At 69.7% G+C, this 57,021-nt stretch carries 50 protein-coding genes (1 of these 50 only partly in view); 25 read left to right on the plus strand and 25 right to left on the minus strand.

Annotated elements, in window-relative coordinates; all coding sequences use genetic code 11:
* Window positions 1–336: 336 nt before the first annotated feature.
* Complete coding sequence (tyrS, locus tag VGU03_RS12920) at window positions 337–1,548, minus strand: tyrosine--tRNA ligase (RefSeq protein ID WP_327481142.1); 1,212 nt, start codon at window positions 1,546–1,548, stop codon at window positions 337–339.
* 177 nt (window positions 1,549–1,725) lie between these two features.
* Between tyrS and VGU03_RS12925 the strand changes: the two genes are divergently transcribed.
* Together VGU03_RS12925 and VGU03_RS12930 are read left to right on the plus strand one after the other, a co-directional pair.
* Window positions 1,726–3,168 carry a M23 family metallopeptidase gene (locus VGU03_RS12925; RefSeq protein ID WP_327481144.1) on the plus strand — a complete coding sequence of 481 codons (1,443 nt, stop codon included), beginning with the start codon at window positions 1,726–1,728 and terminating at the stop codon, window positions 3,166–3,168.
* Window positions 3,169–3,179: 11 nt separating this feature from the next.
* Complete coding sequence (locus VGU03_RS12930) at window positions 3,180–4,307, plus strand: anhydro-N-acetylmuramic acid kinase (RefSeq protein WP_327481146.1); 1,128 nt, start codon at window positions 3,180–3,182, stop codon at window positions 4,305–4,307.
* A 21-nt stretch (window positions 4,308–4,328) separates the two neighbouring features.
* Here VGU03_RS12930 and VGU03_RS12935 read toward each other — a convergent pair whose 3' ends face one another.
* The 3 genes from VGU03_RS12935 to VGU03_RS12945 all read right to left on the minus strand — a co-directional run bounded on the left by VGU03_RS12935 (window position 4,329) and on the right by VGU03_RS12945 (window position 6,804).
* Entirely contained in the window at window positions 4,329–4,622 is a 294-nt protein-coding gene (locus tag VGU03_RS12935; RefSeq protein ID WP_327481148.1) for a hypothetical protein, read from the minus strand.
* Window positions 4,623–4,745: 123 nt separating this feature from the next.
* Window positions 4,746–6,044 (minus strand): AmpG family muropeptide MFS transporter, encoded by a 1,299-nt coding sequence (locus VGU03_RS12940; RefSeq protein WP_414655963.1) that lies wholly within the window; start codon window positions 6,042–6,044, stop codon window positions 4,746–4,748.
* Entirely contained in the window at window positions 6,034–6,804 is a 771-nt protein-coding gene (locus VGU03_RS12945) for an exodeoxyribonuclease III (RefSeq protein WP_327481152.1), read from the minus strand. The genes VGU03_RS12940 and VGU03_RS12945 overlap by 11 nt, the downstream gene beginning before the upstream one ends.
* A gap of 75 nt (window positions 6,805–6,879) precedes the next feature.
* Between VGU03_RS12945 and pyrE the strand changes: the two genes are divergently transcribed.
* A complete protein-coding gene (pyrE, locus tag VGU03_RS12950) occupies window positions 6,880–7,527 on the plus strand; it encodes an orotate phosphoribosyltransferase (protein WP_327481154.1) in 648 nt (215 codons plus the stop codon).
* Between the two features lie 109 nt (window positions 7,528–7,636).
* The gene (locus VGU03_RS12955; RefSeq protein WP_327481156.1) at window positions 7,637–8,272 is read left to right on the plus strand and encodes a DUF4124 domain-containing protein; all 636 of its coding nucleotides are present in this window, start codon (window positions 7,637–7,639) and stop codon (window positions 8,270–8,272) included.
* A 74-nt stretch (window positions 8,273–8,346) separates the two neighbouring features.
* Here the strand turns inward: VGU03_RS12955 and VGU03_RS12960 are convergent, their stop codons facing one another.
* Genes VGU03_RS12960 through coaBC form a run of 3 tightly spaced genes read right to left on the minus strand, consistent with a single transcriptional unit; the run spans window position 8,347 to window position 12,317 of the window.
* A complete protein-coding gene (locus tag VGU03_RS12960; RefSeq protein WP_327481158.1) occupies window positions 8,347–10,635 on the minus strand; it encodes a phosphomannomutase/phosphoglucomutase in 2,289 nt (762 codons plus the stop codon).
* A gap of 24 nt (window positions 10,636–10,659) precedes the next feature.
* Complete coding sequence (dut, locus tag VGU03_RS12965; protein WP_327481159.1) at window positions 10,660–11,115, minus strand: dUTP diphosphatase; 456 nt, start codon at window positions 11,113–11,115, stop codon at window positions 10,660–10,662.
* A complete protein-coding gene (coaBC, locus tag VGU03_RS12970; protein WP_327481161.1) occupies window positions 11,112–12,317 on the minus strand; it encodes a bifunctional phosphopantothenoylcysteine decarboxylase/phosphopantothenate--cysteine ligase CoaBC in 1,206 nt (401 codons plus the stop codon). The genes dut and coaBC overlap by 4 nt, the downstream gene beginning before the upstream one ends.
* Before the next feature lie 97 nt (window positions 12,318–12,414).
* Here coaBC and radC point away from each other — a divergent pair, with 97 nt between their 5' ends.
* The 4 genes from radC to VGU03_RS12990 all read left to right on the plus strand — a co-directional run bounded on the left by radC (window position 12,415) and on the right by VGU03_RS12990 (window position 16,672).
* Complete coding sequence (gene radC, locus VGU03_RS12975) at window positions 12,415–13,086, plus strand: RadC family protein (RefSeq protein ID WP_327481163.1); 672 nt, start codon at window positions 12,415–12,417, stop codon at window positions 13,084–13,086.
* Window positions 13,087–13,534: 448 nt separating this feature from the next.
* Complete coding sequence (gene argS, locus VGU03_RS12980; RefSeq protein ID WP_327481166.1) at window positions 13,535–15,223, plus strand: arginine--tRNA ligase; 1,689 nt, start codon at window positions 13,535–13,537, stop codon at window positions 15,221–15,223.
* Window positions 15,223–15,918, plus strand: coding sequence for an SPOR domain-containing protein (locus tag VGU03_RS12985; protein WP_327481168.1), 696 nt, complete (start codon window positions 15,223–15,225; stop codon window positions 15,916–15,918). Before argS ends, VGU03_RS12985 begins: the two co-directional genes overlap by 1 nt.
* 1 nt (window position 15,919) lies before the next feature.
* Window positions 15,920–16,672, plus strand: coding sequence for an SDR family NAD(P)-dependent oxidoreductase (locus VGU03_RS12990; RefSeq protein ID WP_327481171.1), 753 nt, complete (start codon window positions 15,920–15,922; stop codon window positions 16,670–16,672).
* 16 nt (window positions 16,673–16,688) lie between these two features.
* On the opposite strand, the gene VGU03_RS12995 is transcribed toward VGU03_RS12990, so the two are convergent.
* Window positions 16,689–17,486 carry a 3-hydroxybutyrate dehydrogenase gene (locus tag VGU03_RS12995; RefSeq protein ID WP_327481173.1) on the minus strand — a complete coding sequence of 266 codons (798 nt, stop codon included), beginning with the start codon at window positions 17,484–17,486 and terminating at the stop codon, window positions 16,689–16,691.
* Between the two features lie 90 nt (window positions 17,487–17,576).
* Window positions 17,577–19,457, minus strand: coding sequence for a biosynthetic arginine decarboxylase (gene speA, locus VGU03_RS13000; RefSeq protein ID WP_327481175.1), 1,881 nt, complete (start codon window positions 19,455–19,457; stop codon window positions 17,577–17,579).
* Between the two features lie 254 nt (window positions 19,458–19,711).
* Here speA and speE point away from each other — a divergent pair, with 254 nt between their 5' ends.
* Window positions 19,712–20,563, plus strand: a complete 852-nt coding sequence (gene speE, locus VGU03_RS13005; RefSeq protein ID WP_327481177.1) for a polyamine aminopropyltransferase — start codon at window positions 19,712–19,714, stop codon at window positions 20,561–20,563.
* Window positions 20,564–20,624: 61 nt separating this feature from the next.
* Here speE and VGU03_RS13010 read toward each other — a convergent pair whose 3' ends face one another.
* Window positions 20,625–20,825 (minus strand): antitermination protein NusB, encoded by a 201-nt coding sequence (locus VGU03_RS13010; protein WP_327473726.1) that lies wholly within the window; start codon window positions 20,823–20,825, stop codon window positions 20,625–20,627.
* Between the two features lie 54 nt (window positions 20,826–20,879).
* Here VGU03_RS13010 and VGU03_RS13015 point away from each other — a divergent pair, with 54 nt between their 5' ends.
* The 5 genes from VGU03_RS13015 (at window position 20,880) to VGU03_RS13035 (ending at window position 25,825) form a co-directional block, all read left to right on the plus strand.
* A complete protein-coding gene (locus tag VGU03_RS13015) occupies window positions 20,880–22,025 on the plus strand; it encodes a hypothetical protein (RefSeq protein WP_327481179.1) in 1,146 nt (381 codons plus the stop codon).
* A 119-nt stretch (window positions 22,026–22,144) separates the two neighbouring features.
* The gene (locus VGU03_RS13020; protein ID WP_327481181.1) at window positions 22,145–22,774 is read left to right on the plus strand and encodes a ParA family protein; all 630 of its coding nucleotides are present in this window, start codon (window positions 22,145–22,147) and stop codon (window positions 22,772–22,774) included.
* Window positions 22,775–22,786: 12 nt separating this feature from the next.
* A complete protein-coding gene (locus VGU03_RS13025) occupies window positions 22,787–23,260 on the plus strand; it encodes a histidine phosphatase family protein (RefSeq protein WP_327481183.1) in 474 nt (157 codons plus the stop codon).
* Complete coding sequence (locus VGU03_RS13030; protein ID WP_327481185.1) at window positions 23,260–23,814, plus strand: YceI family protein; 555 nt, start codon at window positions 23,260–23,262, stop codon at window positions 23,812–23,814. The genes VGU03_RS13025 and VGU03_RS13030 overlap by 1 nt, the downstream gene beginning before the upstream one ends.
* Window positions 23,815–23,935: 121 nt before the next feature.
* Window positions 23,936–25,825, plus strand: a complete 1,890-nt coding sequence (locus tag VGU03_RS13035) for a phospholipase D family protein (RefSeq protein WP_327481187.1) — start codon at window positions 23,936–23,938, stop codon at window positions 25,823–25,825.
* A gap of 73 nt (window positions 25,826–25,898) precedes the next feature.
* Here VGU03_RS13035 and VGU03_RS13040 read toward each other — a convergent pair whose 3' ends face one another.
* Both VGU03_RS13040 and VGU03_RS13045 read right to left on the minus strand, forming a co-directional pair.
* Entirely contained in the window at window positions 25,899–26,408 is a 510-nt protein-coding gene (locus VGU03_RS13040; RefSeq protein WP_327481189.1) for an energy transducer TonB, read from the minus strand.
* 21 nt (window positions 26,409–26,429) lie between these two features.
* Window positions 26,430–27,713, minus strand: coding sequence for an acetyl-CoA C-acetyltransferase (locus VGU03_RS13045; RefSeq protein ID WP_327481191.1), 1,284 nt, complete (start codon window positions 27,711–27,713; stop codon window positions 26,430–26,432).
* Window positions 27,714–27,825: 112 nt separating this feature from the next.
* On the opposite strand from VGU03_RS13045, the gene VGU03_RS13050 reads away from it, so the two are divergent.
* Both VGU03_RS13050 and VGU03_RS13055 read left to right on the plus strand, forming a co-directional pair.
* Entirely contained in the window at window positions 27,826–28,950 is a 1,125-nt protein-coding gene (locus VGU03_RS13050) for a hypothetical protein (RefSeq protein WP_327481193.1), read from the plus strand.
* A gap of 141 nt (window positions 28,951–29,091) precedes the next feature.
* On the plus strand, window positions 29,092–31,620 hold the full coding sequence (locus VGU03_RS13055; protein WP_327481195.1) for a sensor domain-containing protein: 2,529 nt from the start codon (window positions 29,092–29,094) through the stop codon (window positions 31,618–31,620).
* Window positions 31,621–31,637: 17 nt separating this feature from the next.
* Here the strand turns inward: VGU03_RS13055 and VGU03_RS13060 are convergent, their stop codons facing one another.
* The 3 genes from VGU03_RS13060 to VGU03_RS13070 all read right to left on the minus strand — a co-directional run bounded on the left by VGU03_RS13060 (window position 31,638) and on the right by VGU03_RS13070 (window position 34,699).
* Window positions 31,638–32,105 (minus strand): GNAT family N-acetyltransferase, encoded by a 468-nt coding sequence (locus tag VGU03_RS13060; RefSeq protein WP_327481197.1) that lies wholly within the window; start codon window positions 32,103–32,105, stop codon window positions 31,638–31,640.
* A gap of 128 nt (window positions 32,106–32,233) precedes the next feature.
* Complete coding sequence (gene ntrC, locus VGU03_RS13065) at window positions 32,234–33,652, minus strand: nitrogen regulation protein NR(I) (RefSeq protein ID WP_327481199.1); 1,419 nt, start codon at window positions 33,650–33,652, stop codon at window positions 32,234–32,236.
* A 57-nt stretch (window positions 33,653–33,709) separates the two neighbouring features.
* Window positions 33,710–34,699, minus strand: a complete 990-nt coding sequence (locus VGU03_RS13070; RefSeq protein ID WP_327481201.1) for a two-component system sensor histidine kinase NtrB — start codon at window positions 34,697–34,699, stop codon at window positions 33,710–33,712.
* 149 nt (window positions 34,700–34,848) lie between these two features.
* Here VGU03_RS13070 and VGU03_RS13075 point away from each other — a divergent pair, with 149 nt between their 5' ends.
* Window positions 34,849–36,360, plus strand: coding sequence for a DUF2235 domain-containing protein (locus VGU03_RS13075; RefSeq protein WP_327481203.1), 1,512 nt, complete (start codon window positions 34,849–34,851; stop codon window positions 36,358–36,360).
* Window positions 36,361–36,420: 60 nt separating this feature from the next.
* On the opposite strand, the gene glnA is transcribed toward VGU03_RS13075, so the two are convergent.
* Window positions 36,421–37,830 (minus strand): type I glutamate--ammonia ligase, encoded by a 1,410-nt coding sequence (gene glnA / locus VGU03_RS13080; RefSeq protein WP_327481205.1) that lies wholly within the window; start codon window positions 37,828–37,830, stop codon window positions 36,421–36,423.
* A gap of 269 nt (window positions 37,831–38,099) precedes the next feature.
* Between glnA and VGU03_RS13085 the strand changes: the two genes are divergently transcribed.
* A complete protein-coding gene (locus VGU03_RS13085; RefSeq protein WP_327481207.1) occupies window positions 38,100–38,897 on the plus strand; it encodes an undecaprenyl-diphosphate phosphatase in 798 nt (265 codons plus the stop codon).
* A gap of 60 nt (window positions 38,898–38,957) precedes the next feature.
* Here the strand turns inward: VGU03_RS13085 and VGU03_RS13090 are convergent, their stop codons facing one another.
* Window positions 38,958–39,920 (minus strand): LysR family transcriptional regulator, encoded by a 963-nt coding sequence (locus VGU03_RS13090; protein ID WP_327481209.1) that lies wholly within the window; start codon window positions 39,918–39,920, stop codon window positions 38,958–38,960.
* Between the two features lie 148 nt (window positions 39,921–40,068).
* On the opposite strand from VGU03_RS13090, the gene VGU03_RS13095 reads away from it, so the two are divergent.
* From VGU03_RS13095 to VGU03_RS13125, 7 genes are all read left to right on the plus strand, one after another.
* Window positions 40,069–41,265 carry an efflux RND transporter periplasmic adaptor subunit gene (locus VGU03_RS13095; protein ID WP_327481211.1) on the plus strand — a complete coding sequence of 399 codons (1,197 nt, stop codon included), beginning with the start codon at window positions 40,069–40,071 and terminating at the stop codon, window positions 41,263–41,265.
* 152 nt (window positions 41,266–41,417) lie between these two features.
* The gene (locus VGU03_RS13100; RefSeq protein ID WP_327481213.1) at window positions 41,418–44,606 is read left to right on the plus strand and encodes an efflux RND transporter permease subunit; all 3,189 of its coding nucleotides are present in this window, start codon (window positions 41,418–41,420) and stop codon (window positions 44,604–44,606) included.
* Window position 44,607: 1 nt separating this feature from the next.
* Window positions 44,608–46,041, plus strand: coding sequence for an efflux transporter outer membrane subunit (locus tag VGU03_RS13105; protein WP_327481215.1), 1,434 nt, complete (start codon window positions 44,608–44,610; stop codon window positions 46,039–46,041).
* A 148-nt stretch (window positions 46,042–46,189) separates the two neighbouring features.
* Window positions 46,190–47,893, plus strand: coding sequence for a hypothetical protein (locus VGU03_RS13110; protein WP_327481217.1), 1,704 nt, complete (start codon window positions 46,190–46,192; stop codon window positions 47,891–47,893).
* Between the two features lie 66 nt (window positions 47,894–47,959).
* Window positions 47,960–49,069 (plus strand): sensor histidine kinase, encoded by a 1,110-nt coding sequence (locus VGU03_RS13115; RefSeq protein WP_327481219.1) that lies wholly within the window; start codon window positions 47,960–47,962, stop codon window positions 49,067–49,069.
* Window positions 49,066–49,818 (plus strand): LytR/AlgR family response regulator transcription factor, encoded by a 753-nt coding sequence (locus VGU03_RS13120; protein WP_327481221.1) that lies wholly within the window; start codon window positions 49,066–49,068, stop codon window positions 49,816–49,818. The genes VGU03_RS13115 and VGU03_RS13120 overlap by 4 nt, the downstream gene beginning before the upstream one ends.
* Before the next feature lie 117 nt (window positions 49,819–49,935).
* Window positions 49,936–50,907: a hypothetical protein gene (locus VGU03_RS13125; RefSeq protein ID WP_327481223.1), complete on the plus strand. Its 972-nt coding sequence runs from the start codon at window positions 49,936–49,938 to the stop codon at window positions 50,905–50,907.
* Window positions 50,908–50,926: 19 nt separating this feature from the next.
* On the opposite strand, the gene VGU03_RS13130 is transcribed toward VGU03_RS13125, so the two are convergent.
* The 8 genes from VGU03_RS13130 to VGU03_RS13165 form a co-directional block, all read right to left on the minus strand.
* Window positions 50,927–52,066 (minus strand): AI-2E family transporter, encoded by a 1,140-nt coding sequence (locus VGU03_RS13130; RefSeq protein WP_327481225.1) that lies wholly within the window; start codon window positions 52,064–52,066, stop codon window positions 50,927–50,929.
* Complete coding sequence (locus VGU03_RS13135) at window positions 52,063–52,344, minus strand: hypothetical protein (protein ID WP_327481227.1); 282 nt, start codon at window positions 52,342–52,344, stop codon at window positions 52,063–52,065. Before VGU03_RS13135 ends, VGU03_RS13130 begins: the two co-directional genes overlap by 4 nt.
* Complete coding sequence (locus VGU03_RS13140; protein WP_327481229.1) at window positions 52,341–52,793, minus strand: ABC transporter ATP-binding protein; 453 nt, start codon at window positions 52,791–52,793, stop codon at window positions 52,341–52,343. Before VGU03_RS13140 ends, VGU03_RS13135 begins: the two co-directional genes overlap by 4 nt.
* A 24-nt stretch (window positions 52,794–52,817) precedes the next feature.
* Window positions 52,818–53,177, minus strand: a complete 360-nt coding sequence (locus tag VGU03_RS13145) for a DUF883 family protein (protein ID WP_327482105.1) — start codon at window positions 53,175–53,177, stop codon at window positions 52,818–52,820.
* A gap of 119 nt (window positions 53,178–53,296) precedes the next feature.
* Window positions 53,297–53,452: a DUF1328 family protein gene (locus VGU03_RS13150; RefSeq protein ID WP_291192069.1), complete on the minus strand. Its 156-nt coding sequence runs from the start codon at window positions 53,450–53,452 to the stop codon at window positions 53,297–53,299.
* Between the two features lie 124 nt (window positions 53,453–53,576).
* Entirely contained in the window at window positions 53,577–54,197 is a 621-nt protein-coding gene (locus VGU03_RS13155; RefSeq protein ID WP_327481234.1) for a YbhB/YbcL family Raf kinase inhibitor-like protein, read from the minus strand.
* Window positions 54,198–54,274: 77 nt separating this feature from the next.
* Window positions 54,275–55,372, minus strand: a complete 1,098-nt coding sequence (locus VGU03_RS13160; protein ID WP_327481236.1) for a PQQ-dependent sugar dehydrogenase — start codon at window positions 55,370–55,372, stop codon at window positions 54,275–54,277.
* 779 nt (window positions 55,373–56,151) lie between these two features.
* Window positions 56,152–57,021: the 3' portion of a YheT family hydrolase gene (locus tag VGU03_RS13165; RefSeq protein WP_327481238.1), read on the minus strand. Its footprint extends 135 nt past the window's final position; only the last 870 of its 1,005 coding nucleotides appear in the window; its start codon lies off the right edge, out of view; the stop codon is at window positions 56,152–56,154.

Raw genomic sequence — 57,021 nt, forward strand, 5'->3', positions numbered from 1 at the left:
AGCGTTGAACCCAACCGTAAACGTCAAGCTTTTAATTTGACTCTTAGGTTGGACGCTTGCATTGGTTGGACAGTCATCCAGCCACCGCAAGGCGCCCACACAAGTCACCTGCGCACACTGTCAAAGATCAATCACTTGCGATCTGTTCTTCAGATCGCCCCGAGACCTTTCGTCCCGGGTGAGCCGCCCATTCTACATCCCTTTCTCTGCCCGTCAACACCTTCGTGAGGATGTTTTCTACCGAGGGAGACGTCAGCCAAAGGGGGAGTGGACGACGGGCCGCGAATAATAAAGACGGCGTCTGCCGAAGGCAAGCGGACGCAACCTTTTCTGTGCTCAGCCGGCCACCAGCCTCACTCGCGCGAAGTTGCGCTTGCCGATCTGCAACACGCCTTCGAAGCCCGCGCCGAACGTGCGCAAGGCGTCCTCGACCACCTCGCCGTCGATACGCACCGCGCGCTCCTTGAGCTTGCGGTTCGCTTCCGAGTTGCTGCCGGCGAGCCCCGCGGCCGTGAGCAGCGCCGGCAGACGCAGGCCCTCCGCACTTACGGCGATATCGTTGCAGGGCAACAGCGAGGTGTCGCCTTCGCCACGCACCACGGCATGCCATCCGGCGATGGCCTGCTCGGCTGCAGCTGCATCGTGGAAGCGGGCCGCCAGTTCGCGCGCCAGGCGCAGCTTGGCGTCGCGCGGATTGAGTGCGCCGGCCGCGACCTCGTGCTTCATGCGCTCGAGTTCTTGCAGCGACACTTCGAAGCTGAGCAGCTCGAACCAGCGCCACATCAGCGCGTCGCCGATCTTCATCGTCTTGGTGACGATGTCGATGGCCGGCTCATCGATGCCAATGTAGTTGCCCAGCGACTTGGACATCTTGTGCACGCCGTCCAGGCCCTCGAGCAGCGGCATGGTCAGCACGATCTGTGGCGGCTGTCCGTGGTGCTCCTGCAGGGCGCGCCCCATCAGCAGGTTGAATTTCTGGTCGGTGCCGCCGAGCTCGACGTCGGCCTTCAGCGCCACCGAGTCGTAACCCTGAACCAGCGGATACAGGAACTCATGGATGGCGATGGGCTGCTGCGCGGCGTAGCGCTTGGCGAAATCGTCGCGCTCGAGCATGCGCGCGACGGTGTGCTGCGCGGCCAGCTTGATCATGTCGGCCGCGGACATCTTGCCGAACCATTCGTTGTTGAAGCGCACCTCGGTACGCTCGCGATCGAGCACCTTGTAGACCTGGCTCGCATAGGTCTGGGCGTTCTTCAGCACGTCCTCGCGGCTGAGCGGCTTGCGGGTGACGTTCTTGCCGGTGGGGTCGCCGATCATTCCGGTGAAGTCGCCGATCAGGAAGATCACCTGGTGCCCCAGGTCCTGGAACTGGCGCATCTTGTTGAGCAACACCGTATGGCCCAAGTGCAGGTCCGGCGCGGTGGGGTCGAAGCCGGCCTTGATACGCAGCGGCCGGCCGGTCTTCAGGCGCTCGCTCAGCTCCTCCTGCTTGATGATCTCGTCGGCACCGCGGGCAATCGTCGCCAGCGCCTGCTCAAGCTCGTTCATGGTGTCCTCTATCCACATCGGTTCGACGGCGGCAACGGGCCGCCGTTCACAAAATGGCGTTAATTGTGCGTTAATCAGAAAACCAGCGCAAATCCTTGAAAGGAAAGGCGTTGACGCCCTTTATACGCGGCCGCTAAGGTACGACGCCTGAGTACTTTGTAGCGCGGGGCAACGAGCATGGGTGAGGGCGAGCAGATCGCGCGGGCGGCGCGCAAGCAGGCTATCCGCCGCAAGGCGCAGCGCCGCCACATGCACTTTTACGAACGCTGCTCGCATTGGTCCTTCAGTCGTCACGGCGAAGCCGAGCCCATCAACTGGCATCGCGAGCGCTGGGTGCTGGCCGGCACGGCGCTGCTGCTGACCGCGCTGTCCGGTATCTTCCTGCCCGCCTGGGCCAGCGCGATGCGGCCCACGCCCGAACCGGCCGTGCATACGCTGCTTCCGCTCACCCTGCCCAAGGCAGACGTCACGACCTCGGCCGCCCCGGCGATGGAAGACTGGCGGGTGGTGCAGGTGCAACCTGGCCAGACGCTGTCGGACATCTTCAAGGATCAGGGCCTGAGCCTCACTGACCTGCAGCGCGTGATGGATGCGGCCGGCTCGGCCAGGAGCGCGTTCCACAATATCCGTCCGCACCAGGAGTTCGACTTCCTGCTGGGCGGGGACGGTAGCCTGCAGGGCATCCGCTTCGACAAGGACGACGCCAACCGCGCGGTCGTGCGCTTCAATGGCGAGCACTCCACGCTGGCGGTTCAACCGCGCGCGATGGAAACCCGCGAACACGTGGCGCACGGCGCCATCACCAGCTCGCTGTATGCAGCAGCGGCAAAGGCCGGCATGAGCCAGGCGATGGTCGGCAAGCTCGCCGACCTGTTCAAGTACGACATCGATTTCGTGCAGGATCTGCGCGAAGGCGACAGCTTCACGGTGATCTACGACGACGTCTACCGCGACGGCAGTTACTACGCCGAGGGCGACATCGTCGCCGCCGAGTTCGTCAACCAGGGGCGCCGCTACACGGCCTACCGCTACAAGAAGGACGACGGGCACTACGGCTGGTTCAGCGAGGACGGTCGCCCGATCCAGAAGTCGTTCCTGCGCATCCCGGTGGACTTCACCCGCATCTCCTCGACCTTCAGCGCCGCGCGCTTCCATCCGATTCTCGGCCGCATGCGCGCGCACAAGGGCGTCGATTACGCCGCGCCCACCGGTACTCCGATCCACGCCGCGGGCGATGGCGTGATCAAGTTCAAGGGCTGGATGAACGGCTACGGCAATTTCGTGGTGATCCAGCACAACGGCAGCATCAGCACCGCCTATGGCCACATGTCGCGCTTCGCCAACGAGCGCGTGGGCCAGCACGTCAGTCAGGGCCAGGTGATCGGCTACGTCGGCATGACCGGCCTGGCCACCGGGCCGCACCTGCACTACGAGTTCCGCGTGAACGGCACGCAACGCGATCCGCAGACGGTCACCCTGCCCAAGCCGCAACCCCTGCCGGCCGCGCAGCTGGCGCGCTTCGAGAGCCAGGTCGTGCGCCCGCAGCTGGCGCGCCTGAAGGCCATGGACGCCAGCATCAAGCTCGCCCAGCTCGGTTCGACGACGCGCAACGACGACTGACGGCCAGCGCCTTGCGTCATGACGATGCCTCGGCCCTCTATCTGGGCCTGATTTCCGGCACCAGCGCCGATGGCATCGACGCGGCCCTGGTTTCCTTCGAGCAGGGCATGCCGCGGCTGGTCGCGGCGCTCACGCACCCGTGGCCGGATGCATTGCGCGAACGAGTGCTCGCCGTCGCGCAGGATCTGGTGGCCTTCGACCTGGATGCCTATGGCCGGCTGGACGTTGCCGTCGGCCGCCACTTCGCCAGCGCCGCCCAAACCCTGCTCCAAGCCAGCGGCACGATGGCGTCGCAGGTGCGGGCCATCGGCTCGCACGGGCAAACCGTGCGGCATCGGCCTGGCGGCGAGGCGCCGTTCACCCTGCAACTGGGCGACCCGACGGTCATCGCCGAGCAGTGCGGCATCGACGTGGTGGCCGATTTCCGCCGCGCAGACGTGGCCGCCGGCGGCCAGGGCGCGCCGCTGCTGCCTGCCGTCCACGCCATGCTGCTCGGCCAGCCCGGGCGCACCCGCGTCGTGCTGAACCTGGGCGGCATCGCCAACATCACCGTGCTGGATGCCGGCGGCCAGGTGCTCGGCTTCGACACCGGACCGGCCAACGGCCTGATGGATGCCTGGTGCCTGCAACACCGCGGCGAGCCGTTCGATCGCGACGGCGCCTTCGCGGCCGCAGGCCGGGTCGATACGGCCTTGCTCGAGGCGTTGCTGGCCGATTCCTATTTCGCGCTCAGCCCGCCCAAGAGCACCGGCCGCGAGCACTTCCATCTTGCGTGGCTATTGCGTCAGCCGCGCGTGGCGACGCTGGCGCCGGCCGACGTCCAGGCCACCCTGCTGGAGCTGACGGCCTGCAGCGTGGCCGACGCGATCCGCACCCATGCGCCCGCTGCAGGCGATGTGCTGGCGTGCGGCGGCGGCGTGCACAATCCACGGCTGATGGAGCGGCTGGCTAGGTATCTCGAACCCAGCCGGCTGGCCAGCACCGCAACCTGCGGCATTGATCCGGACCACCTGGAGGCCACCGCGTTCGCTTGGCTCGCCCGCCAGCGCATCCTGGGCCTGCCAGGCAACCTGCCTACGGTGACCGGCGCGCGGGGTCGACGCGTGCTGGGCGCGCTCTATCTGGCGCCCCGGGAATGACCGGACGGATGTAGCCTGTGGCTAGCCCAGCGTGGACGCGTTGGCAGGCGCCAGCTGCGTGGGCCGCGTGAGGGAGAGCGCCTGCAGCGCCTCCTGGAAAACCGCCTTCTCGGCCAAGTCCCACTGCCCGCCCAGCACCAGGCTGTTCGGATCGAACAGCGTCTCGCTGGAGATCTGCCCTGCGGAGCTCAAGCCCAGGCCATGGCGCAAGGCGTGCAGTACGACGTCATTGATCGACCAATGACGATCCTTCGCGAGCGTCTTGATGCGCTCGGCCATCATGCTGTCGATATGGCGTATGACGAGATCCGGCACGTGCGTCGCTCCGTGTCGTGCATGCCAGGTGGCGAGGCATGGTGGCACAGAACCCGCGGCTTTGCAGTAGGCCGGGCGGCCAGTTCCGCCAAGACACGCATGAGCCGGCAAAACGGGGCGGGGCTAGGTGCCGGTCTGCTCGGTCGCACGCATGCGCCGCCACAGCAACGCGTAGAGCAGCATGGCCGGGATCAGCGCCACTACGGTAAGCGCGAAATACCCTGCGTAGCCGGCGGCCGTGGCGATGCCGCCGGCAAAAAAACCCAGGAGCTTGCCCGGCAGGTTCACCAGCGAGCTCAGCAGCGCATATTGGGTGGCGGTGTGCTGGCGATTGACCAGCATCGACAGGAACGCCACCGCTGGCGGGCCCAGCATGCCCAGGGTGAGGTTCTCCGCGGAAATCACCAGGGTCAACACCGCGACGTTGCCTGGATGCGGGATCAGCGTCAGGTAAAGCAGGTTGCTGCAGCCGCAGAGCACCGCCGTTGCGCCCAGCGAACGCCACGCACCCCAACGGGCCACCGCCGCGCCGCCGATGAATACGCCGACGATGCCGATCCAGACACCGTAGATCTTGGTGATCGCGCCTATCTCGGTCTTGGAGAACTGCATGTCCCGGTAGAACGGGCTCATGATGCCGCCGATCGTCGCCTGCTCAGGAATCTTGAACAGCAGGATGAACAAAAGGATCACGCCCGCCGCCGGCGCACCATAGCGGCGGAAGAAATCGGCGAACGGGTCGAGCACGCTCTCGCGCATGGCCGCGCGCCAGCTCGCCGGCCGTGCGCGCAGCACGTCCGGCTCACGCGCGAGCAGGGTGGTTGCCAAGGGAACGGCCATGGCGGCGGCCATGACCAGGTAGACCACGCGCCAGGGCAGGTGATCGGCCAGGATCAGCGCCACCGCGCCGGCCAGCAACAAGCCGATGCGATAGCCGAGCGCATAGGTGGCCACCAGCGCGCCCTGCGCTTCCACCGGCGCGATCTCGATGCGGTAGGCGTCGATCGCCACGTCCTGGGTGGCGCCGAAGAACGCCACCAGCAGCGTGGCGGCCACGAACGGCACCAGTTGCGCGGGCGTCAGCAACGCCATCGCCAGCAAGCCGGCGGCCACGCAGAGCTGGGCAAACAGCAGCCAGCCACGACGCTGACCCAGGCGTGCGAAACCCGGCAGCCGCCAGTGATCCAGCAACGGCGCCCACAGGAACTTGAAGGCGTAGGTCATGCCGGCGCTCGCGATCATGGTGATGTCGGCCAGCTTGATGCCGTTCTCCTTCAGCCAGTACGCCAGCGTGCCGGCGACCAGCAGGAAGGGCAGGCCCGAGGAAAAGCCCAGCAACGCCATTGTGCCCGCCGCCGGTTGCGCGAATGCGCGCCAGATCGATGGCTTGGGCGGCGCCGGGGCGCCCGGGTCAGTCGGCATAGTCGACCGTGTAGGGCGCGTGGTCGGAGAACCGCTGCTCGCGATAGACCGAGCAGCCGCGCATGCGCTCGCGCAAGCCGGGCGTGCAGACCTGGTAGTCGATGCGCCACCCCACGTTGTTCTCGCGCGCGCGGCCGCGGTTGGACCACCAGGTGTACTCGACCGCCTCGGGCTTGATCGCGCGGAAAGAGTCGACCCAGCCGCGGCTGTGGAACAGCAGGTCCAGCCAGGCGCGCTCCTGCGGCAGGCAGCCGGAGTTCTTCTGGTTGGAGGTCCAGTTCTTGATGTCGTTCCTGGTATGGACGATGTTCCAGTCGCCGCAGATCACGTAGTCGCGGCCGCTGTTGAGCCATTGATCGAAGATGGGCGTAAGGAAGTCCATCGCCTTGAACTTGAACTGCTGGCGCTCCTCTCCGGAGGAGCCCGACGGCACGTAGAGCGAAACCACGGAGAGGTTGCCGAAGCGCGCCTCGATGTAGCGCCCCTCGCAATCGAAGGGCTCCCAGCCCAATTCCGTGAGCACCGCGTCCGGTTCGCGGCGCGCGTAGATCGCCACGCCGCTGTAGCCCTTCTTGCAGGTCGCGTCGCGGTAGAAGCAGTGATGGCCGTCGGGACGGAACATCGCGTCGCCGAGCTGGTCCTCCTGCGCCTTGGTTTCCTGCAGGCAGACCACGTCGGCCTGCTGCGTGCGCAGCCAGTCGAAGACGCCCTTGCTGGCGGCCGAGCGGATGCCGTTGGCGTTGAGGGTTATGATTCTCATGCGGTGCGGCTCGTCGTGCGGGAAGCGATGGATAATAGCCACAAGCGCCCTCCGGCCGTCGACATGGAAACCCCCGTGCAACCCCATCAACGCGACTTCATCGAACTGGCCCTTTCACGCGACGTGCTGCGCTTTGGGGAATTCACCCTCAAGTCCGGCCGGCACAGCCCGTATTTCTTCAACCTCGGCAGGATCGACTCCGGCGCCGCGCTGGCGCGGCTGGGCGAGGCCTACGCCGAGGCGCTGGTGCGCTCGCAATTGCCCGTGGACATGCTCTTCGGTCCCGCCTACAAGGGCATCGCCTTGGCGGCGGCCGCCGCCATCGCGCTGGCCACGCGGCACGGCCGAGACCTGCCGTGGGCGTACAACCGCAAGGAAGCGAAGGACCACGGCGAGGGTGGCGTGCTGGTCGGAGCGCCGCTCAAGGGCCGCGTGCTGATCGTCGACGACGTGATGACCGCCGGCACCGCCGTGCGCGAGTCGCTCGCGCTGATTCGCGCCCAGGGCGCCACGCCGGCTGGCGTGCTGATCGCGCTCGATCGCCAGGAACGCGGCCAGGGCGAACTCTCCGCCGCACAAGAGGTGGCGCGCGACCACGGCATTCCGGTGGTCGCGATCACGGGCCTGGACGACGTGCTCGCCTATGCCGGCGAGCGGCCGGAGCTGGCGGCCGAGCACGCCCGCCTGCTCGATTACCGATCCCGCTACGGCGTGGACGCGTAAGCGCAGGCTGCCGTGGGGCGACCGGCGTCACACGCCCGGCCGCGGCCTTCATCCACGCTTTAGGCGGCATCGGCACGATGGCTATACTGGCCGCCAGGAGGGGTTACCCATGCGCAAGTTCGTTTACGCCGCCGCCATCGGCCTGGCGACGGTCCTGACCGCCCACGCCCAGGGCGCAGGCGTCCGCTACCACTGGCGCGACGGTCAGGGCCTCTCGCACTACAGCGACAGCCTCACTGCGGATGCGATGAAGTACGGCTACGACCTGGTCAATGACCAGGGCATGGTGGTGCGCCACGTCGAACGCCAGCTCAGCCCAGAGGAGCGCGCCGCGGCCGACAAGGTGACCGCCGAGCAGGCCGCCCGGACGCGTGAGGAAGACGCGCGCAAGCGCGCCGACCTGCAGATGCTCAACGCCTACGGCGACGAGGCGGCGCTGCGGCAGGCGCAGCAGGAAGCAATCGATTCCATCGACCAGCAGATCAGCACCACCCGCATCAACCTGCGCAGCCAGGAGAAGACCCTGGCCGACCTGCTCGGCCGTGCGGCCGAACTGGAGCGCGCCAAGAAGCCGGTGCCCAAGTACCTCACCGACAGCATCAGTGAGCAGCGCAACGTGGTGGCCAGCCAGCACGCCACGCTGGAGCGCCAGCAGGACCGCCGCGACGACGCCCAGAAGACGGCTGCGCAGCAGCTGGACCACTACCGCGCGCTGAAGAAGGCGCAGGAAGAACAGCGGCCTTAGCTAGCGCAACGCAAGGAGGCTGGCCCACCTTGCGATGGCTGCACGGGGCGGCTTCAGCCGCCCCGCCGGGTCACTCAGAACGGCAGCTTCAGGCCCGGGTCGACCAGGAACAGTTGCTCGCGGAAGGCCTGCTGGATCCGCTTGAGCGCCGCCGGGTTGTCCGCATCGAAGCGCAACACCAGCACCGGCGTGGTGTTGGAGGCGCGCACCAGGCCCCAGCCATCCGGCCAGTCCGCGCGAACGCCGTCGATGGTCACCAGTGTGGCGTCGCCGAAGCTGGCCTTCTCCTTGAACGTCTCGATGAAGCGATAGTGCTCGCCTTCCTTGAGCTCGATCTTCAGCTCGGGGGTGGACACGCCCTTCGGACACGTGGCAAAGATCTCCTCCGGCGTGCGTCCCTCCAGATCGCCGGCAAGGATCTCCAGCAGCCGCGCGCCGGCGTAGATGCCGTCGTCGAAGCCGTACCAGCGCTCCTTGAAGAAGAAGTGGCCGCTCATCTCGCCGGCGAGCTCGGCCTGCGTCTCGCGCATCTTGGCCTTGATCAGCGAGTGACCGGTGCGCCACATCAGCGGGCTGCCGCCGGCCTCCAGCACCTGGCCCTTGAGATGCCCGGTGCACTTGACGTCGTAGATGATCGTGGCGCCCGGCTGGCGCGAGAGCACGTCGCGCGCGAACAGCATCAGCAGGCGATCGGGGAAGATGATCTCGCCTTCGCGAGTCACCACGCCCAGGCGGTCGCCGTCGCCGTCGAAGGCCACGCCGATGTCCGCTCCGGTCTGGCGCACCGCGTGGATCAGGTCCTCCAGGTTGTGCGGATCGGACGGGTCGGGATGGTGATTGGGGAAGGTGCCGTCCACCTCGCAGTACAGCGGGATGATCTCGCAGCCGATGCCCTCGAGCACCTGCGGCGCCACCGCTCCGGGAATGCCGTTGCCGCAATCGACCACGACCTTGAGCCGACGCTCGGCCTGCACGTCGGAGGTGATCCGCTCGATGTAGTCGGGCACCACGTCGACGTGGCGCAAGCCGCCGTGGCCGCCATCCTCCAGCGCGCCGCTGGCGATGCGCCGGTACAGGTCCTGGATCGCGCCTTCGGACAGCGTCTCGCCGCCCACCACGATCTTGAAGCCGTTGTAGTCCGGCGGATTGTGGCTGCCGGTGACCGCCACGCCGCTGCCGGTGTTGAAGCGGTAGGCCGCGAAGTACACCACCGGCGTCGGCACTGCGCCGACGTCGATCACGTCGATGCCCGCTTCGCGCAGGCCGTCGGACAGCGCGCCGGCCAACTCGGGACCGGACAGCCGGCCATCGCGACCGACCACGATCTCGGACAGGCCCTTTTCGCGCATCAGCGTGCCGATCGACTGGCCCAGCAGGTGCGCCACCCGCGCGGTGAGCGTCTTGCCGACCACGCCGCGCACGTCGTAGGCGCGGAAGATGCTCGGATCGACCGCATCGGCGGGGCTGGCCGCGGGCGGCTTCGCCACGGGGCGCACCACCGGCGGAGCCGGTTGGGGCTTGGCTGGAGTGACGTCTGACACCATGATCTCCTTGGGTTGAATCTCTCGCTGCGCGGGCGCTCGGGTGCGCAGCCACAGCAGGTAAAGGCCGCCGACGATGCATGCCAGCGCCAGCAACGCCGCCAGCGGCCAGATGCGCGGCAGCACGATGAAGGCCGCCGGAAGCGCGGCGGCGACACTGAAATTGCTGCCCGGCACCGGCTTGGCATCATCCTCCAGCTGGGCCGACGCCACGCCGCGCGAGAGCAGGCTCAACGCACCGCGGTCGTCGCCCTGATGCAAATCGATGCGGCCGTTACCCGGCGCAATGGACTCGAATCGCCGTTGCAGCGGCGTGAATGGGAGTTCCACCCAGGCCCACGCCAGCGGGCGTGCCGCCGGGCCCATCGGCTGCACCACGCTCAACCGCCGCTGGCCGTGCGTGGTCACGGTCTGCACCGGCGGATTGCCATCGCTGGTCTGCGCCGCCATCAGCTGGGCCGCCTTGGCATAGCCGAACTCGCGGTAGTTGGCGTGCAGCACCTCGTCCAGGGCGGCGCTGTAGACCTCCACTTCCAGTGCCGCAGGCAGCCTGGCGCGCAGCGCAGCGGCGAGCTGCGCACGGTCGCCCTGCACGCCCACAGCGGCCGCCGCCTGGGCGATGCGGTTGTGCTCGTCCGCGATCTCGGCCGCCAGCGTCTGCACCGCCTGGTCCTGCGCCGCGTGCACCCGCGCCACCTGGCCGCTTTCACTGGCGATCAGCCAGGTCTGCCATGCGCAGAACAGGCCCAGCAGCAACAGCACGGTGCCGCCGGCCAGCGGCACCAGCCGAAGCGACGCATCTCCCGCGATCTTTCTTGCCATCTCGCCCCCGACTGCAGCCCGTCTTCAGTTGATGCCCGTCGAACCAAACCCCCCCGCGCCACGGGCGGACGGCGCGAACTGCGCCACCACGCGCAACCGCGCCTGCGCTACCGGTACCAGCAGCAGCTGCGCGATGCGGTCGCCCACGCCGATGGTGTACGGCGCGCCGGCACGATTCCAGCACGAAATCATCAGCGGCCCCTGGTAGTCGGCATCGATCACGCCGACCAGGTTGCCCATCACCAGCCCATGTTTGTGGCCCAGTCCCGAACGCGGCACGATCAGCGCGCACCAGTTGGGATCGCCGATGTGGATGGCGATGCCGCTGGGCACCAGCGCACTCTCGCCCGGCGCCAGGGTGAGCGGTGCATCGATGGCGGCACGCAGATCCATGCCGGCGCTGCCGGCGGTTGCCGCCTCGGGCAGGGGGATGGTATCGCCCAGTCGCGGGTCGAGGATCTTCAGCTCGACGTCGATCATGCGCGCGCGGCCCGATAGCGCTGCGCGATGCGCTCGACCAGCCGCGAGGCCAGTTCACGCTTGGAGGCACGCGGCAATTCCTCGCCGCCGCCCGGCCAATACAGGCTGAGCGCGTTGTCGTCGGCCTCGAAGCCCAGGCCCTCGCCGACGCGGTTGGCGGCAATCATGTCCAGTCCTTTACGGGCGAGTTTGTCCTGCGCGTAGGCCACGACGTCATGGGTTTCGGCAGCGAAGCCGACCAGGAACGGATGCGGCGTGGCGGCGGCCAGTTCCATCAGGATGTCCGGGTTCTCGGCCAGGTCCAGCACCAGCGGGGCGCCGTCGCGCTTCTTGAGCTTGCGCGACGCCACCTGGGCCGGGCGATAGTCGCCCACCGCTGCCGCGCCGACGTAGATATCCGCCGCCGCCGCCGCGCTGCGTACCGCCTCGTGCATCTGTGCGGCGCTGCGCACGTCGATGCGGCGAGCCACGCCCGCCGGCGTGGCCAGGCCGACCGGGCCGGCGACGAGCGTCACCTCGGCGCCGGCCGCAGCTGCCGCCTGCGCCACTGCGAACCCCATGCGCCCGGAACTGCGGTTTCCGATGAAGCGCACCGGATCGATGTCCTCGTAGGTCGGGCCTGCGCTCACCACCACGCGCAGCCCGGCCAGCGCGCCGCTCCCGAACGAAGCGGCGAGGGCGTCACGCAGTTCCAGCGGTTCGAGCATGCGGCCCGAACCGACGTCGCCGCAGGCCTGCTCGCCGGCGGCCGGGCCCAGCACCGTGACGCCGCGCGCGCGCAGCGTGGCCAGGTTGGCCTGCACGGCTGCATGCGCCCACATCTGCTGGTTCATCGCCGGCGCCACGAACAGCGGTGCGGCGCTGGCCAGGCACAACGTGGTCAGCAAGTCGTCGGCCTGGCCCTGGGCGAGGCGGGAAAGGATGTCGGCGCTGGCCGGCGCGATCAGCACCCGCTCGGCCCAGCGCGCCAGCTCGATGTGGCCCATCGCCGCCTCGGCGCCTTCGTCCCACAGCGATACGCGCACGGGTTCGCCGGACAGCGCCTGGAACGTCGTGGCGCCAACGAAGTGCGTGGCCGCTTCGGTCATCACCACGCGCACCTGCGCGCCCTGCTCGCGCAGTCGACGAACCAGTTCGCAGGACTTGTAGGCGGCGATACCCGCCGAGACGCCGAGCAGAAGGCGACGTTGGGCAAGACTCATGTAAGGCGGGCCTGACAATCGGGCGGAGCGCTAGCTTACCGGAATCGTCAGTCCGCTCTGCTGCCTGCGGTCGCACTCCGGCAGGCAGGATGGCCCGATGAGCATCCGTCACTGGCCCAGCGGTGAACGCCCCCGCGAAAAGCTGCTGCACAAAGGTAGCGCCCTGCTGTCCGACGCCGAGCTGCTGGCCGTGCTGCTGGGCAGTGGCGTACCCGGCAAGGACGCCATCGCGCTGGGCCGCGAGCTGCTGCAGCAGGCCGGCGGCCTGGGCGCCCTGCTCGGCCGCCCGGACCAGCCCTTGCGCAGTAGCGGCCTGGGTCCGGCCAAGCGCGCACGCCTCATGGCCGCACTGGAACTGGCCCGCCGCAGCCTGGCCGAACAGTTGCAGGCGCTGCCCAGCCTGGGCAGCCCGCGGGACAGCGGCGACTACCTTTCCGCCTGCCTGCGCCACCTGCCCTACGAAGTGTTCGGCTGCCTGTACCTGGACAACCGGCACCGCGTGCTCGCCTTCGAGGAACTCTTCCGCGGCACCGTGGACGGCGCCAGCGTGCACCCGCGGGAGGTAGTGCGCGCCTGCCTCAGGCACAACGCCTGCGCGGTGATCTTGGCCCACAACCATCCGAGCGGCACGGCCGAGCCCAGCGCCGCCGACCGCGCGATCACCCGCGAGCTGCGCGAGGCGCTGAAGTTGGTCGGCGTCCGCGTGCTCGACCACCTGGTGATCGGCCACGGCGCGCCGGTGTCGATGGCCGAACGAGGACTGTTGTAACCGACGGCACTGGCCTCGACACCGCCGCTCCGGCAAAAGAAAGGGCGGCACGCCGGGGAATGCGTGCCGCCCTGGATGCGCCCGGGGGAGAACGAGCGCCGGCGAAGCATGCCCCCCGCGTGTGACCGGAACATGACCGCCATCACACGACTTGACAGGCGCGAAAATAGCCCGCGCGACTTATGCACAGCTCGGCCTTATCGGACTTGCGGGGCCGAAGCTTCCTGAAAAGGTAAGACTTGCTTTGTAAGCCTATGTTTTAGAAGGGTTGTCCTCTTTACAAGCGCCCTACGGGGCCGATCGAATGGAAGATCCCGCCTTCGATCCGGTTTTTCCCCACAGAGTTATCCACAGCATTGTCCCCACCGGGCCCGACCAGGCCCCCGCGGGCCCCGCAAGGCGTGCCTCTGCTAGGATGGACGGTTCCCATCGACGCTGATTCCTCGCCGTGAAACAACCGCTGCGCGACCTGCTGCTGCAGGCCATCCGGAACCTACAGGACACTTCCGTCCTGCCTGCCGAACTCGAGATTCCGCCCTTCGTGGTGGAGCGTGCGCGCAGCCGCGAACATGGCGATTTCGCGACCAATGCCGCGATGCTGCTGGCCAAGCCGGCCCGCGCCAAGCCGCGCGAGCTGGCCGAGAAACTGGTCGGCGCGCTGCCGGCCAATACGCTGGTGGAAAGGATCGAGATCGCCGGCCCCGGCTTCGTCAATTTCTTCCTGAGCCCCGGCGCCTACCACGCGCAAGTGCAACGCATCTTCGCCGACGGCAAGGATTACGGCCGCGGCACCGCCGGCGCGGGCAAAACGGTCGGCGTGGAATTCGTCTCGGCCAACCCCACCGGCCCGTTGCACGTGGGCCATGGGCGCAACGCTGCGCTGGGCGACTGCATCGCCCGCCTGCTCGAGGCGACCGGCTGGAACGTCCGGCGCGAGTTCTACTACAACGACGCCGGCGTGCAGATCCAGAATCTGGCGATCTCCACCCAAGCGCGCGCGCGCGGCCTGGCCCCCGGCGACGCCGGCTGGCCGGAGGAGGGCTACCGCGGCGACTACATCGCCGACGTGGCCAAGGCCTACCTCGCCGGCGACAGCGTCACGGTCGAAGGCCACACGGTGACCGGCGCCAAGGATCCGGCCGATCTGGAGGCGATCCGGCATTTCGCCGTGGCCTACCTGCGCCGCGAGCAGAACCTGGACCTGAAAGCCTTCGGCGTCGGCTTCGACACCTTCTTCCTGGAATCGTCCCTCTACACCGACGGCAAGGTGGAGGAGACCGTGCGCGAACTCGTCGCCCACGGCCACACCTACGAGGAAGGCGGAGCGCTGTGGCTGCGCACCACCGATTTCGGCGACGACAAGGACCGCGTGATGCGCAAGTCCGACGGCACGTACACCTATTTCGTGCCGGACGTGGCCTATCACCTTTCAAAGTGGCAGCGCGGCTACGAGAAGGCGATCACCGTGCTCGGCTCGGACCACCACGGCTCGCTGGCGCGCGTGAAGGCCGGCCTGCAGGCGCTCGATGCCGGCATCCCCAAGGGCTATCCGGACTACATGCTTTACCAGATGGTCACCGTGATGCGCGGTGGCGAAGAGGTGAAGATCTCCAAGCGCGCCGGCAGCTACGTGACCCTGCGTGACCTGATCGACGAAGCCGGCCGCGATGCCACACGCTACTTCCTGATCTCGCGCAAGGCCGACTCGCAGCTGGTGTTCGACATCGACCTGGCCCGTTCGCAGAGCAACGACAACCCGGTCTATTACATCCAGTACGCCCACGCGCGGGTGTGCTCGGTGCTGCGCCAGGCCGGGGAGAAGGGCTTCAGCGTCGACCTCGACCAAGGATTGGCGGAGCTGGCGCGCCTGGACAACGAGCACGAGCAGATCCTGCTCACCGAACTGTCCAAGTACCCCGAGATCGTCGACGCCGCCGCCGCCAACCTCGAGCCGCACCTGCTCGCCGGCTGGCTACGCGAACTGGCCAATGCGTTCCACACCTACTACAACTCGCACCAGTTCCTGGTCGACGACGCCGCCCTGCGCAATGCGCGCCTGGCGCTGGTGGTGGCGACCCGGCAGGTGTTGAAGAATGGCCTGGGCCTGCTGGGCCTTTCCGCCCCGGAGAGCATGTAATGGCAGCACGCAAGGGCAAGGGCCGGCAGGCCGTGCGCAACCGCAAGGGCGGCTTTCCGGCCTGGGGGTGGGCGGTGATCGGCATCGCGGTCGGCGTGCTGGCGATGGTGGTGCTGACGCGCCATTCGCTGCTGCCGATGGCGCCCACCGGCCCGCAGCCGAATCCGCAGGCCACTGCGCAGGGCGGCGGCGACAAGGGCCTGGCGCCGGCCGAGAGCGCGCCGAAGAAGCCGCAGTACGACTTCTACTCGGTGCTGTCGGAGAAGGAGGTGCGCATCCCCGACGAGCAGATCAGTGCACAGGCGCGCGCCGAGCAGCAGCAGAAGCAGCAGGCCGCGCAGCAGGCGCAGGCCGCGGCCGCCGCGCAGCAACAGGCACCGGCCAACGCCAATGCGCCGGCCGCCGTCACCGAGAACATCCAGGCCGCGCCGCCGGCGGCGCTGCCGCCGCCCGCCGCCGGCAGCGGCTACCTGCTGCAGGTCGGCGCCTTCCCCAGCGCGGCCGACGCGGAGGCGCTGAAGGCCAAGCTCGCGTTGCAGGGCTTCGTCGCCAACGTGCAGGCGGTCAGCGTGGGCGGACAGACCTTCCATCGCGTGCGCTTGGGCCCGTTCCGCTCCGCCTCCGAGCTGGAGTCGACCAAGCAGCGCCTGGCCTCGGCCGGCATCAAGGCGATCGCGTTGAAGGAAGGCCGCTGAGATGAACATACGCACCGCCTGGATCAGCGGCGCCACGTCCGGCTTCGGCGCCGCGGCAGTGGAGCGTTTCGTGGCCGGCGGCTGGCGCGTCGTCGCCAGCGGCCGCCGCGCCGAGCGCCTGCAGGCGCTGGTCGACCGCCACGGCGCCGAAAGCGTGCATCCATTGGTCTTCGACATCCGCGACGAAGCCGCCATGCGCGCGGCCCACGCCAGCCTGCCGGCCGGGTTCGCCGGCATCGACCTGCTGGTCAACAACGCCGGCCTGGCGCTGGGCACGGCCCCCGCACAGCAGGCGGACCTGGCGCAGTGGCGGCAGATGATCGACACCAACGTCACCGCGCTGGTCACGCTGACCCGGCTGCTGCTGCCCACGCTGATCGAGCGGCGCGGCGCCATCGTCAACATCAGCTCGACGGCGAGCAGCTACCCCTACACCGGCGGCAACGTGTACGGCGGGACCAAGGCCTTCGTCTCGCAGTTTTCGCTGGGCCTGCGTTCGGATCTGCACGGCACCGGCGTGCGCGTCACCTCGGTGGAGCCTGGCATGGCGCAGACCGAATTCACGCTGGTGCGCACCGGCGGCGACCAGGCCGCCTCTGACAAGCTCTACGCCGGCGCGCACCCGATCACCGCGGGCGACATCGCCGAAACGCTGTGGTGGATCGCCAACCTGCCGGCCCACCTCAACGTCAATCGCATCGAACTGATGCCTACCAGCCAGTCGTTCGCCGGGTTCCAGGTACACCGCGACTGAGCCGCATCGAAGGCGGCTACTGCATGTGCCAGCCGTGGCTGACCAGCAGGCTCTGCCCGGTCAGCGCGGCGCTGGGGAAGGCGGCCAGGAACAGTGCGGTCTGCGCCACATCGTCCAAGGTGGTGAACACGCCGTCGACGGTGTGCTTGAGCATCACGCTGCGGACCACGTCCGCCTCGCTGATGCCCAGTTCCCTGGCCTGCTCGGGGATCTGCTTCTCCACCAGCGGCGTGCGCACGAAGCCGGGGCAGATCACGTGCGAGCGCACGTTGTGCGGCGCGCCCTCCTTGGCCAGCGTGCGGGCCAGGCCGAGCAGGCCGTGCTTGGCGGTGACGTAGGGCGCCTTCAGCACCGAAGCTTCGTGCGAATGCGCCGAGCCCATGTAGATCACGGTGCCGCCGCGGCTCTTGCCGCCGTCGTCCTTGTACATGTGCTTGAGCGCCGCGCGCGTGGTGAGGAAGGCGCCATCGAGGTGGATCGCCAGCATCTTCTTCCAGTCGGCGTAGGCAAAGCTCTCGATCGGGTTGACGATCTGCACGCCGGCGTTGGAGATCAGGACGTCCAGACATCCAAAGGCCCGCACCACCGCCTCGGTTCCGGCCTCGACCGCCTGCTCGTCGGTGACGTCCATGGCCACCCCCATGGCGCGCCCGCCGGCTGCCCTGATTGCCTCGGCGGTGGCCTCGGCGGCTTGCTGGTTGATGTCGGCGATCCCCACGGCGGCGCCTTCGCGGGCATACAGCTCCGCGATCGCCTTGCCGATGCCGCTGGCCGCGCCGGTGATGAGGGCTACCTTGCCTTCGAGCTGGGCCATGGCACGTCTCCGAGAGGGGGAGCCTGCGATTGTAGACCGGCCCTCGACGGGCGCCATCGGACCTCGGTGCAAGGTAACGCCGCCTGTGATTCAGCCGGCCAGATAGGTATAGGCGGTCAGTCCCGCGTCGAGGTCGCGGTACAGCGCGTCGGCCGCGCCGCCCTCGATACCGGCCGCCGCGATACGCTCGCGGTAGCTGCGGCGCAGCGCCGCCAGGTCGTAGCCGACGTAGTCGAGCATCAGGTCGGTGGTGTCGCCGCGGCGCACGTGGTCGAACACGTAACCGTCGCCGTCGGCGCGCACGTTGACCGCGTCGGTGTCGCCGAACAGGTTGTGGATGTCGCCCAGGGTCTCCTGGTAGGCGCCGACCATGAACAGGCCCAGGCAGTAGTCCTCGCCGGGCCGCGGGCGGTGCAGCGGCAGGCTCACGTCCACGCCCTCGGCATCGACGTAGTGGTCGATGCGGCCGTCCGAATCGCAGGTGAGGTCGACGATCACGCCGCGACGCGCCGGCGCCTCGTCCAGCCGCGTGATCGGCACGATCGGGAAGATCTGGTCGATCGCCCAGATGTCCGGCACCGACTCGAACACCGAGAAATTGAGGAAGTACTTGTCGACCAGCTTCTCGTCCAGTTCGTCCAGCAGCACGCGATGCGCGCGGTCGGCCGGCGAGAGCCGCGCGCGCACCGCGTTGGCGATCAGGTAGAACAGCTCGTCCAGCCGCGCGCGGTCGGCAAGGCCGAGCTGGCCCAGCGCGAACAGCGACTGCCCCTCGGCCAGGTGGTGCTGCGCCTCGTGGTAGAGCTCCAGCGGCGGGCGTTCGCCCAGCGCGGCATGCACTTCGCGCAGATGGCGCAGCACCGCCGGCTCCTGCGCCCGGGCCGTGGGCAGCGTGCCGGCCGGCACCTCCTCGACCTCGGTGACGTCGGACACCAGCACCGCATGGTGCGCGGTCATCGCGCGGCCGGCTTCGGTGAGGATGTGCGGGGCGGCCAGACCTTCCGCCGCCACCGCCTCGGCCAGCGACTGCACGATGGTCAGCGCGTACTGCTCCATCGAGTAGTTGATCGAATTGTGGCTGCGCGAGCGCGAGCCTTCATAGTCCACGCCCAGGCCGCCGCCGACGTCGACGATCTGAAGCGGCACGCCCATGCGCGACAGTTCCACGAAATAGCGCGTGGCCTCGCGCATGCCGTTGGCGATGTCGCGCACGTTGGAGATCTGCGAGCCCATGTGGAAGTGCTGCAGCTTGAGCGTGTGCTTCAGGCCGGCCTCCTCCAGCGTCGCCACCAGCTCCAGCACCTGCGCCGGCGACAGGCCGAACTTGCCCTTGTCGCCGCCGGTGTTCTGCCATTTGCCCGCGCCGATCGAAGCCAGCCGTACGCGTACGCCGAGCAGCGGCTCGACATCCAGCGCCCTGGCCTCGGCGATCACGTGCTCGAGCTCGGACAGCTTCTCGATCACGATGAAAACGCGCAGGCCCAGCTTGCGGCCGATCAGCGCAAGACGGACGTACTGGCGGTCCTTGTAGCCATTGCAGATCACGATCGAGCCGGGCCGCGCCAGCGCCAGCACCGCCATGAGCTCGGGCTTGGAACCGGCCTCCAGGCCGAAGCCCTCGCTGCCGGCGGCCACCAACTCCTGCACCACGCCGCGCTGCTGGTTGACCTTGATCGGGAAGACCGCGGTATAGCCGCCGGCATAGCCGGTCTCGCCGATCGCCCGGGCGAAGGCGCCCTGCATGCGGCGCAGGCGGTCGGCCAGGATCTCGGGAAAACGCACCAGAAGCGGCAGCCGCAGGCCCTGCGCGCGCGCCTGCTGGACGATCTGCGGCAGCGGCAGGGAAGGGCCGCCTGCGCCTTGCGGGCGCATCACGATCCGGCCGCCGGCATCGACGTCGACGTAGCCGTCGCTCCAGTAGGGCACGGCATAGAGCAGGCGGGCGTCGTCGACGGTCCAGGACGTGGACATGGCAAGGGTCTCCCAGGCAAACGGATCCATGCACGTCGCAGCGGCGAGCCTTGACGCATGCTCGAATCGAGCGAGGGCCCGCCGGCCGGAAGCCTCGCACGCCGCGGGGCCGGATGGGCTCGTGGGCGGCCGATGGCCGGCCCGGCGCCATTGTAGCGGCGCGGCGGTGACAGATGGTCAACGCGCACATTGCGCGCGCGCGGTTGCCGCTACAATGCCGCTCTTTTCACGTCTCCCAAGTGCAGGACAGCGCCATGTCGCAACTCAGCTGGTTCACCGAGGCCCACCAGACCTCCGGCTCCTCCATCGGTTTCCGCGTGGAGAAGCTGCTGCATGCGGAGAAGACGCCGTTCCAGACCATCGAGATCTACCAGACCACCGACTGGGGCAATCTCATGGTCATCGACGGCTGCGTGATGCTGACCAGCCGCGACAACTTTCTCTACCACGAGATGATGACCCATCCGGCGCTGTTCACCCACGCGCGCGCCAAGCGCGTGGTGATCATCGGCGGCGGCGATTGCGGCACGCTGCGCGAGGTGCTCAAGCACGAGGAAGTCGAGCACGCGGTGCAGGTGGAGATCGACGAGCGCGTGACGCGCCTGGCCGAGCAGCACTTCCCGGAGCTGTGCGAGTCCAACGGCGATCCGCGCGCGGAGCTCCTGTTCATCGACGGCATCAAGTACATGGCCGAGGCCGAGCCCGACTCGCTGGACCTCATCATCGTCGACTCGACCGATCCGGTGGGGCCGGCCGAGGGCCTGTTCAACGCCGCCTTCTACGCCAGCTGCCACAAGGCGCTGCGCCACGGCGGCATCCTGGTGCAGCAGAGCGAATCGCCGCTGGCGCACCTGGAACTGATCAAGTCGATGCGCTCGGCCATGCGCACCTCCGGCTTCTCCGCGGTCAAGACGCTGCCGTTCCCGCAACCGTGTTACCCGACCGGCTGGTGGAGCTGCACGATGGCGCGCAAGGGTGGGGACCTGTCCGGCTTCCGCGAGCGCGGCGCGCTCAGCAAGGGCTTCCCCACCCGCTACTACAACGCCGAGATCCACCGCGGCGCGCTGGCGCAGCCGGAGTTCATGCGCGAGGCGCTGGGGGACTGAAGCCGGGATTTGGCATTCGGGATCTGCAAGCGCGGCGCGTTGCCTTCCCGGATCCCCGTCCTCAGAACAGCTTCTGCCGCACCTTCGGCAACAGCACCAGCACCAGCGTGGCGAGCGGGCCGAACACCAGCGAGAGCAGGAACCACAGCAGGCCGCTGCGGTTCTTGCCTTGCGCCAGGCCCGCGTTGATGAGCGCCAGCGTGCCCCAGCCGACAAACCATGGCGCCGCCTGGACGTCGGCCAACCTCGAAAACTGATCCACGGCATCTCTCCGTCATTGGGCGGGCACGCGCCGGGTGCGCGTCGGGGAGCGGCCATGCTAACCATCCTTGCCCGCCAGCGCGCGCCGCGCCGCCAGGCGGATCAGGCTGGCTTAATCCTTGCCCGCTATGCTGCCCGCTTCAGCTCCAAGGAGAACGCGATGCCGGGACTGCGTCAACTGGCCCTCGTGCTGGCATGCGTGCTGGGTGCCTGCGCCCTGCCCGGCAACGTGCTGGCGAAGAAGTCCAAAGCCCGTCCCCAGCAGCAACAGCACACCGCCGCCTTGCTGGCCTTCCAGCGCGACCTGGTGAGCGTGCTGGCGCCGCGCGCCGATGCGCTGCCGCTGCTCGGCGCGGCGCTGCTGGCGCGTCCACTGTCTGGCCAGCCCAAGGCGAACGACTTCCACAGCCTGATCGAACGCGCGGCGGCCGCGCCGGGCCATGGTCCGGCGCAGCGCTGGATACAGCTGGCCGATTGCGACGCCAAGGCCGACGCCTGTCCCAACGCCCAGGCCCTCGCCTCGCTGCTGGAAGAGGCGCCGGACAACGCCGCCGTCTGGCTGCTCAAGCTCGGCCGGGACATGCACGACACCAAGCGCGAGGCCGCCCGCGCGGACCTTGCGCACGCGGCCCAGGCCAAGCTCTACGACGACTACACCGGCACCAGCCTGCAGGCCCTGGCCAACAGCGTGAGCGTGCTGCCGCCCCCCGCGGCCACGCTCGATCCGAAGGCCGGCGCCGGCGCGGCCGGCGTGCAGGCGATGCTCGTGTTCGGCGTCGCCGGCACGCAGCCGCAACCGGGCCTGCGTGCCGTGGCCGACCTGTGCCAGGACGCCGGCACCGACCAGCAGCTGAGTGCCGATTGCCGGCAGCTCGGCAAGACGCTCGAATGGGGGTCCAGTCCGTTGGCCCGATCGCTCGGCCTGCACCTGGGAGAAACCCTGGGCGACGAAGCCGAGCGCAACCAGGCCCGGCGCGAACGGCGCGACCTGGTCTGGCAGGTTCAGCAGTTCGCCCGGCTCGCCTCGCGCGTGCAGACCGACAAGGCCCAGGCCCAGCACCTGCTGTCGCTGGCGCGCAGCGGCGGCACCGAGATGAGCCTGGTGCTCTCGGCCTTGCGCGATGCCGGCGTGCCGACCGATGCCCCGGCCGACTGGGAGATGCACCCCGAAGGAAACGCGGCGCCGCCTGCGGGCACCTGAACTGCACGCGCTCCATCCCGTTCCCCGTTCCCCGTTCCCCGTTCCCCGTTCCCCGTTCCCTGTTCCCTGTTCCCCGTAACCAGCTACGCTTGCCCCACCTTTCCCAACGGGGGCGGCCGATGCTGACGGTGCTGGTGGCAAGCAGCAAGGGCGGATGCGGCAAGAGCACGCTGGTCACCCAGCTGGCCTCGCACTTCGCGCAGGAGGGCAAGCGCACGGCGATCGTGGACACCGACCGCCAGGGTTCGAGCTTCCGCTGGGCCGCGCTGCGGCCCGACGGCACACCGGGCGTACTGGGACTGGAAGGCCGCCGTGGCCTGCAGAAACTGCCGCCGGACACCGACCGCGTGCTGGTCGACACCCCCGCCGGCACCGGTGAGCGCGAGCTGGAGCCGCTGCTGGAGCAGGCCAGCGCCCTGCTGGTGCCGGTGCTGCCCTCCTCGTTCGACCTGCACGCGACGCTGGACTTTCTGCAGCGGCTCGCCGGCATCGCGCGGATCAAACGCGGCAAGCTGCCGGTGGCGCTCATCGGCAACCGCCTCAAGCCGTGGACCCACGCCAGCCAGGACGCACTGGCGCAACTGGCCGAGGATGCCCCCTTCCCGGTCGTCGCCGAATTGCGCGACAGCCAGGCCTACGTGCTGCTCACCGCCCTGGGCAAGGGCATCTTCGACTACCACTCCGAGCAGGTGCGCAGCCAGCAGCAGGACTGGCTGCCGCTGCTGCGCTGGCTCAAGCGCCAGCATTGAAGCGAGGCCGCCATGCAAGAACTGATTCTTTTGCGACATGCCGAGGCCCTGCCGGCATCCTCCGGCAGCGAGGACCTGGAACGCTCACTGAGCCCGCGCGGCGAACAGGAGGCGCTGGCCGCCGGCCGCTGGCTCGCCACGCACGGCGTGCGGCCGGACCGCCTGCTGTGCTCGCCGGCCCTGCGTGCAAGGCGCACCGCGGAGCTGGCCGCGAAGGCGGTCGCCCCTGACGGCGCGATCGGCCTGGCCGGGGAAATCTACGACGCCACCCCGGGCGAATTGCTCGCCCTGCTCGACCAGCACACCGACGCACGCTGCGTGCTGCTGGTAGGCCACAACCCCGGCATCGAGCGACTGGTCGCGCTGATGGTGGATGGCCGTTCGGACGAATTCCGCGGCATGCCGCCGGCCGGGCTGGCGGTGCTGCACCTGCAGGGCGTGCTGGAGCCGGGCAACGCCCGGCTGGATGCGTTCTGGTCGCCCTGATGCGCACCGCGGCCCTCGTCGCGCTGCTGGCCCTCGCGCCCGCGGTGTACGCGGCGCCGTCCCACCGGTGGCGCATCGAGAGTCCGCCCTCGCATGTGGATTTCGGCGTGCGGCTGCTGTGGCTGCACACCATCCACGGCCGCTTCGAGCGGCTCGACGGCGCGATCGAGCCGCTCGGCGACGGCCGCGTGGTGGTGGACGCGCGCGTTGCAGTGGACAGCCTGTCGATGGACTCGCAACACCTGCGCCGCTGGGTGTTGGCCGAGGAATTCTTCGACGCGGCGCGGTACCCGACCTTGCGCTTCGTCTCGGCACCGGTGCCGCGCACGGCGCTGGACGACGGTGGCGCGCTCGAAGGCCAGCTGACCTTGCGCGGAATCACCCGCCCGATGCGCTTCGAGCTGCTGCCCGCGCGCTGCACCGCCGACGCCTGCACGATCGAGGCACACGGCCGGTTGACGCGCAGTGAATTCGGCATGGCCGGCCACCGCGCCGTGCTGTCGGACCTCGTGGAGCTGGCGTTATCGATCGCGATCGCCCGCGCACCGCAATGAATGGCCGTGCGCCGCAGGCGGCCCCGCGTCGCACCCTGCCGTCGGCAAGGAATACCTGGCCTGCTGAACGGACGCGGCGTCTTGGCTCGACGCCAACGGCAGCGTCCGTATGATGCGGCCTATGAGCTTGCGCCACTTCGCCCTGTTTACCCTGCTCGCCGCCGCCGCGCTGCTCGAGGGCTGCACGCTCTCGCACGCACAGATCCGCCGCGCCGATGCCCTCGTCGCGGCCACCACTGCGAAAGAATCCACCTGCACCGGCCCCGAGCACTGCGCGCGTCCCTCGCCGCTGCTCGATGCGGCGGCGCAGGCGCTGGCCGAATCGACGCCGGCCCGACCGCAGCACCTGGTGGCGCTGCTCGATGCCAGCGAGCCGGCGCTGGTGGCGCGGCTCAGCCTGATTCGCGCCGCGCGCCGCACGATCGACGTGCAGACCTACATCTGGGACCAGGACGACGTCGGCCAGCTGATGCTCGACGAGCTGGTGCAGGCGGCGCGGCGTGGCGTGCAGGTGCGCATCCTGGCCGACCAGCTGTCCTCCTTCGGTGACCTCGGCCTGCTCGACCGGCTCGCCCGCGCGAGCCCCAACCTGCAGGTGCGGCTGTACAACCCGACCTTTCAGGAAGCGCGCACCTCGCCGCTCGAATGGGCCGCCGGCATCGCCTGCTGCTTCCTCAAGTTCAACCAGCGCATGCACAACAAGGTACTGGTGGTGGACGACACCGCCGGCATCACCGGCGGGCGCAACTACCAGGACCGCTACTTCGACTGGGACGACGACTTCGACTACGTCGACCGCGACGTGCTGGTCGGTGGCCCCGCCGCACGCGCCATGGCGAGCAGCTTCGCGCTGTTCTGGCGGCACAAGCGCGCCGTGCCGCTGACCCAGCTGCGCGACGTCAACCACTACATCCTGGCCCATCCGCAGGCGCCCGGCTGGAGCGCGCCGCATTACGACCATCCGCAGCGGGTCTACCGCGTGCAGCAGGAGGCCGACGATGCGGCCTGGCTGCGCATGCACGTGCTGGCCGACAGCGTGCGTGCCCGGCACGTGGAGTTCTTCAGCGACCTGCCGGCCAAGACCGAGCAGCCGCTCAAGCGGCAGGCACGCCAGTTCACCGCGCACGTGATGCAGATGGTCGGCGAGGCGCGCCACGAGGTGATCCTGCAGACGCCGTACCTGGTGATGAGCCGGCGCGCGCGCCACATCTTCGAGCATCTGCACAAAGAGCAGACCGCACCGCGCATCGTGGTATCGACCAACTCGCTCGCCTCCACCGACGCCTTCGCGGTCTATGCCCTTTCCTACAAGCACCGCAAGCGCTACCTCAAGGACTATGGCTTCGAGATCTACGAGCTCAAACCGCACGCCGAGGACGCCGCGGCGGCCAACGCGCTGGCCAGCCTGGAATGGGTCGGCGATGGCCGGCATGCCAGCGGCGAACCCGCGCACGATGCCTCGCGCCACTACGTCAGCACCGAGGACCACGGCCTGCTGGGCAGCCACGGCAGCAGCCGGCGGCCGGCGCCGCTGGTCAGCGAAGGCCGCCGCTTCGCCTTGCATGCCAAGTCCATCGTCGTGGACGACCGCTTCGCCATGGTCGGCTCGCACAACTTCGACCCGCGTTCGGACCACTTCAACACCGAAGCGGGGGTGATCGTCTACGACAGCCGCATCGCTGCGCAGGTGCGCGCGTCGATCCTGCGCGACACCCAGCCACAGAACGCCTGGGTGATCGCGCCGCGCCGCCCGGTGGTGCCGCTGCTGACCACGCTCAACCAGGTGATCGGCGACGTTTCCGAAAGCCTTCCGCTGTTCGACTTCTGGCCCTATCGCTACGCCACCAGCTACCAGCTCAAGGCAGGTTGCGCGCCGATGCGGCCGAGCGATCCGGCGTTCTTCAGCTGCTACGAGCCGGTCGGCGACTTTCCCGACGTGGCGCTGTCGCCCAAGCTGATCTACACACGCCTGATCACGGCGTTCGGGTCGAGTGCGAGCGGGATTCTCTGAGTCGGCGCTGACGCTGCGCACGCAGGCGTGAGAGCACACGAGACGTTCGCCCTCTTTCCCCGCGAGCGGAACGTCACGGCGGCGTGGCCTTCGGCCCGCGGAAGCGCATCGGCAGCTGGCCGTGCACTCCGGAAGATCCTGCCGGCACCGCGAAACGCCAGCGCTGCACGGTGGCCAGCGCATGCGCATCGAGCACCGGGTCGCCGCTGGAACGGGCGACGCGGGCATCGGTGACGCGGCCGTCGCTGCCGGTATCGATTTCCAGCACCACGCGGCCGTCCAGGTGGCCCTGCAACTCGGCCCACGCGGACGGACCGGCGGGCGTCTCCAGCGGTACCAGCGAAGGTGAAGGCGACGGGGCCGGCGCGGCCGCGGGGCCGGCCTCCGGCTGCGCACCCAGCACGCGCGGGGGCGCATGCGAACCATGGTGCGAAGGCGCCCGTGGCGGGCGCGCCACGGCCGCTGCACGGCGCGGTGGCGGGCCGACCCAATCGTCGGTGAAGCCGCTCAGCCAGTGCGTGCCCCAGGTACCGATGAGCAACGCCAGCAGGCTCAGTGCGGTGGTGACGCGCAGGCGCGGCATCGCTTTGGACGTCCGGACGGCTCAGCGTTCGAGGATCGCCACCACGCCCATGCCGCCGGCGGTGCAGACCGAGATCAGGCCTCGGCCGCTGCCCTTCTGCGCCAGTTCCTTGGCCAGCGTGGCGACCAGCCGCGCACCCGTCGCAGCGAAGGGATGGCCAACGGCGAGGCTGGAGCCGTGCACGTTGAGCTTGGCCGGATCGATGCTGCCCAGCGGCGCGGCCAGGCCCAGCCGGTTGCGGCAGTAGTCGGCGCTTTCCCATGCGCGCAGGGTGCACAGCACCTGCGCGGCGAAGGCCTCGTGGATCTCGTAGAAGTCGAAGTCCTGCAGACCGAGGTTGTTGCGTGCGAGCAGCCGCGCCACCGCCACGGTCGGCGCCATCAGCAGGCCTTCGCCATGGACGAAGTCGACCGCCGCCACTTCGGCATCGCGCACCCAGGCCTGCACCGGCAGGCCGCGCGCGGCGGCCCAGTCCTCGCCGGCCAGCAGCACCGCGGCGGCACCGTCGGAGAGCGCCGTGGAGTTGCCGGCGGTCAGCGTGCCGTGGCCGGAGCTGCGGTCGAAGGCGGGCTTGAGCGTGGCCAGCTTTTCCATGCTGGTGTCGGGCCGCAGGATGTTGTCGCGCTTGACGCCACGAAAGGGCACCACCAGGTCGTCCATGAAGCCCGCCTCGTAGGCGGCGGCGAGCTTGTGGTGGCTTTGCAGCGCCAGGCGGTCCTGCTCCTCGCGGCCGATGTGCCACTCGCGCGCCATCTTCTCGCAGTGCTCGCCCATCGACATGCCGGTGCGCGGCTCGGCCACGCCCGGAAAGGACGGCTTGAGTTCCGCGAGCGAGAAGCCGCGCGTGGCGGCGGCGAGCTTGTCCTGCCAGCCCTTGGCGCGGTTGATCGAAAGCAGCCGCTTGCGCAGCCGATCGCCGTAGACGATCGGCACGTCGCTGGTCGTGTCCGACCCGGCGGCGATGCCCGCATCGATCTGCCCCAGCGCGATCTTGTTGGCCACGATGATCGCGTTGTCCAGCGAGGTGCCGCAGGCGCGCGCGGTGGTGATGCCGGGCGTGGTGGGCGCAAGGCCCGAACTCAACAGCGCCTCGCGCGCCAGGTTCCAGTCCGATGCGTGCTTGATGACGGCGCCCAGCGCCACTTCGCCCAGCTCCACCCCATGCAGCCCGTACCGCTCCACCAGCGCGCCGAGCACCTTCACCGACATGCCGAAGTTGCCGACGTCGGCGTAGGCGGTGTTGTTGCGGCAGAACGGGATGCGCACACCGCCGATCACACCTACGCGCTTGGGGGTTTTTTCCATGTCCTGGGCGGTCCTGGGCCTTGAGCTACCAAGGCTAACCCGCACGTCCATGCGGCGGAAGCCCAAAAGCGTGAATGGTAGAATCGGAGTTCCCCGCCGTTCGGAAACCTCGATGGAAGCGCAACCGCTGACCGCCCTGCCGGCGGTACTCGCGCTGGAACTGCCGCCCGGTCAGTCGCCCTCCAACACGACCTTCAGCCGCGACCAGGCCGATGCCCTGGCCGGGCTGGTGGCCGAGGACCTGTACGCGCTGCTGCCAGGTATCGGCCAGGCGCGGCTCGCGTTGGCCGGCGCCTTGTTCGATCCGGTGGAGCTGCTGCGCCCGGGCTTCCCGGTATGGGCCACGCTCGATGAACTGGCTCGCCGCATACCGCGCGGCCACCTGGAAAACGTGGTGGCCTTCGGCAGCCACGAGGGCCAGATGCCGGCGCAGACGCTGGTGCCCGAAGCCGAGCATGCCGGCGGCGCGCTGCGCCTGCTGCCGCTGTCGTTGCTGGCACCCGAGGCGCTGGCCGAGACGCTGGCCGGCCAGATGGAAGTGGAGCTGGTCGGTCGCGGCGAAGCGGGTACGCGCACCGCCGACTGGCTGATGCGCACGCTCGGCGTGCCGCTCGAGCATGCCCGCTATTTCAGCCGCAACGACCTGCTCGCGCTGATCTGCGTGCAGTACGAACACGTCAACCTGGCGCCGCTATGGACGCTGCTCGAAGCGGCGATGCTCACCCCGTACCAGGGCGAAAGCACGCTGAGCGCGCGCGGCCTGCCGCTGCGCTATGCCGAGGGCCGCGTGCACGCAGGTTCGCCGGCCGCCTGGCTGGCGCGGCAGGCCGGCGACGCGGCGGAACGGGCGCACGCCATCGCCGGGCTGGTATTCGAGCTGCGCCAGTATGCGGCGCTGCTGCACGCGCACCGGCTGCCGTTAGCGCTGGAGCGGGGCGAGGCGGGCGAGGGCTGGTTGCTCGAAACCCTGGCAGCGCCCGATCCGGCGTTGCCGCCGCCGAGGCTGGTGGCGCACGAGGCACCCGGCCTGGGCACCATCGCGCTGACCGCCGCGCAGGCAGGACGCGACGGGCAGCCGCGCCTGCTCGCGCACGGTTACCCGTTGGCGCCGCAGGCCCTGGGCCCGCTGGTGGCCGTGCTGGCCACGCGCCTTGGCATCGAGCCCTCGCTGCATGCCTTGGGCCGCGTGGTGCTGGATGCCGGTGGGCTGAGTGCGCCGGGGGCCGTGCGCCACTAACCGGGCCGACGAGGATCCGTCGCTGCGGCGCGATTTCCTGCGATCGGCAGGTGCTTGCCGCCGCTTGATGCCTGTTGGCATCGGCCCGGTGCGGGCGCATGATGGCGCCCAGCGCAGGGGCATGCGCGCAGGGGCCGTGTCGTGAACCAACCCCTTTCTTCGCCGGACGGGTCCCTGACGGACCCGCCCGAAGACGCTGGCCATTCCACGCGGAACTGGCCCGAGCACGTACTGTGCGGCGTACCTGCGCTGATCGCCTATTTCGATCCCGAACTGCACGTGCGTTTCGCCAACCGGCCGCCGCGCCGCTGGCTGGCGCTGCCGCCGGAAGGTCTGCTCGGGCGCGCGGCCGGCGAGCTGCTGGACGAAGCCAGTGCGGCGCGCGTGATCGAAACGCTGCAGGCGGCGCTCGGCGGCCGTCCCGGCACGGTCGAGGGCGTGCTGTTCGCCGGCTCTGCGCACCGCTACATGCACGCCAGCTTCCAGCCGGACGCCGACGCGCAGGGCCGCGTGCAAGGCGTGTTCGCCGTGTTCATCGACATCACCGAGCGGCATGCGCTGGAACTCAAGCTGCGCGAGAGCGAGCAGCGTTTCTTCGGCGCTTTCCAGCACGCCGCCATCGGCATGGCGCTGGTGCGCCCGGACGGCCGCTTCCTGCGCGTGAACGAAGCGGTGTGCCGCATGCTGGGCTACAGCGAAGAGGAGTTCCTTACCTTAAGCATCGCCGACATCACCCACCCGGACGACTACGCCGACGACGTGGAACAACTGGAGCGCATGCTCGAAGGCGATGCCGACGCCTACCAGATGGAGAAGCGCAACCTGCACAAGGACGGTCATGTCGTGCACTTCCAGCTCAGCGTCTCGCTGGTGCGCGACGAGCACGGCAAGCCGCTGTACTTCGTCTCGCAGGTGGAGGACATCAGCCAGCGCAAGCAGTACGAGGAGGCATTGTTCCGCGAGCGCGAGCTGGCCGAGGTCACGCTCAATTCGATCGGCGACGCGGTGATCGCCGCCGACATGGACCTGCGCGTGACCTCGCTCAACCCGATCGCCGAAGGCCTGACCGGCTGGAGCGCGACCGAGGCGCGCGGCCGGCCGATGGACGAGGTGTTCCGCCTGCGCGACGTGCGTACCGGCGCGGCGCTGGCCAACCCGCTGCGCACGGCGATCGAGCGCAACGCCATCGTCGAGCTGGAAGGCAAGGCGGTGCTGCTCCACCGCAACGGCTTCGAGACGCCGATCGAGGATTCGTCCGCACCGATCCACGATCACGCCGGCCACGCCATCGGCGGCGTGCTGGTGTTCCGCGACGTCAGCGAGACGCGCGCGCTGACATTGAAGATGATCCACCTGACCCAGCTCGACACCCTCACCGGCCTGCCCAACCGCAGCCAGATGCAGGGCCAGATCGAGCAGGTGGTGGCTACCGCGCGCCGTCGCCAGCAGCGCTGCGCGCTGCTGTACATCGACGTGGACCACTTCAAGCAAATCAACGAGCAGCACGGTCCGGCCAACGGCGACCGGGTGCTACGCGCGCTCGCGGTGCAGCTGCGCCAGGCGCTGCAGGACGAGGATCTGCTGTGCCGCCACCATGGCGACGAATTCGTGGTCGTGCTGCCGCAGGTGGAGGCTCCCGGCCAGGCCGCCAGCGTTGCGCAGCGGCTGATCGCCCATGGCGAGCGCACTGCGGTGGCCGGCCTGCCGGAGCTGGCGCTGCGCCTGTCGGTAGGCATCAGCCTGTGCCCGGACGATGCGGCCGACGCCGATGCGCTGTTGCGCAACGCCGACAGCGCGATGTACGAGGTCAAGGTCGGCGGCCGCCACAGTTATCGCTTCTTCACCAGCTCGATGAACGAGCGCGCCGCGCTGCGGCGGCGCATCGAGGCCGAGCTGCGGCTGGCGATGGCGCGCGAACAACTGTCGCTGTACTACCAGCCCAAGGTGGACGCCAGCGACGGGCGCATCGTCGGCGCCGAGGCGCTGTTGCGCTGGCACGGCCCCGATGGCGCCGAGCGCTACGCCACCGAGCAGTTCGTCACCGTGGCCGAGGACGTCGGCCTGATCGTGCCGCTGGGCGCCTGGGTGCTGCGCCAGGCCTGCCAGCAGGCCGACCACTGGCATGGCCTGGGCATGGGCGTGCCGATCGCGGTCAACGTCTCGCCGCTGCAGTTCCAGCACACCGCCTTTCTCGCCGACCTGCAGGCGGTGCTCTCCGACTGCGCGCTCGATCCGTCCCTGCTGGAGCTTGAACTGACCGAGCGCACCGTGATGGCCGGCGGCGACACCACGATCGCGCTGCTGCAGCGGATCAAGCGCTGCGGCGTGCGGCTGTCGCTGGACGACTTCGGCACCGGCTACTGCAGCCTGTCCTACCTCAAGCATTTCCCGGTGGACGCGCTGAAGATCGACCGCGCCTTCGTGCGCGGCGTGGACAACGACACCGACACCGCCGCGATCACCCAGGCGATCATCGCGATGGCGCGCAGCCTGGGCAAGACGGTGGTGGCCGAGGGCGTGGAAACACAAGCCGAGGCCGACTATCTACGCGCCGCCGGCTGCGAACAGTTGCAGGGCTTCCTGTTCGGCGCGCCGATGGACGCGGCGGCCTTCGGCAAGCTGCTGACCGAACAGCACCTGCTGCGCTGGGCGTCCGACCGCAGCCCGTAGGCGGCCGGCAGGCCGCGCTACTCGGCAGCGGCGAGCGCTTCCTCGTACATCAGGTAATGGCAGGGCGCCATGCCGAGCTCGGCGTAGGTGCGCTGGGCGCGGTGGTTCTCGGTTTCCACGTACAGCCGCAAACCGACCGCACCGGCCTCGCGCGCCCGTTCGCGCACCGCCGCGTACAGCGAGCGGAACGCACCGCCACGGCGCGCCTGCGGCACCACGTAGACGCTCTGGATCCACCAGAAGTCCCCGCAGCGCCAGTCGCTCCACTCGTAGGTCACCAGCAGGCAGCCGATCGCCGCGCCGTCGCGTTCGGCGACCAGGTAGAAGCCACGGCGCGGGTCGTCGAACACCGCTTCGACGCCGCGCGCTAGCACGTGGCGATCCAGCGCCCTGGCCTCGGTCTCCTGCGCCATGGCGAGGTTCCAGTCGGCCAGGTGGGGGATGTCGGCGCGGGTAGCCGGGCGGATACGGGGTGCGTGGGTCATGGGGCCTCCGGAGAACCGCGATTCTGCCCTAAACAGCGTGGCTTTCCCGCACCGCTCGCTCCCCTTAGCTTTCCCGCAAGAGGGGAAGGCTCGCGGCCGGACCTCGCCCGCCTTCGAGGAAGGCCGGCTCAGCTCCGCTTGCGCGATGCTCCCAGCTTGCGCGTCAGCGTATTGCGGCCCACCCCCAGCGCCGCCGCCGCATGCTGCCGGTGGCCTCCGTGCGCCGCGAGCGCGGCCTCCAGCAAGGTGCGATCGAGCGCCTCTCGGGCGCGCGCATGGATGTCCGCTTCGCCGCGCGAGAGCGCCTGGCCGGCCCAGTCGTGCAACGCCGCGGTCCAGTCGCCGGCGGCGCTCGAGGCGGGCGACGAACCCAGCTCCGCCGTCTGGATCTCCGCGCTCCGCGCGATCACCGCCAGCCGCCGGCACAGGTTCTCCAGCTCGCGCACGTTGCCAGGAAAATCGCGCTGCTCCAGCGCCTTGAGCGCCGCCCGCGAGAACCGCTTGGGCGGCAGCTTCAGCTCCTGCGCCGCCGCTGCCAGGAAGTGCCGCGCCAGCAGCGGGATGTCTGCGCGGCGGGCGCGCAGCGGCGGCAGCTCGATGCGCACCACGTCCAGCCGGTGCTTGAGGTCCGCGCGGAACTGCCCGGCGGCCACGCGCGCGTCCAGGTCCTGGTGGGTGGCGGCGACGATGCGCACGTTGCCGCGGATCAGTTCGCGCCCGCCGACGCGATAGAACTCGCCGCCGGCCAGCACGCGCAGCAGGCGGGTCTGCAGCGCCAGCGGCATGTCGCCGATCTCGTCCAGGAACAGCGTGCCGCCCTCGGCCTGCTCGAAGCGCCCGGCCACACGGCGCGCGGCGCCGGTGAAGGCGCCGGCCTCGTGGCCGAACAGCTCGCTCTCCAGCAGCTCGCTCGGGATCGCCGCGGTGTTGAGCGCCACGAACGGCTGGCCGCGGCGCGCGCTCTCCTCGTGCAGCGCGCGCGCCACCAGCTCCTTGCCGGTGCCGGTCTCGCCGGTGACCAGCACGTTGAGGTCGCTCGCGGCGACGCGGCCGATCAGCCGGAACACCTCGCGCATCGGCGCGCTCTCGCCCAGCAGCGCATGCGCCGGCGGCGCGGGCGGCGCGGCCGGCGCCGCGGGCTGCTCGGACAAGGCACGGCGCACCACGTCCACCGCGTGGTCCAGGTCGAACGGCTTGGCCAGATAGTCGACCGCGCCGGCGCGGTAGGCCGCGGCGGTGGTGGCCACGTCGGTATAGGCGCTCATCACGATCACCGGGCCGATGCCCTGCGCGTGGAGTTTGGCGAGCAGGCCCAGCCCGTCCTCGCCCGGCATGCGCACGTCGGTCAGCAGCAGCGCCGGACGCGCGTCGCGCAAGGCCGCGCGCACGGCCGCCGCGTCGCCGAACTCGCGCACGGCGAGGCGGGCGTCGCGCAGGGCGGCGGCGAGCACGAAGCGGATGCTGCGGTCGTCGTCGACGATCCACACTTCGGGCGCTTGCACCGGACGCGAAGCGAGGGCGCCCGCTGCCGCCGGCGGCCGTTCCATGGGCGGGCGCGGCTTGCCTTTGCGATTCCCGCTTCCCGGTTTGCGATTCCCGGCCATTCAGTGCTCCAGCGGCAGCAGCAGGGTGAAGGTGGTGGCGCCCGGGCCGCCGCCATGGCGCAGCTCGCCGCCGTGCTCGTGCGCGATCTCCCGCGCCAGGGCGAGGCCCAGGCCGGTGCCGTCGGCGCGGCCGGACACCAGCGGCTCGAACAGCGTCTCGCGCAAGGCGGCCGGCACGCCGGCGCCGTCGTCGGTCACGTCCAGCCGCAGGGCCGTGCGCAGCACGCGATCGCCCACCCGAACGCCGTGCTCGGCGCGCGTGCGCAGCGCGAGCGTGCGCGCGCCGGCCTCGCGCGCGTTGCGCGCCAGGTTGAGCAGCAGCTGCTGCAGGCGGTCGGCGTCGCCGTGCAGTTCCGGCAGGCTGGGGTCGTAGTCCTGGCGGACGAGGAGCGGCGCGGGCTCGGCTTCCAGCAACGCGACTACGCGCTCCAGCACCGCATGCACGTTGAGTGCCTCGCGCCGCGGCGCGCCGCCGCGGCGCAGCAGCCGATCGGCGAGCGCCGCCAGCCGGTCGGCCTCGGCGATCACCACGCCGGCCAGCGCCTTGAGCTCCGGCTCGTCCACGCGTCGCTCCAGCAGCTGCGCTGCGCCGCGCAGGCCGGCCAGCGGATTCTTCACCTCGTGCGCGAAACCGCGCAGGCTGGCCGATATGGGCGACTCCTCCGCTGCGGGCGCGGCCAGCACGTGCACTTCCAGCAACAGGGTGTCCGCATCCAGCGGTTGCAGCGCGGCGTCGCACTGACGATCGCCGGGTAGCGCAAGGCCACGCCAGTGCACCGTGCGCTGCATGTCGCGCGCGCGCGCGGCTTGCGCCTCGATCGCCCGATCGCCGAGCAAGGCCGCCAGCGATTGGCCCTCCGCGCGGCGCGGCCCCAGCGCCAGCGCCTCGGCCAGCGCGGGATTGAGCCAGCGCAGGCGCAACCCGGCATCGACCAGGCCCAGTCCGGTCGTCGCCTGCTCCGCCCACGTGCGCCAGTCGGCTCGGTTCATTGCACCATGATGGGTTTTGCGCCCTGCTGGTGCAATCGCTTCCCTCGGCAACGCGCCGGACCTTGTGCGCGAACAGACACCGCGAGCCACGTGACAGGGGTAGGGTGCACGGCAGCCACCCGGCGCCAGTCCATCCAAGGAGAGCGGCCATGAGCCAACTGATCGTCTGCTGCGACGGCACCTGGAACACCCTGGAGCACACCGACCAGGGCCTGCCCGCGCCGACCAACGTGGCCAAGCTCTACAACGCGGTGGTCAAGGACGCGGAGCAACGGGCCTACTACCACCCGGGCGTGGGCACCAACGGCGGGCTGCTCGACCGCTGGGTCGGCGGCGGCACCGGTGCGGGGCTGGAGCGCAACATCATGAGCGCCTACCAGTGGCTGGCCGTGCGCTGGCGCAGCGGCGACCGCATGTTCCTGTTCGGCTTCAGCCGCGGCGCGTACACCGTGCGCAGCCTGGGCGGGCTGCTCTCCCACGGCGGCCTGCTGGACCTGTCCGATCCGAAGCTGGCGCTGGCCGAAGTGTGGGCGCGGGTGGAGCGCGTATTCGAGGCCTACCGCAGCGGCAAGCCGTTCGACAATGCCGAAGGTTGGGCCTTCCACGGCGTGGCGCCGGGCCAGCCCAGCGCCGGCACCGTGCCGGTGCATTTCATGGGCGTGTGGGACACGGTCGGCGCGCTGGGCATTCCGCTGGAACTTTCGGTGCTGCGCTTCATCGGCGACCCGCGCCGCTACCAGTTCCACGACACCCGCATCAGTCCGCTGATCCAGAACGCCCGCCACGCGCTGGCCATGGACGAGCGCCGCGCCGATTTCGCGCCGACGCTGTGGACCGACATCAAGCGCCCGGACAAGGTGCACCAGGTGTGGTTTCCCGGCGTGCACGGCGACGTCGGCGGCGGCTACGCGCAGGCGGGCCTGTCGGACATCGCGCTGCGCTGGATGATGGAGGAGGCGCAGGCGCTGGGCTTGCGCCTGCGCGAGGACGTGCTGGGGCAATTGCGACCCGATCCGCAAGCCGTGCTGCACGACTCGCGCCAGGGCCTGTTCAAGCTCGGCCCCACCTGTCCGCGCCCGGTGGCGCGCGTGGCGCAGGCGAGCGTCGATGCCGGCCTGCTCCATGCGAGCGCGTTGGCACGCCAGACCCATCCGCCGATCACCCAGGGCGACTACTGGCCCGTCCGCCTGCTCGGCCCCGGCGAGCGCGCCAGCATGGACGTGTACGCCTCGCAGCGCTGGAACGCGACCGGCCTGTATCTGGAAGCGGGCGTGACCTACCGCCTGGCCGGCGCCGGCGAGTGGCTGGACGGCAGCACGCCCTTCTCGCCGGCCGGCGGCGAGGTCGGCGGCCACCACTTGTCCGACGTCTCGCGGTTGGCCGCCTCGGCGCTGGGCTCGGTGGAAAACCTGTTCAACACCGTCACCGCAAGCCAGAACGACTTCTGGCTGACGCGCCGGGTGGAGTCCGCGCCATGGCTGGCCCTGCTGGGCTTCGTCGCCAACGGCGTGGGCGACGCCAAGGGCGAAACCATCCTGATCGGCGAAGGCTTGAGCTTCACCCCGGCCGCCGGCGGATACCTCTACGCCTACGCCAACGATGCCTGGCAGACCTACGCCAACAACCACGGCAGCGTGCTGCTTACGGTCGAGCGGTCCTGACGGCCGCCCGAAACGACGACGGGCGCCGCAGCGCCCGTCGTCCGCATCCGCCGCCGCGCGTCAGATCGCGTAGTACATCTGGAATTCCAGCGGGTGCGTGCTGGCGCGGTAGGCGGTCACTTCCTTCATCTTCAGTTCGATGTAGGCGTCGATGAAGTCGTCGGTGAACACGCCGCCAGCCTTGAGGAACTCGCGGTCCTTGTCCAGCGCGTTGAGCGCCTCGTCCAGGCTCGCGCACACCTGCGGGATGTTCTTTTCCTCTTCCGGCGGCAGGTCGTAGAGGTCCTTGTCGGCCGGCGCGCCCGGGTCGATCTTGTTGATGATGCCATCCAGGCCGGCCATCATCAGCGCGGTGAACACCAGGTAGCCGGAGTTCATCGGGTCGGGGAAGCGCACCTCGATGCGGCGGCCCTTCGGGCTGGACACGTACGGGATGCGGCAGCTTGCCGAGCGGTTGCGCGCCGAGTAGGCCAGCATCACCGGCGCCTCGAAGCCCGGCACCAGGCGCTTGTAGCTGTTGGTGGTGGAGTTGGCGAAGGCGTTGATCGCCTTGGCGTGCTTGAAGATGCCGCCGATGTACCACAGCGCCAGCTGCGACAGGCCGCCATACAGCTCGCCCGCGAACAGGTTCTGGCCGTCCTTGGACAGCGACTGGTGCACGTGCATGCCCGAACCGTTGTCGCCCACGATCGGCTTGGGCATGAAGGTCACGGTCTTGCCGTTCTGGTGCGCCACGTTCTTGATGACGTACTTCATCGTCATCAGCTCGTCGGCCTTCTTTACCAGCGTGTTGAACTTCACACCGATCTCGCACTGGCCCGCGTTGGCCACCTCATGGTGGTGCACCTCGACCACCTGGCCCAGCGATTCGAGCACCTTGCACATGTCTGCGCGCAGGTCGCCCAGCGAGTCGACCGGCGACACCGGGAAATAGCCGCCCTTCACGCCCGGGCGATGGCCGGTGTTCTGGCCTTCATACTTGTAGCGGGAGCTCCACGAGGCCTCTTCCGAGCCGATCTCGTAGAACACGCGGCCCATGTCGTTCTGCCAGCGCACCGAGTCGAAGATGAAGAACTCCGGCTCCGGGCCGAAGAAGGCGGTGTCGGCGATGCCGGTGGACTTGAGGAACGCCTCGCCGCGCTTGGCGATCGAGCGCGGATCGCGGCCGTAGGCCTGCATGGTCGAGGGCTCCAGCACGTCGCAGTGCAGGATCAGCTGCTTGTGCTGCGAGAACGGGTCCAGGTGCGCGGTGTCCGGGTCGGGCAGCAGCACCATGTCGGACTCGTTGATGCCCTTCCAGCCCGGGATCGAGGAGCCGTCGAACATCTTGCCGTCCTCGAAGGTCGACTCGTCGATGGCGTGCGCGGGAAAGCTCACGTGGTGGTGCTTGCCGAGCATGTCGGCAAAGCGCAGGTCGACGAATTCGACGTCGTTCTCGGCAATCAGGTCAAGCACTTTCTGCGCGGTCATGGCGGCCTCGGAGCGGGAAGGGATGCGCCACCAATGCAATGCACGTGCCAGCGTCCCTCGGCCGGCAAGCTGTGCCCGGAACCCAAGGTGCAGCGTACCCGGCGACAAGGCGGCGGCGTCCCTCACGGACCGGCGGCGAGTCCCATACCCGCCATCCTGGTGCAATCAATGCACCATAAACGTGCGCCACGATCCTTGCACCGTCCGGCCGGCTTGCCCGTAAGCTATGTCTTTTCGTGTCGGCCGCCGGCACATCCTGGAGAGTGCGAGTGAACGACTTGGTCCGCGTCATCCTGCTCGGCATCATCGAGGGCATCACCGAGTTCCTGCCGATCTCCAGCACCGGCCATTTGCTGATCGCCGAGAAGCTGGGACTGGGTGCGCGCTCGGACCTGTTCAACGTCGGCATCCAGGCCGGCGCGATCCTGGCGGTGACGCTGATCTACTGGAAGCGGCTGTGGCAGTTGCTGACCCAGTGGCGTGACGCGGCCAACCGCGACTACCTCGCCAAGCTCACCGTGGCCTTCCTGATCACGGCGGTGCTGGGCCTCATCGCGGTGAAGTTCGGCTTCAAGCTCCCCGAGACGGTGACGCCGATCGCCTGGGCGCTGGTGATCGGCGGCCTGTGGATGCTCGGCGCCGAGGCGCTGGCCGCACGCCAGCCGGATCGGCGCGAGGTCACCTGGCGGGTGGCGATCCTGGTCGGCTTCGCGCAGATGGTCGCCGGCATCTTCCCTGGCACCTCGCGCTCGGCGGCGACCATCTTCGCCGGCATGCTGGCCGGCACCAGCAACCGCGCGGCGGCCACCGAATTCGCGTTCCTGGTCGGCATACCGACCATGTACGCGGCCACCGGCTACGAATTGCTCAAGGTGTTCAAGGAAGGCGGCGCGGCGCACGAGGACTGGAACGCCCTCGCCATCGGCTTCATAGTCTCGGCGGTGGTCGCCTTTATCGCGGTGAAGTGGCTGCTCGGCTACATCCGCACGCACCGCTTCACGCCGTTCGCGATCTACCGCATCGCGCTGGGCGCCGCCTTGCTGATCTGGCTGCCGACCGGCGGTTGAGCCGGCTTTCATCGCGACGGCTCCAGCTGCGGAGGGCTTGGCGCGCCCGTGCGGGGTCGATCAGGCCACGGCCACGGAAGCGCCCTGCCCGGCCTTGCCGGCGTCACGCACGGGCATCCGCAACTGCGGCTCGTTGGTCCGTTCGAACAGCTCGCGCACCCATTCGATGAAGGCCTGCACGCGCGCGGACAGGTGCTTCTTCTGCGGGTAGACGATCCACACGGGCTTGCCGGTGGAGCGGATCTCCGGCATCACCAGCTCGAGCTTGCCCAGGTCCAGCATGCAGGCGACCAGCATGTGCGGGGCCTGGGTGACTCCCAAGCCCGCGGCGGCGGCCTGGATCACCGATTCGGCATCGTTGATCAGCAGGTGCGCGTCGATGTCCACCGCGACCGCGCCGCCCGGGCCGTCGAACATCCACTGCCGCGGGCGGCCGTTGGGATAGACGTAGTTGATGCAGCGGTGCCGCTTGAGATCCTCGATGGTCTGCGGCGAGCCGTAGCGGGCGAGGTAGTCGGGCGAGGCGCAGACCACGTTGCGCAGGTAGCCGATCTTGCGCGCGATCAGGCTGGAGTCCTCCAGCTCGCCCACGCGGACGGCGCAATCGATGCCTTCGCCGTTCATGTCGGTCGGCAGGTCGCTCATCGACAGTTCCAGGCGGATGTCCGGGTAGCGCTGCTCGAATTCGGTCAACCGCGGGATCAGCGCGGCCCGGCCGACCGCCAGCGACAAGCCCACGCGCAGCTTGCCGATCGGCTTGCGGTTGGCGTAGCCCAGCGCCTCGGTGGCCTCGGCCAGGTCAGCCAGGATGTCCTTGCAGCGGGCATGGAACACGGCGCCGTCGTCGGTCAGCCGCAACGCGCGGGTGGAACGGAACAGCAGGCGCGCGCCCAGGCGCTCCTCCAGCCGCGATACCGCGCGGCTGACCCCCGAAGGCGTCATGCCCAGCTGCGCGGCGGCGGCGGCGAAGCTCTTGGCTTCGACCACGCGTACGAAAGCGGAGATTGCTGCAAAGTCTTCCATTGAGCCGACTCCAGGGTTATTCGTGACTGAGTGTCACTATTGCATTGCACAAGATCGCGGTTTTCTGTACCGACAAGTGTACCTATTCTCCCGGGCCTCCGCCGGTCCTATACCGATCGGTGCATTAATTTAGACCCGGGAGCGCAGCATGAAAAAACGATGGATCCTCTTGAGCCTGGCCGTGGCGGTGGCGGCCGGCAGCTGGGCGGTGCTCGGCAGCCACGGCGAAAGCCACGCACAGGAAGCCGGCACGCCGCCGCCGCCCGCGGTCACCGTGGCGCAGACGCTGGTACGTCCGGTCAGCGATACCGATGCCTTCACCGGCCGCCTGCAGGCGGTGGACACGGTCCAGGTGCATCCGCGCGTGAGCGGCTACGTCACCGCCGTGCATTTCAAGGAAGGCGCGCGGGTGCGCCAGGGCGACCTGCTGTTCACCATCGACCCGCGCCCCTACCAGGCCGAAGTCGACCGCCTGGGCGCCACGCTCAGCCAGATGCACGCCGAGCAGAAGCTGGCCGAATCCAACGCCGAGCGCGCGCAGAAGCTGCTGGCCCAGCACGCGATCTCCACGCAGGAGGCCGACCGCCTGGTCACCGCCGCGGCCAGCGCCAAGGCGCAGGCGGCCGCCACCGGTGCGGCGCTGGAGGCGGCGCGGCTGGACCGCGGCTTCACCGAGGTGCGCGCGCCGATCGACGGCCGCGTCAGCAACGCGCGGATCACCGCCGGCAACCTGGTCACGCCGGCGGACGTGCTCACCAGCGTGGTCAGCGTCGACCCGGTGTATGCCTACTTCGACGTCGACGAGCACAGCTACCTGAAGCTCGACCGCCTGCGCCGCGAGCACGGCCAGGCGCCGCAGGTGGCGATGGGCCTGGTCGATGAAGACGGCTACCCGCACCCGGGCCACATCGACTTCATCGACAACCAGCTCGATGCCGGCAGCGGCACGATCCGCCTGCGCGCCGTGTTCGACAACGCCGACGGCCGCTACACGCCCGGCCTGTACGTGCGCCTGGAACTGCGCACGCCCAGCCAGCGGCCGCGCGCGCTGATCGACGAGCGCGCCGTCGGCACCGACCTGGGCAACAACTTCGTCTACGTGCTCGATCCGGACCACAAGGTCGAGTACCGCAAGGTGACCTTGGGTCCGCTGGTCGACGGCCTGCGCGTGGTCACCGACGGCCTCTCCGCCAAGGACGTGGTGGTGGTCAACGGACTGCAGCACGTGCGGCCGGGCATGCAGGTCAAGCCGACGCTGGTGGCGATGGAGAGCCGCAGCCTGGATGCCGGCAGCCGCCTCGCGCAGGCGGCCGGCGGCAACGGCAAGGTCGCCGCGCGCAACTGACGAAGGCGCGCGGCCGCTGACGGCCGCCACAGGGGAATCAACAGCTCCCTCTTCCGCCCCGGCGGGAGAGGGCCGGGAGCCGGCGTCCCGCGCAAGGGCGCCCTTCCAGCCTTCCCTCCGCGGAAGGCACCGATGCACCAGGGAAACCAACGATGAAACTCGCCCAATATTTCGTGGAACGGCCGATCCTCGCCGGCGTGCTGTCGGTGCTGATCGTGATCGCCGGCGCGATCTCGCTGTTCAAGCTGCCGATCGGCGAATACCCCGAGGTGGTGCCGCCCACGGTGGTGGTGCGCGCCAGCTATCCCGGCGCCAACCCCAAGGTGATCGCCGCCACCGTCGCCACGCCGCTGGAGGAACAGATCAACGGCGTCGAGGGCATGCTCTACACCTCCTCGCAGGCCACCAGCGACGGCGCCATGACGCTGACGGTGACCTTCGCGCTGGGCACCAACCTGGACAACGCCCAGGTGCAGGTGCAGAACCGGGTGGCGCAGGCCTTGCCGCGCCTGCCGGAGGAAGTGCAGCGGCTGGGCGTGACCACGCAGAAGAGTTCGCCCGACCTGACCATGGTCGTGCACCTGATCTCGCCCGATCAGCGCTACGACATGCTGTACCTGTCCAACTACGCGCGGCTGCACATCAAGGACCAGCTCGCGCGGCTGGACGGTGTGGGCGACGTGCAGCTGTTCGGCGCCGGCGAGTACTCGATGCGCGTGTGGCTCGACCCGGAGAAGCTGGCCATGCGCGGCCTGACCACGGGCGACGTGGTCAACGCGATCCGCGAGCAGAACGTGGACGTGGCCGCCGGCTCGCTGAACGCGCCGCCGGCGCCCAATGGCGCGGCCTTCCAGCTCAACATCAACACGCGTGGCCGCCTGGTGACCGAGGACGACTTCGCCAGCATCGTTCTGCGCACGACCAAGGACGGCGCGGTCACGCACCTGCGCGACGTGGCGCGGGTGGAGCTGGGCTCGAACAACTACGCGCTGCGCAGCCTGCTCGACAACAAGCCGGCGGTGGCGCTGCCGATCTTCGCCCGTCCCGGCTCCAACGCGATCCAGATCTCCGACGAGGTGCGCGCCACCATGGCGCGGCTGAAGTCCGAGTTCCCGCAGGGCGTCGACTACAAGATCGTCTACGACCCGACCGTGTTCGTGCGCGGCTCGATCGAGGCGGTGGTGCACACGCTGTTCGAGGCGATCCTGCTGGTCGTACTGGTGGTGATCCTGTTCCTGCAGACTTGGCGCGCCTCGATCATCCCGTTGGTGGCGGTGCCGGTCTCGCTGGTGGGCACCTTCGCGGTGATGTACCTGGCCGGCTTCTCGCTCAACGCCTTGAGCCTGTTCGGCCTGGTGCTCGCCATCGGCATCGTGGTGGACGACGCCATCGTGGTGGTGGAGAACGTCGAGCGGCACATCGAGCATGGGCTCAAACCCAAGGAAGCCACCCGCCGCGCGATGACCGAGGTGACCGGGCCGATCGTGGCCACCGCGCTGGTGCTGTGCGCGGTGTTCATCCCGGCGGCCTTCATCAGCGGCCTGACCGGCGAGTTCTACCGCCAGTTCGCGCTGACCATCGCGATCTCCACGGTGATTTCCGCGTTCAACTCGCTGACTTTGAGCCCGGCGCTGTCCGCCCTGCTGCTCAAGGAGCACGGCGCGCCGAAGGACCGCTTCAGCATCCTGCTCGAGCGCGCGTTCGGCTGGCTGTTCCGCCCGTTCAACCGGATGTTCGTGCGCGGCGCGGACCGCTACGTCGGCGGCGTGCGCCGCGTGCTGGGCAAGGGTGCGCCGGCGCTGGTGATCTACGGTGCGCTGGTGCTGCTGGGCGTGTTCGGCTTCGTCCACGTGCCGACCGGCTTCGTGCCTTCGCAGGACAAGCAGTACCTGGTGTCCTTCGCGCAGCTGCCCGATGCCGCCTCGCTCGACCGCAGCGAGGACGTGATCCGCCGCATGAGCGAGATCGCCCTCAAGCAACCTGGCGTGGAGAGCGCGGTGGCGTTCCCGGGCCTGTCGATCAACGGCTTCACCAACTCGCCGAACTCCGGCATCGTCTTTGTCACTTTGAAGCCGTTCGAGGAACGGCGCAGCGCCGAACTCTCCGCCGGCGCCATCGCCGGCGCGCTCAACCAGAAGTACGCGGCGATCCAGGACGCCTACATCGCCGTGTTCCCGCCGCCGCCGGTGATGGGCCTGGGCACGATCGGCGGTTTCCGCATCCAGGTCGAGGACCGAAGCGACCAGGGCTTCGAGGAGCTCTACAAGCAGACGCAGAATCTGATCGGCAAAAGCCAGCAGGTACCGGCGCTGGCCGGACTGTTCTCCAGCTACCAGGTGAGCGTGCCGCAGATCGACGCCGAGGTGGACCGCGAGAAGGCCAAGGCCGAGGGCGTGAACCTGGTCGACGTCTACCAGACCATGCAGGCCTACATGGGCTCGCTCTACGTCAACGACTTCAACCGCTTCGGGCGCACCTACCAGGTCAACGTATCGGCCGAGCCGGGCTTCCGCCGCGAGCCGAAGGACATCCTGCAGCTGAAGACGCGCAACGCGGCGGGCGTGGCGATCCCGCTGGGTTCATTCGTCACCGTACGTCAGGGCGTCGGACCCGACCGCGTGCAGCACTACAACGGCTACCCGACCGCCGAGATCAACGGCGGTCCGGCGCCGGGCTACAGCTCCGGCCAGGCGCAGGCGGCGATGGAGAAGCTGGCCCGCGACAACCTGCCCAACGGCATGAGCTACGAATGGACCGAGCTCACCTACCAGCAGATCCTGGCCGGCAACACCGCGGTGCTGGTCTTCCCGCTGTGCGTGCTCCTGGTGTTCCTGGTGCTGGCCTCGCTGTACGAGAGCCTGACCTTGCCGCTGGCGGTGATCCTGATCGTGCCGATGGTGCTGCTCTCGGCGATCGCCGGCGTGTGGCTGTCCGGCGGCGACAACAACATCTTCACCCAGATCGGTTTGATCGTGCTGGTAGGCCTGGCCTGCAAGAACGCCATCCTGATCGTGGAGTTCGCCCGAGAGGCGCAGATCCACGAAGGCCTGGACCGCCGGCAGGCGGTGCTGGAAGCCGCACGCCTGCGGTTGCGCCCGATCCTGATGACGTCGTTCGCTTTCATCATGGGCGTGGTGCCGCTGGTGACCTCGCACGGCGCCGGCGCGGAGATGCGCCACGCGATGGGCGTGGCGGTGTTCTCCGGCATGTTGGGCGTGACCTTCTTCGGGCTGCTGTTCACCCCGCTGTTCTACGTGATCGTGCGTGGCTGGAGCGAGCGCGCGGCGGCAAGGCGTGCCGCGCACCATCCCGCCCTGCCGACGGCGATCGAGGAGCATTGAGATGACTTCGCTGTTACGTACCGGCGCGCTTGCGAGCGCGCTCGCGCTGGCCGGCTGCATCAACGTCGGCCCGGACTACCACCGCCCGGTGGAGAAGCCGGTCGCGCTGCAAGGCGTCGACGCCTCACGCCAGTCCAGCGCCGACTTCCAGGCCGACTGGTGGAAGCAGTTCGGCGACCCGACGCTCGACGCCCTGATCTCGCGCGCGGCAAGGAACGCGCCGGACCTGAAGATCGCGCTGGCCCGCCTCGGCGAAGCGCGCGCCCTGCTCGGCGCCGCGCGCTCCGAACAGTGGCCCGACATCGAGACCGGCGCGAGCTACACGCGCAGCCGCGGCCAGACGCCGGGCCTGGGCGAGCGGCGCACCACCACGACCGCCTACCAGGCCGGTTTCGACGCCAGCTGGGAACTGGACCTGTTCGGCGGCGTGCGCCGCGGCGTCGAGGCCGCGCGCGCGGACAGCGACGCGGCGACGGCCTCGCTCCAGGACGCGCAGGTGACGCTGTTCGCCGAGGTCGCGCGCAACTACTTCGACCTGCGCGGCACGCAGCTGCGGATCGAGGTGGCCGAGCGCGACGTCGGCAACCAGCGCGAGGCGCTGGAGCTGATCCAGAGCCGCGCCGCGCTCGGTACCGGGTCGGAGCAGGACGTGGCCAGCGCCCGCGCCCGGCTGGCCGGTGTCGAGGCCACGCTGCCGGTACTGCGCACGCAGGCGCAGGCCGACGGCTTCCGCCTGGCGGTGCTGCTGGGCGAGCGACCCGGCGCGCTGGACGTCGACCTGTCGAGCGCGCATTTCACGCCGATCGATACCGTGCTCGCCATCGGCGACGCCGATGACGTGCTCAGGCGCCGCCCGGACATCCGCGTCGCCGAACGCGAGCTCGCCGCCGCCACCGCGCGCATCGGCGTGGCCAAGGCCGACTGGTTCCCGCACGTCACGCTGGGCGGCTTCCTCGGCTTCCTGGCCGGGCGCAGCAACGACTTCGGCGGCCCGGCGACGCGCGCCTGGTCGGTCGCGCCCAGCATCCGCTGGTCGGGCCTGAACGTGCAGCGCGTGCGCTCGGGCGTGAAGGCCAGCGAAGCGCGCGCCGACGCCGCGCTCGCCATCTACCAGCGCACCGTGCTGCGCGCGCTGGAGGACGTGGACAACGCGCTGGTGGGCTACAACCAGCAACGCGAGCGCGTGCAGCACCTGCTCGACCAGGCCCAGCAAAGCGAGCGGGCGGCGCAACTGGCGAAGATCCGCTACGAGGCCGGCGCGATCGACTATCTGGAACTGCTCGACGCCCAGCGCACGCAGCTTTCGGCCGAAGACCAGCTGGCTGAAGCGGAGACCGGCATCAACCTGCGCGCCATCGCTCTGTACAAGGCGCTCGGCGGCGGCTGGCAGGCCTGCGCCGACGCGCGCTGCGGCGCACTGGCCGCGGCGCGCTGACGGCCCGGCGGGCGGCGCGAGCCGCCGGCCATCGGCTCGTGCCGCTGGTCACGCCGGCGCGACCGCCTGCCCCATCCCGCGCGACGGCGATGCGCGGCGGACCTAGCCTGCGGCCCTGCCGCACGAGCGGACGCCATCGGGACAAGCCATGCATCGGATCCATCTGCTCACCCTGTGGCTGGCAAGCGCCCTGCCGGCGCTCGCCATCGCCCAGGATGCGCCCATGCTGTTCGCGCCGGGAGTGATTTCCGGGCCGCAGGGCGCGGGCGCCGCCGCGTTCATGCCTGACGGCAACACGGTCTATTTCATGCGCGGTACCGGCCAGGGCGATGGCTTGAACGTGTTCGAAGCGCACCGCAGCGCGAGCGGTTGGTCGACGCCCCGACCGGCGCCGTTTTCCGGCCACTGGCGCGACCTCGATCCGACGATGGCGCCGGACGGCTCCTACCTGCTGTTCGTTTCCAACCGGCCGGCGCGCGGCGGTGCGCCGGTCGACATGACTTACGACGGCAAGCGCTATCCCGGCCGCGGCATGAACCTGTGGCGGGTCGACCGCAAGGGCGACGGCTGGACCGCGCCGGTGCGCCTGCCCGACCTGGTCAACAGCTGCCCGACGACCTTCGCGCCGAGCGTCACCGCCGATGGCGGCCTCTACTACATCGGCTGCGACGGCGCGCGCCAGCCCTTGCACCTGATGCATGCGGCCTACCGGCAAGGCCGTTACCTCGCGCCCGAGGTGGTCAAGCTCGCCGACGCGGAAACGACGATCCGCGATCCGGCCGTCGCGCCCGACGGTTCGTTCCTGGTGGTCAGCCAGAAGCGCGCGCCGAGCCCGGCCTACCGCCTGGCGATCGCCTTCCGCACGCCGGACGGCTGGACCACGCCGCAGGACCTGGGGGACATCGCCAACCAGGGTACGAGCAACATGAGCAGCCAGCTCGGTCCCGACCATCGCACCCTGTACTTTTCCAGCGACCGTGCCACCGGCCAGGGCGGCAGCGGCGGCAACGACAACCTGTGGCGGCTCTCGCTCGCGCCGTGGATCGCCGCCGGTCCCGCGGTGGATGCGCCATGGACGCTGCCCGACGACGCCTCGCCGGCCTTCAGCCGCGACGGGCGCGCGGTGGTGTTCTCACGCGGCCGCGCCGCCACGCGCCGCGTGTACGTCTCGCAGCGGCAGCGCGCGCTCTGGTCGGCACCGCGACCGGCGCCGTTCTCGGGCCAGGCCTGGATGGACCTGGAGCCGGCGATGGCACCGGACGGCTCCTACCTGGTGTTCGTCTCCAACCGGCCGGCGCTGCCGGGCGGCAAAGCGCTCGATGGCGCCTACGAGGGACAGTCCGCGCCCGGCCGCGGCGGCAACCTGTGGCGCGTGGACCGCACCGCGGACGGCTGGGGCGAGCCGGTCCGCCTGCCCTTGCCGCTGAACGCCGGCACGTCGGTCTATGCGCCGGCCGTGGCGGCGGACGGCAGCGTGTACTTCATGCAGCCGGACCCGGCGACCGGCCACTTCCGGCTGTGTCGCAGCCGCTTCGCGCACGGCCGTTACCAGGCGCCCGAGCCGCTGTCCTTCAGCGACGGCCGGGTGGCCGACTACGATCCGGCGATCGCGCCGGACCAGTCCTACATCGTGTTCAGTTCCGACCGGCCGCCCTCGACCGCAGGCAGCAGCGCGATCTTCATCGCGTTCGCCCATGACCAGGGCTGGGGCACGCCGATTCCGCTGGGCCCGTCCGGCATCGAGTCGCGCCTGGCACCTGACCTGTCCGGCCTGTACTTCAGCGGTCCGGACCGGCGCATTCACCGCTTCGCGCTCGCCGCCTGGCTCGAGCAGCACGCCACGGGTCGATGAGGCATCTTTTCCCGGCCGCCGGCAGCCTGCACACTGCAAGGCCCTGGCCTGCGCGGGAGCGCTGCGATGGAACCTGTCCGCGGAGGCTTTGCGCCCGCGCAACCCACGACGCGGCTCGGGCGCCAGGCGCTGGCGTTCGTCTTCTGGACCTTGCTGGCGCTCTCCTACACGCTCAGCGCCGGCCTGTCGTCGATCAGCGAGGGGCATCCGCCCGGCTGGGCGCGCGTGCTGGTGTGGAACCTGTCCAACTTCTGGCTGTGGATGGCGCTGGTGCCGCTGGTGGCCTGGCTCGGACGGCGCGGCGCGGACGGCGGCTGGCGCCGCTTCTGCGCGGTGCACGTGCCGGCGGGGTTGGTGGTGGCGTTGCTGCACATGCTGGTGCAGCTGTCCCTGTTCTGGTTCGTGTGCGGCCCCGGGCGCATGCCGGTGCACACGCTGGGCAGCTACGTCGCCATGGAGTTCGCCTACAGCTACCACCTGGCGGTGCTCACCTACTGGATCATCCTGGTGGTGCTGCGCGGCCTGGAATCGCGACGGCGGCTGCGCGACGAACAGCTGCGCAGCGCGCAGTTGCAGACCCAGCTGGCGCAGGCGCAACTGCAGGCGCTGCGCATGCAGCTGCAACCGCATTTCCTGTTCAACACGCTCAACGCCATTTCGGCGCTGGCGCTGGCCGATCCGCTGCAGGCGCGGCTGATGATCGCGCGGCTGAGCGACCTGCTGCGCCTGACGCTGGAGGAGCGCCACGCCGCCGAGATCCCGCTGGCGCGGGAGATGGAATTCCTGCGTTGCTACCTGGAGATCCAGCAGGTGCGCTTCCAGGACCGGCTGGACACGCGGCTGGACGTGGCGCAGGACACGCTGCGCGCGGCGGTGCCCAGCATGATCCTGCAGCCGCTGGTGGAGAACGCGCTGCGCCATGGCCTGCTGGCCAAGCCCGAGCCGGGCACCCTGCATATCGCCAGCCGCCGCGACGGCGACCTGCTGCACCTGCGCATCGACGACGACGGCCTGGGCCTGCCGCCGGACGGACCGCTCGAGGGCCTGGGCCTGGGCAACACGCGGGCGCGGCTGGCCGTGCTGTTCGGCGCGGCGGCCAGCCTGGAACTCAACCGCAGGGCCGAGGGCGGCACGCGGGTGGAACTGCGCCTGCCCTTCCGCGAGCACGCGGCATGAATACCGGACCGATCCGCACCCTGCTGGTCGACGACGAAGTGCTGGCCCGCCTGGCGCTGCGCCAGGCGCTGGCGGCGCACGCGGACTTCGAGATCGTCGGCGAATGCGGCAACGCCGCCGAGGCGATGCAGGCGGTGGCCGCGCTCGCGCCGGATCTCCTGTTCCTGGACATCCGCATGCCGGGCCTGGACGGCTTCCGGCTGCTGCACCAGCTCAGGCCCGACACGCTGCCGATGGTGGTGTTCGCCACCGCCTACGGCCAGCACGCGCTGCGGGCGTTCGACGCCAACGCGCTGGACTACGTCCTGAAGCCCCTCGACCAGGCGCGTTTCGACCAGGCCCTGGCGCGCGTGCGCCGGCACTGGCGCGGACTGCACGCGCGCACACCGGCCGGCATCTCGCCGGCGACGGGCGGGCCGGTGCAGCGGCTGAGCGTGCGCGTGGGCGAGCATATCCGCGTGATCGCGGTGGAAACCATCGACTGGATCGAAGCCGACGGCAACTACGTGCACATCCACGTGGGCAAGCAGGCCTACCTGCACCGCGAGACGCTGCGGGGCCTGCTCGCCGCGCTCGATCCCGGCCGCTTCCTGCGCATCCACCGCGGCACGCTGGTGAACGTCGAACGCATCCGCGAGATCCACCCGCTGTTCCAGGGCAACGCGGAGGTGGTGCTGCACGATGGCACGCGGCTGAACCTGAGCCGGCGCTTCCGCCTGCACGCCCGGCGCGCGCTCGGCATGGCCTAAACGCCCTGGCCGGCGCAGGACGGCCGCCGGGCCCGCCGTGGCGACCGCTCGTCACAAACCGGCGGCGGCCGGGGCGAAGGCCAAGCACGCTGGCCGCTCCCTCCGCGAGAACTGCGCATGCGACTGCCCCGCTCCGCCTGGGCCCTGGCCCTTGCCCTGGCCTGTGCCACCTGCTCCGCCGCCGAACTGGTCGGCGCCGGCGTGATCTCCACCGGCCTGCAGGAAACCTCCGCCGCGGTCTCGCCGGACGGCGCCACGCTGTTCTTCATGCGCTCGGACTTCGCCGAGAAGGACGACACCATCCTGGTCTCGCACCTCGAAGGAGGCCACTGGTCGAGGCCCGAGGTCGCCCCGTTCTCCGGTCGCTGGCACGATTCGGAGCCGGCCTACGCGCCGGACGGCAGGCGCCTCTACTTCGTATCCAACCGTCCGCTGCGCGCGGGCGGCCCGGCGCTGGAGGTCGAGCAGTCCGGCCAGCGCTTCGCCGGCACCAACCTCTGGTACGTGGAGCGCCGGGCGGACGGTCGCTGGAGCGAGCCGGTGCACGTCGATGGCGCGCTCAACGACGGCGCGCAGCTGTACAACCCCTCGATCGCGGCCAACGGCGACATCTATTTCTCCGCCCATCGGCCGGACTCGGGCCGGCTCTATCAGATCTATGTGGCGCGGCGCACCGCCCAAGGCTATGCGGCGCCCGAGCGCGTGGACCTGGGCGACGCCTCGCGCAACCGCATGGATCCCTGCATCGACCCGCAGCAGCGCTTCCTGCTGTTCGCCGGCAACGAGGGCGACGCGCTGGGCAGCGCGGACATCTACATAGCCTTCCGCCAGGGCGACGGCCGCTGGGGCAAGCCCGAGCACCTGGGCGGCGAGGTCAACACCGCCAGCCTGGAGAACGCGCCTTCGCTCGGGCCGCATTTCGGCGAACTCTACGTGTCGAGCAACCGCGAGGAAGCACCGCGCCTTCCCAAGCCGCGCGACGATTCCGGTTCGCTGCAACGGCGGCTGGAAGGGCCGCTCAACGGCTCGCGCAACCTCTGGCGTTTCGACATCGCCGACGTGCTGCGCGAGCACGGGATCGGGCGCTGACCCCGCACGTCCGGTCCGCCTAGCGCTGCGCCATCACCGCGAACCAGCGCCAGCCGCGCACGCGTTCGGCGACCAGCTTGCAGCTGGTCAGCATCGGCACCGCCAGCAGCGCGCCGGGGATGCCCCACAGCCAGCCCCACACCAGCAGCCAGATCAGGATCGCGATCGGCGACAGGCGCATGCGGTGGCCCTGGATCATCGGCGTGATCAGGTTGCCCTCGATCGCGGTCATGCCGGCGAAGGTCAGCGCCGGCAGCAGCGCCGTACCGATCTCGTGGGCATTGATCAGGCCCACCAGCGCCAGCACGATCGTGGTGACGATGGCGCCCACGTAGGGGATGAAGTTGGCCATCATCGCCACCGCGCCCCACAGCAGCGGATCGGGTACGTGGTAGAGCCACAGCATCAGCGTGGTCAGGGCGCCGAGGGTCGCGTTGATAAGCAACGCAGTGAGCAGGTAGCGCGAGACTTCGACCTGGATGCTGCGCACGATCTCCACCGCGTGGCGCTTGTAGGCGAAGCTCGGCGAGATCTCCACCAGCCGGCGCAGCAGCGAGTCGCCGTAGATCAGGAAGAAGAACACCAGCAGCACCACCGTGAGCACCGCGGCCAGCACCTTGGGTGCGGTGGAGACCACGTCCCAGGCGGAGATCGCCACCGCGGTCGGCTGCGTCGGCGTGGCCCGCACCGGTTCGCCGACCAGGCTCTGCGTGGCGCGGTTGGCCGCCTCCAGCGGCTTGGTCACGCTGCGCAGCTTGGGCACGAAGCTCTTGATCGCCGCCGGTGCGCCGTGGAACCAGCCCAGCGCCGGCTGCGTCAGCGCGCCGATGCCTGCGCCCAGTCCGGTCAGCAGGGCGAGCATCAGCACGCTGGCGGTCAGCCAGCGCGGCAGCCGATGGCGCGCGCCGGCGGCCACGATCGGATTGAGCGCCAGCCCGATGAACGCGGCCAGCACCAGCGGGATCAGCAGCACGCGCGTGATCGTGACGGTGTAGAGCAGCGCCAGCACCAGCAAGGCGTTGAGCACGAAGCGCACCGCCAGCAGGTGGCGCCGCAACGCGCGTGCCGCGCGCAGCGGCGGCGGCGGCGTGGCCGGCAGCACGGCCGCGGGCGCCACGTCGACCGCAGCCGGCGTGACGTCGGGATCGGGCAGGTTCATGCGTCCTCGGTGGTGGCGTGCGCCAGGAAGCCCGCACCCAGGGCGGTCAGTTCGCTCATCACGCCGCCGATCAGCCCGCTCATGCCCGGCAGGCGCATCGGATGCACGTCCATGCGGCCCATCACCAGGCCGGCACCGGCGGCGACACCCAGGACGACGAGCGGATGCCGCTCGCCGCGCGCGAGCAGGGCCGAGGCCGGCACGGCGACCGCGCGGCGCGCCTCGCTCATACGTTGTTGCGCGGACCGTACCCGCGCGTGCTGGCCGAACATGCTCATGCCGCGTCCTCCCGTTCCACCCGGCGCCGGGCCCGTGCCCGCGTCGCGCGCATCATCGCACTCCATTCGGTGCGCGTGGCGGGCAGGGTCATCCAGTGCATGCAGCGGCGGAAGAACATGATCGCTACCAGCAGGAACACCAGTTGCAGCGCGGCCAGCGTCAGCAGGGCCCAGACCCAGGAAGCGAACCACTTGGCCAGCAGCACGCCGACCAGCGCCAGCAGGGTCAGGCCCAGGCCCACGCCGGCGATGGTGGCGGCCAGGCCCGCCAGCAGCATCCAGGAGATCGCGCTGCGCGCCAGGCCGATTTCGGCCGACAGCAATTCCAGCTGCGCGCCGAACAGTTCCTTGATGGCGACGCCGAGCTGGCTCAGCTCGGCGAGCACGCCCGTGTGCGGCGGCGGCGTCCCGGCGCCACCCTCGGGGTCGGATTGTTCGGCCTCAGGCATCCCTGGCACCCGTCAGCGAAAGGATCAGCGGCGCAGGATACGCCCCAGCAACCAGCCTGCGCCCACGGCGATGGCGATCGACTGAAGTGGCTTCTCGCGCACGTAGGCGCGCGCCTGCGTCATCCAGGCGTCGGCCTTGTCCATGGTTTCATCGCGCAGTTCACGGCCGCGATCGGCCAGGTCCGCGGCCTTGTCGTTGGCACGGTGCGCCGCGCCGGCGGCCTTGTCGGTGGCGTGATGTACGCCGGCTTCGACCTTGTCGGCGGTGTCGTTGACCACCTGCTTGGTGCGCGCCACCGCCTCGGAGGTGGCGTGCTTGACACGCTCCGCGCTCTGGTCGATACGGTCATTTGCCTTGGACTGGCCGCCGGCCACATCGGCCATTCGCGCGTTGGCCATCGCCGGGTTCGATACCGCCGGATTCAAGCCGTTGTCACGCGGGTTGGATGAACTGTGGGTGGAGTTGGTCATGGCGTTCTCCCGGTGTTAGGTGACGCCGCCGCTCAACTGGCGCGGCGGAAGAAGGCGATGATCGCCAGGATCAGGAAAATGATGAACAGGATCTTCGCGATGCCGGCGGCAGCGCCTGCGATGCCGCCGAAACCGAGGATGGCAGCGATGATGGCGATGACCAGAAAGACGATGGCGTAGTGCAGCATGACGGCTTCCTCATGGGTGGGGAGCGGATTCCCTTGTGGGCCGGCCTGCAAGGCCAGACGCTTTCCATTCATCCACAGGGGCTGCCATCTGCATGTGAAGAGGCGCGTGCCAGCGTGCCTTCGTTCATGACGCGTGGGGATGGATCGCGTAGGTACCGGTCAGTTCCGCGCTCGCCAGCACGTGCCCGGCCATCGCCGCACGCAGCTGGTCGACCCCGAAGCCGGCGGCCAGGCCTAGCGACGCCACGTCGAGCGCATGCAGCCGGAAGTGGTAGCGGTGAACGCGTGCGTCGTTCCACGGCGGGCAAGGGCCGTCGTAGCCGAGGTAGGTGCCGGCCATCTGCGGGTCGGCGGCGAACCAGCCGCTGTAGTCGTTCTCGCCCTGCACGCTGCCGGGCGGCCCCGAGGGCGCACGCTTGCCGCGCGGGGTGATGCCACGGCTGCACGAGCCTTCGCCCAGTTCGCCGCACTCGGCCGGGATGTCGGCCATCAGCCAGTGCACGAACTCCACGCGCGGCAGGTCGGCGCTGACCGTGCGGCCTTCCTTGTTGACGTCGTCGCCGCGGCTGGGCGCATCGGAATCGATGCAGGTGAGCACGAACGAGCGCGTGCCCGGCGGCGCATCGCGCCATGCCAGGTGTGGGCTCAGGTTGTCGGACAGGGCGATCGGCTCGCCGGGCTTGCCGAAGGCGCACCTGGCCGGGATCGGCTGGCCGTGCTGGAAATCGTCGCTGCGCAGTTGCATGGGATTGTCCTTCGGTGATCATGGCGCCGGGCGCCGCACGGGAAATTGCGCCCCCTGCAGGGACGGAGCGCGGCGCGTTAGCGGCCGGCCTTGTCGTAGGTCACGCGGTACACCGCACCGGCCAGGTCGTCGCTCACCAGCAGGCTGCCGTCCGGCAGCATCTGCACGTCCACCGGTCGGCCCCAGGCCTGCTCGTCCTGCTCGAAGCCGGTGATGAACGGCTCGTAGGAAGCCACCTTGCCGCCCTCCAGCCGCACGGCCATCACGCGATAGCCGGACTTCTTCGTGCGGTTCCAGGAGCCGTGCTCGGCGACGAAGATCGCGCCCTGGTAATGCGCGGGGAACTGCCTGCCGGTGTAGAAGCGCATGCCCAGCGAGGCCACGTGCGCGCCGAGCTTGAGCACCGGCGGGGCGTAGTCCTTGCAGTTGTGGCCCTTGCCGAACTCCGGATCGAGGACGTCGCCCTGGTGGCAGTAGGGGTAGCCGAAGTGCTCGCCCACGCGGTCGAGCCGGTTGAGCTCGTCGCTGGGCACGTCGTCGCCCATCAGGTCGCGGCCGTTGTCGGTGAACCACAGTTTGCCGGTGGCGGGTTGCCAGTCGAAGCCGACCGTATTGCGAATGCCGTAGGCGACGTCCTGGAGGCCCGTGCCGTCGGAATTCATGCGGGTCAGCTTGGCGTAGTCCTTGTCCTTGTCGCAGATGTTGCATGGCGCGCCGATCGGCACGTAGAGCTTGCCGTCCGGACCGAAGGCGATGAACTTCCAGCCGTGGTGCGTCTCGGTGGGATATTTGTCGTAGACGACCTGGGGTTTGGGTGGGTCGTCCAGGTGGTCCTCGATGTCGCGCAGCACCAGGATGCGGCTGACCGCCGAGACGTACAGATCACCCTTGTGGAAGGCCACGCCCACCGGCAGCTGCAGGCCGCTGGCGATCACCCGCACCTTGTCCGCGCGACCGTCGTGGTGGGTATCGGTGAGCGCATAGACCTTGCCCGCGTCCATGGAGCCGACGAACACGGTGCCCTTGGCGCCCAGCGCCAGCTCCCGCGCCTGCGGCACCTGGTCCGAATACACCGCGATGTGGAAGCCCTTGGGCAGGGTCAGCCGGTCCAGCGCCGGTGCGGCCCACGCCGGCGCCACGACCAGGGCCAGCAGCAGCGAAAGCAGTACGCGCATGAGGCATCTCCTTGCAGCGGAAAGGCCAGCGTAGCGCCGATGCCGTTAAGCCGGAAGGATGCGCCGGCCGTCGGGCATCGCCGGCGCGGTGGCCGACTGTCGTGCCCGTGGCCGGCAGCGGCAGCCGGGACGGCGGCGTCTCGCGCCGCGTGCTCGGCTACCTGCTCACCTGGCTGGCCGAGCGCAAGGCCTGGGGTGTTCGTCGGGCGCGCGAGCGCTGCATGCCGGCCGCTGGATGTCCGCCCGCCCACGCTGCAAATGTTGCAGCCGAGCGCAAATCTTGCGTCCGCGTCCGCGGATCGGCGCGCGCAAAAACGCCCCGGAGGTGGCGATGGCGAGGCGGAACGCTCGGCGCTGATGCAGATGGCCCAGCGCACGCGTTCCAATCCGTCGATCAATCCGGAGACCGAAGCGGAGCTGGGCAAGGGCGGCAACCCGCAGGGGACGCGGCACTAGAGCGGAGATCCACGCCTCGGCAGTCCTTACCCAGTCCTGCCCCCGCGAGGGCGAGGGAAGGCGTGCCGGAGTCGGACAGGGGGCGCGCTCGGACGCGGCAACTCACCGAACGCATTACGCCACCAGCACGAACCCGACATTCGATCACCACGTCGGCGCCGATCCGCGCGACAGCGCCGGCATGCCCTGGCGGTTCGGCCAGGGGACGATCGCGCGATGGCACGGGATTGCGGCATGGCGTGTCGGGCATCCGCCGGGGATCCCAGCATGCGGGCCGCCCGGCCCGGTCCGCGCGAACGGCGCCGGCGGAGACCGAGGACCGGCTACGGCGTGATCGCGTTGAAGCGCGCGGCGATGTAGTCGTCGGTGAAGCTGGCCATGTCGCGACCGCGGATGAAGCCGCAGTGGCCGCCGTAGTCGGCGATGTCCAGTTCGATGCTGGGCGGCAGCTGCAGCTGCTCGAACGCAGCCACCGGGATGACCGGGTCATCGCGCGCGGTGAGGATGGTGGCCGGCACGGACGCGGCGGCCAGCGCGTCGCGCGCCACCGAATAGCCGTCCAGATAGGCCTGGAGCGAGCCGAAGTCGGTGTGCCTGAGCACCAGCGCCTCGGTCAGGCCGCGCAGGCTCTGCTTCAGTTCGGCCAGCTCGAAATACTGCCGCTGCGGGAAGGCCTTCTGCTTGGCCTTCAGCGACTGGCGCCACTTGCGCATGAAATAGGCCTGGTAGATCCAGGGCGCGTGTTCCTCCAGCGAGAACAGGCCTTCGCTCGGGTCGATGATCGGGCACACCGCCAGCGCGTAGTCCAGCGGCACGCCCGCCGCCGGCGCGCGCAGCGCGGCGCGCAGGGCGAAGTTGCCGCCCAGCGAGAAGCCGGCCAGCGCGGTCACCGGCCGCGGCCAGCGCCGCGTGATGTCGCCCAGCGCGTGCATCACCTCGTCGATGCGGCAGGAATGGAACAACGCCTCGTTGAGGTGGTGGCTTTCGCCGTGGTCGCGGAAGTTGAGGCGGAATACGTCCCAGCCTTCGCGCAACAGGCGGCTCCCGGTCTGCAGCACGTAGGTGGAATCGACGCTGCCTTCCCAGCCGTGGAACAGCACGGCCAGACCACGCGCCGAGCGACCATCGCGCCGGGCCGTGTAGGCACCGGTCAGGCGCACGCCGTCGCCGCCGTCGACCACCACCGGCTCGGC

The sequence above is a fragment of the Frateuria sp. genome, from assembly GCF_035944355.1.
Taxonomy (GTDB): domain Bacteria; phylum Pseudomonadota; class Gammaproteobacteria; order Xanthomonadales; family Rhodanobacteraceae; genus Frateuria_A.

Coding starts and splice junctions, on each gene's coding strand:
- tyrS (WP_327481142.1), bottom strand. CDS start 1,548: ATGAACGAGCTTGAGCAGGCGCTGGCGACGATTGCCCGCGGTGCCGAC.
- VGU03_RS12925 (WP_327481144.1), top strand. CDS start 1,726: ATGGGTGAGGGCGAGCAGATCGCGCGGGCGGCGCGCAAGCAGGCTATC.
- VGU03_RS12940 (WP_414655963.1), bottom strand. CDS start 6,044: ATGCCGACTGACCCGGGCGCCCCGGCGCCGCCCAAGCCATCGATCTGG.
- VGU03_RS12945 (WP_327481152.1), bottom strand. CDS start 6,804: ATGAGAATCATAACCCTCAACGCCAACGGCATCCGCTCGGCCGCCAGC.
- VGU03_RS12955 (WP_327481156.1), top strand. CDS start 7,637: ATGCGCAAGTTCGTTTACGCCGCCGCCATCGGCCTGGCGACGGTCCTG.
- VGU03_RS12960 (WP_327481158.1), bottom strand. CDS start 10,635: ATGGCAAGAAAGATCGCGGGAGATGCGTCGCTTCGGCTGGTGCCGCTG.
- dut (WP_327481159.1), bottom strand. CDS start 11,115: ATGATCGACGTCGAGCTGAAGATCCTCGACCCGCGACTGGGCGATACC.
- coaBC (WP_327481161.1), bottom strand. CDS start 12,317: ATGAGTCTTGCCCAACGTCGCCTTCTGCTCGGCGTCTCGGCGGGTATC.
- radC (WP_327481163.1), top strand. CDS start 12,415: ATGAGCATCCGTCACTGGCCCAGCGGTGAACGCCCCCGCGAAAAGCTG.
- VGU03_RS12985 (WP_327481168.1), top strand. CDS start 15,223: ATGGCAGCACGCAAGGGCAAGGGCCGGCAGGCCGTGCGCAACCGCAAG.
- VGU03_RS12990 (WP_327481171.1), top strand. CDS start 15,920: ATGAACATACGCACCGCCTGGATCAGCGGCGCCACGTCCGGCTTCGGC.
- VGU03_RS12995 (WP_327481173.1), bottom strand. CDS start 17,486: ATGGCCCAGCTCGAAGGCAAGGTAGCCCTCATCACCGGCGCGGCCAGC.
- speA (WP_327481175.1), bottom strand. CDS start 19,457: ATGTCCACGTCCTGGACCGTCGACGACGCCCGCCTGCTCTATGCCGTG.
- speE (WP_327481177.1), top strand. CDS start 19,712: ATGTCGCAACTCAGCTGGTTCACCGAGGCCCACCAGACCTCCGGCTCC.
- VGU03_RS13015 (WP_327481179.1), top strand. CDS start 20,880: ATGCTAACCATCCTTGCCCGCCAGCGCGCGCCGCGCCGCCAGGCGGAT.
- VGU03_RS13020 (WP_327481181.1), top strand. CDS start 22,145: ATGCTGACGGTGCTGGTGGCAAGCAGCAAGGGCGGATGCGGCAAGAGC.
- VGU03_RS13025 (WP_327481183.1), top strand. CDS start 22,787: ATGCAAGAACTGATTCTTTTGCGACATGCCGAGGCCCTGCCGGCATCC.
- VGU03_RS13030 (WP_327481185.1), top strand. CDS start 23,260: ATGCGCACCGCGGCCCTCGTCGCGCTGCTGGCCCTCGCGCCCGCGGTG.
- VGU03_RS13035 (WP_327481187.1), top strand. CDS start 23,936: ATGAGCTTGCGCCACTTCGCCCTGTTTACCCTGCTCGCCGCCGCCGCG.
- VGU03_RS13040 (WP_327481189.1), bottom strand. CDS start 26,408: ATGCCGCGCCTGCGCGTCACCACCGCACTGAGCCTGCTGGCGTTGCTC.
- VGU03_RS13045 (WP_327481191.1), bottom strand. CDS start 27,713: ATGGAAAAAACCCCCAAGCGCGTAGGTGTGATCGGCGGTGTGCGCATC.
- VGU03_RS13050 (WP_327481193.1), top strand. CDS start 27,826: ATGGAAGCGCAACCGCTGACCGCCCTGCCGGCGGTACTCGCGCTGGAA.
- VGU03_RS13060 (WP_327481197.1), bottom strand. CDS start 32,105: ATGACCCACGCACCCCGTATCCGCCCGGCTACCCGCGCCGACATCCCC.
- ntrC (WP_327481199.1), bottom strand. CDS start 33,652: ATGGAACGGCCGCCGGCGGCAGCGGGCGCCCTCGCTTCGCGTCCGGTG.
- VGU03_RS13070 (WP_327481201.1), bottom strand. CDS start 34,699: ATGAACCGAGCCGACTGGCGCACGTGGGCGGAGCAGGCGACGACCGGA.
- VGU03_RS13075 (WP_327481203.1), top strand. CDS start 34,849: ATGAGCCAACTGATCGTCTGCTGCGACGGCACCTGGAACACCCTGGAG.
- glnA (WP_327481205.1), bottom strand. CDS start 37,830: ATGACCGCGCAGAAAGTGCTTGACCTGATTGCCGAGAACGACGTCGAA.
- VGU03_RS13090 (WP_327481209.1), bottom strand. CDS start 39,920: ATGGAAGACTTTGCAGCAATCTCCGCTTTCGTACGCGTGGTCGAAGCC.
- VGU03_RS13095 (WP_327481211.1), top strand. CDS start 40,069: ATGAAAAAACGATGGATCCTCTTGAGCCTGGCCGTGGCGGTGGCGGCC.
- VGU03_RS13100 (WP_327481213.1), top strand. CDS start 41,418: ATGAAACTCGCCCAATATTTCGTGGAACGGCCGATCCTCGCCGGCGTG.
- VGU03_RS13105 (WP_327481215.1), top strand. CDS start 44,608: ATGACTTCGCTGTTACGTACCGGCGCGCTTGCGAGCGCGCTCGCGCTG.
- VGU03_RS13110 (WP_327481217.1), top strand. CDS start 46,190: ATGCATCGGATCCATCTGCTCACCCTGTGGCTGGCAAGCGCCCTGCCG.
- VGU03_RS13115 (WP_327481219.1), top strand. CDS start 47,960: ATGGAACCTGTCCGCGGAGGCTTTGCGCCCGCGCAACCCACGACGCGG.
- VGU03_RS13120 (WP_327481221.1), top strand. CDS start 49,066: ATGAATACCGGACCGATCCGCACCCTGCTGGTCGACGACGAAGTGCTG.
- VGU03_RS13125 (WP_327481223.1), top strand. CDS start 49,936: ATGCGACTGCCCCGCTCCGCCTGGGCCCTGGCCCTTGCCCTGGCCTGT.
- VGU03_RS13130 (WP_327481225.1), bottom strand. CDS start 52,066: ATGAACCTGCCCGATCCCGACGTCACGCCGGCTGCGGTCGACGTGGCG.
- VGU03_RS13135 (WP_327481227.1), bottom strand. CDS start 52,344: ATGAGCATGTTCGGCCAGCACGCGCGGGTACGGTCCGCGCAACAACGT.
- VGU03_RS13140 (WP_327481229.1), bottom strand. CDS start 52,793: ATGCCTGAGGCCGAACAATCCGACCCCGAGGGTGGCGCCGGGACGCCG.
- VGU03_RS13145 (WP_327482105.1), bottom strand. CDS start 53,177: ATGGCCGATGTGGCCGGCGGCCAGTCCAAGGCAAATGACCGTATCGAC.
- VGU03_RS13150 (WP_291192069.1), bottom strand. CDS start 53,452: ATGCTGCACTACGCCATCGTCTTTCTGGTCATCGCCATCATCGCTGCC.
- VGU03_RS13155 (WP_327481234.1), bottom strand. CDS start 54,197: ATGCAACTGCGCAGCGACGATTTCCAGCACGGCCAGCCGATCCCGGCC.
- VGU03_RS13160 (WP_327481236.1), bottom strand. CDS start 55,372: ATGCGCGTACTGCTTTCGCTGCTGCTGGCCCTGGTCGTGGCGCCGGCG.